General features: G+C 39.9%; 54 protein-coding genes (1 of these 54 running past the window's edge). 20 read left to right on the top strand and 34 right to left on the bottom strand.

The window, feature by feature from the left end:
* From NH454_RS12915 to NH454_RS12935, 5 genes are all read right to left on the bottom strand, one after another.
* The coding region (locus tag NH454_RS12915; RefSeq protein ID WP_253039297.1) for a transposase at positions 1 to 331 on the bottom strand (331 nt) is incomplete at its 3' end.
* A 511-nt stretch (positions 332 to 842) separates the two neighbouring features.
* Positions 843 to 1,865 (bottom strand): acyltransferase, encoded by a 1,023-nt coding sequence (locus NH454_RS12920; RefSeq protein ID WP_253039299.1) that lies wholly within the window; start codon positions 1,863 to 1,865, stop codon positions 843 to 845.
* 84 nt (positions 1,866 to 1,949) lie between these two features.
* A complete protein-coding gene (locus NH454_RS12925; RefSeq protein ID WP_253039301.1) occupies positions 1,950 to 2,618 on the bottom strand; it encodes an alpha/beta hydrolase in 669 nt (222 codons plus the stop codon).
* A gap of 42 nt (positions 2,619 to 2,660) precedes the next feature.
* Entirely contained in the window at positions 2,661 to 4,016 is a 1,356-nt protein-coding gene (locus tag NH454_RS12930; RefSeq protein WP_253039303.1) for a M23/M56 family metallopeptidase, read from the bottom strand.
* Complete coding sequence (locus NH454_RS12935) at positions 4,016 to 4,393, bottom strand: BlaI/MecI/CopY family transcriptional regulator (RefSeq protein WP_253039304.1); 378 nt, start codon at positions 4,391 to 4,393, stop codon at positions 4,016 to 4,018. The genes NH454_RS12930 and NH454_RS12935 overlap by 1 nt, the downstream gene beginning before the upstream one ends.
* 327 nt (positions 4,394 to 4,720) lie before the next feature.
* On the opposite strand from NH454_RS12935, the gene NH454_RS12940 reads away from it, so the two are divergent.
* Together NH454_RS12940 and NH454_RS12945 are read left to right on the top strand one after the other, a co-directional pair.
* A complete protein-coding gene (locus tag NH454_RS12940; protein ID WP_253039305.1) occupies positions 4,721 to 5,578 on the top strand; it encodes an alpha/beta hydrolase-fold protein in 858 nt (285 codons plus the stop codon).
* 180 nt (positions 5,579 to 5,758) lie between these two features.
* Positions 5,759 to 6,295: a tyrosine-type recombinase/integrase gene (locus tag NH454_RS12945; protein WP_253039353.1), complete on the top strand. Its 537-nt coding sequence runs from the start codon at positions 5,759 to 5,761 to the stop codon at positions 6,293 to 6,295.
* A gap of 177 nt (positions 6,296 to 6,472) precedes the next feature.
* Here the strand turns inward: NH454_RS12945 and NH454_RS12950 are convergent, their stop codons facing one another.
* The 9 genes from NH454_RS12950 to NH454_RS12990 all read right to left on the bottom strand — a co-directional run bounded on the left by NH454_RS12950 (position 6,473) and on the right by NH454_RS12990 (position 18,150).
* The gene (locus NH454_RS12950) at positions 6,473 to 7,603 is read right to left on the bottom strand and encodes an alpha/beta hydrolase-fold protein (RefSeq protein ID WP_253039306.1); all 1,131 of its coding nucleotides are present in this window, start codon (positions 7,601 to 7,603) and stop codon (positions 6,473 to 6,475) included.
* A gap of 439 nt (positions 7,604 to 8,042) precedes the next feature.
* On the bottom strand, positions 8,043 to 9,980 hold the full coding sequence (locus NH454_RS12955) for a BRCT domain-containing protein (RefSeq protein ID WP_253039307.1): 1,938 nt from the start codon (positions 9,978 to 9,980) through the stop codon (positions 8,043 to 8,045).
* Positions 9,981 to 9,994: 14 nt separating this feature from the next.
* Positions 9,995 to 11,212, bottom strand: coding sequence for an NAD-dependent DNA ligase LigA (gene ligA / locus NH454_RS12960; protein WP_290442619.1), 1,218 nt, complete (start codon positions 11,210 to 11,212; stop codon positions 9,995 to 9,997).
* A gap of 82 nt (positions 11,213 to 11,294) precedes the next feature.
* On the bottom strand, positions 11,295 to 12,020 hold the full coding sequence (gene zipA / locus NH454_RS12965; RefSeq protein ID WP_135925435.1) for a cell division protein ZipA: 726 nt from the start codon (positions 12,018 to 12,020) through the stop codon (positions 11,295 to 11,297).
* Positions 12,021 to 12,056: 36 nt separating this feature from the next.
* Complete coding sequence (locus tag NH454_RS12970; RefSeq protein WP_253039308.1) at positions 12,057 to 15,455, bottom strand: AAA family ATPase; 3,399 nt, start codon at positions 15,453 to 15,455, stop codon at positions 12,057 to 12,059.
* 60 nt (positions 15,456 to 15,515) lie between these two features.
* Positions 15,516 to 16,247: an RNA methyltransferase gene (locus NH454_RS12975; protein WP_253039309.1), complete on the bottom strand. Its 732-nt coding sequence runs from the start codon at positions 16,245 to 16,247 to the stop codon at positions 15,516 to 15,518.
* Positions 16,248 to 16,627: 380 nt separating this feature from the next.
* The gene (locus NH454_RS12980; RefSeq protein ID WP_130051870.1) at positions 16,628 to 17,074 is read right to left on the bottom strand and encodes a flavodoxin; all 447 of its coding nucleotides are present in this window, start codon (positions 17,072 to 17,074) and stop codon (positions 16,628 to 16,630) included.
* Positions 17,061 to 17,834 (bottom strand): tRNA pseudouridine(65) synthase TruC, encoded by a 774-nt coding sequence (gene truC, locus NH454_RS12985; protein WP_138557828.1) that lies wholly within the window; start codon positions 17,832 to 17,834, stop codon positions 17,061 to 17,063. The genes NH454_RS12980 and truC overlap by 14 nt, the downstream gene beginning before the upstream one ends.
* A gap of 1 nt (position 17,835) precedes the next feature.
* A complete protein-coding gene (locus NH454_RS12990; RefSeq protein ID WP_253039310.1) occupies positions 17,836 to 18,150 on the bottom strand; it encodes a YqcC family protein in 315 nt (104 codons plus the stop codon).
* A 126-nt stretch (positions 18,151 to 18,276) separates the two neighbouring features.
* Between NH454_RS12990 and NH454_RS12995 the strand changes: the two genes are divergently transcribed.
* On the top strand, positions 18,277 to 19,305 hold the full coding sequence (locus NH454_RS12995) for a DUF3549 family protein (RefSeq protein WP_253039311.1): 1,029 nt from the start codon (positions 18,277 to 18,279) through the stop codon (positions 19,303 to 19,305).
* A complete protein-coding gene (locus tag NH454_RS13000; protein ID WP_253039313.1) occupies positions 19,306 to 19,605 on the top strand; it encodes a DUF3301 domain-containing protein in 300 nt (99 codons plus the stop codon).
* A 695-nt stretch (positions 19,606 to 20,300) separates the two neighbouring features.
* Here the strand turns inward: NH454_RS13000 and NH454_RS13005 are convergent.
* Entirely contained in the window at positions 20,301 to 20,948 is a 648-nt protein-coding gene (locus tag NH454_RS13005; RefSeq protein ID WP_135925458.1) for a GNAT family N-acetyltransferase, read from the bottom strand.
* Between the two features lie 147 nt (positions 20,949 to 21,095).
* On the opposite strand from NH454_RS13005, the gene NH454_RS13010 reads away from it, so the two are divergent.
* The 3 genes from NH454_RS13010 to NH454_RS13020 all read left to right on the top strand — a co-directional run bounded on the left by NH454_RS13010 (position 21,096) and on the right by NH454_RS13020 (position 22,567).
* Positions 21,096 to 21,326 carry a DUF2789 domain-containing protein gene (locus tag NH454_RS13010; protein WP_135925461.1) on the top strand — a complete coding sequence of 77 codons (231 nt, stop codon included), beginning with the start codon at positions 21,096 to 21,098 and terminating at the stop codon, positions 21,324 to 21,326.
* A gap of 201 nt (positions 21,327 to 21,527) precedes the next feature.
* A complete protein-coding gene (locus NH454_RS13015; RefSeq protein ID WP_054553723.1) occupies positions 21,528 to 21,794 on the top strand; it encodes a hypothetical protein in 267 nt (88 codons plus the stop codon).
* Positions 21,794 to 22,567: a Zn-ribbon-containing protein gene (locus tag NH454_RS13020; protein WP_253039315.1), complete on the top strand. Its 774-nt coding sequence runs from the start codon at positions 21,794 to 21,796 to the stop codon at positions 22,565 to 22,567. Before NH454_RS13015 ends, NH454_RS13020 begins: the two co-directional genes overlap by 1 nt.
* A 61-nt stretch (positions 22,568 to 22,628) precedes the next feature.
* Here NH454_RS13020 and syd read toward each other — a convergent pair whose 3' ends face one another.
* Entirely contained in the window at positions 22,629 to 23,168 is a 540-nt protein-coding gene (gene syd / locus NH454_RS13025) for a SecY-interacting protein (RefSeq protein WP_138556855.1), read from the bottom strand.
* Positions 23,169 to 23,227: 59 nt separating this feature from the next.
* Here syd and queF point away from each other — a divergent pair, with 59 nt between their 5' ends.
* On the top strand, positions 23,228 to 24,073 hold the full coding sequence (gene queF / locus NH454_RS13030; RefSeq protein WP_138556854.1) for an NADPH-dependent 7-cyano-7-deazaguanine reductase QueF: 846 nt from the start codon (positions 23,228 to 23,230) through the stop codon (positions 24,071 to 24,073).
* A 56-nt stretch (positions 24,074 to 24,129) separates the two neighbouring features.
* Here the strand turns inward: queF and NH454_RS13035 are convergent, their stop codons facing one another.
* Positions 24,130 to 25,164, bottom strand: a complete 1,035-nt coding sequence (locus tag NH454_RS13035; RefSeq protein ID WP_135925470.1) for an isoaspartyl peptidase/L-asparaginase — start codon at positions 25,162 to 25,164, stop codon at positions 24,130 to 24,132.
* A 125-nt stretch (positions 25,165 to 25,289) separates the two neighbouring features.
* Positions 25,290 to 25,994, bottom strand: coding sequence for a SapC family protein (locus NH454_RS13040; protein WP_135925472.1), 705 nt, complete (start codon positions 25,992 to 25,994; stop codon positions 25,290 to 25,292).
* A gap of 243 nt (positions 25,995 to 26,237) precedes the next feature.
* Here NH454_RS13040 and NH454_RS13045 point away from each other — a divergent pair, with 243 nt between their 5' ends.
* The gene (locus NH454_RS13045) at positions 26,238 to 26,948 is read left to right on the top strand and encodes a DUF6445 family protein (RefSeq protein WP_253039317.1); all 711 of its coding nucleotides are present in this window, start codon (positions 26,238 to 26,240) and stop codon (positions 26,946 to 26,948) included.
* A gap of 38 nt (positions 26,949 to 26,986) precedes the next feature.
* Here the strand turns inward: NH454_RS13045 and NH454_RS13050 are convergent, their stop codons facing one another.
* From NH454_RS13050 to pgi, 5 genes are all read right to left on the bottom strand, one after another.
* Positions 26,987 to 28,498: a tryptophan halogenase family protein gene (locus NH454_RS13050; protein WP_253039318.1), complete on the bottom strand. Its 1,512-nt coding sequence runs from the start codon at positions 28,496 to 28,498 to the stop codon at positions 26,987 to 26,989.
* A gap of 76 nt (positions 28,499 to 28,574) precedes the next feature.
* Positions 28,575 to 31,172 (bottom strand): TonB-dependent receptor, encoded by a 2,598-nt coding sequence (locus NH454_RS13055; protein ID WP_138556851.1) that lies wholly within the window; start codon positions 31,170 to 31,172, stop codon positions 28,575 to 28,577.
* 654 nt (positions 31,173 to 31,826) lie between these two features.
* On the bottom strand, positions 31,827 to 32,537 hold the full coding sequence (pgl, locus tag NH454_RS13060) for a 6-phosphogluconolactonase (protein ID WP_135925482.1): 711 nt from the start codon (positions 32,535 to 32,537) through the stop codon (positions 31,827 to 31,829).
* Between the two features lie 5 nt (positions 32,538 to 32,542).
* Entirely contained in the window at positions 32,543 to 34,015 is a 1,473-nt protein-coding gene (gene zwf / locus NH454_RS13065; protein ID WP_135925485.1) for a glucose-6-phosphate dehydrogenase, read from the bottom strand.
* 280 nt (positions 34,016 to 34,295) lie between these two features.
* Positions 34,296 to 35,942 carry a glucose-6-phosphate isomerase gene (pgi, locus tag NH454_RS13070; RefSeq protein WP_235382259.1) on the bottom strand — a complete coding sequence of 549 codons (1,647 nt, stop codon included), beginning with the start codon at positions 35,940 to 35,942 and terminating at the stop codon, positions 34,296 to 34,298.
* 348 nt (positions 35,943 to 36,290) lie between these two features.
* Here pgi and NH454_RS13075 point away from each other — a divergent pair, with 348 nt between their 5' ends.
* A complete protein-coding gene (locus tag NH454_RS13075) occupies positions 36,291 to 37,322 on the top strand; it encodes a LacI family DNA-binding transcriptional regulator (RefSeq protein WP_135925490.1) in 1,032 nt (343 codons plus the stop codon).
* A 71-nt stretch (positions 37,323 to 37,393) separates the two neighbouring features.
* Here NH454_RS13075 and NH454_RS13080 read toward each other — a convergent pair whose 3' ends face one another.
* Both NH454_RS13080 and NH454_RS13085 read right to left on the bottom strand, forming a co-directional pair.
* Positions 37,394 to 39,649, bottom strand: a complete 2,256-nt coding sequence (locus tag NH454_RS13080; RefSeq protein ID WP_253039319.1) for an aminotransferase class V-fold PLP-dependent enzyme — start codon at positions 39,647 to 39,649, stop codon at positions 37,394 to 37,396.
* A gap of 118 nt (positions 39,650 to 39,767) precedes the next feature.
* Positions 39,768 to 40,835 carry an AI-2E family transporter gene (locus tag NH454_RS13085; RefSeq protein WP_135925495.1) on the bottom strand — a complete coding sequence of 356 codons (1,068 nt, stop codon included), beginning with the start codon at positions 40,833 to 40,835 and terminating at the stop codon, positions 39,768 to 39,770.
* A gap of 365 nt (positions 40,836 to 41,200) precedes the next feature.
* On the opposite strand from NH454_RS13085, the gene NH454_RS13090 reads away from it, so the two are divergent.
* From NH454_RS13090 to NH454_RS13110, 5 genes are read left to right on the top strand one after another with little or no spacing between them, the layout of a single operon-like run.
* Complete coding sequence (locus NH454_RS13090; RefSeq protein ID WP_135925500.1) at positions 41,201 to 41,866, top strand: hypothetical protein; 666 nt, start codon at positions 41,201 to 41,203, stop codon at positions 41,864 to 41,866.
* A 1-nt stretch (position 41,867) separates the two neighbouring features.
* Entirely contained in the window at positions 41,868 to 43,328 is a 1,461-nt protein-coding gene (locus NH454_RS13095) for a M48 family metalloprotease (RefSeq protein WP_135925502.1), read from the top strand.
* Between the two features lie 55 nt (positions 43,329 to 43,383).
* The gene (arsC, locus tag NH454_RS13100) at positions 43,384 to 43,731 is read left to right on the top strand and encodes an arsenate reductase (glutaredoxin) (RefSeq protein WP_135925505.1); all 348 of its coding nucleotides are present in this window, start codon (positions 43,384 to 43,386) and stop codon (positions 43,729 to 43,731) included.
* Positions 43,731 to 44,285, top strand: coding sequence for an NAD(P)H:quinone oxidoreductase (wrbA, locus tag NH454_RS13105; protein ID WP_135925508.1), 555 nt, complete (start codon positions 43,731 to 43,733; stop codon positions 44,283 to 44,285). Before arsC ends, wrbA begins: the two co-directional genes overlap by 1 nt.
* The gene (locus tag NH454_RS13110; RefSeq protein ID WP_235382261.1) at positions 44,282 to 44,737 is read left to right on the top strand and encodes a DUF2069 domain-containing protein; all 456 of its coding nucleotides are present in this window, start codon (positions 44,282 to 44,284) and stop codon (positions 44,735 to 44,737) included. The genes wrbA and NH454_RS13110 overlap by 4 nt, the downstream gene beginning before the upstream one ends.
* A gap of 86 nt (positions 44,738 to 44,823) precedes the next feature.
* Here NH454_RS13110 and NH454_RS13115 read toward each other — a convergent pair whose 3' ends face one another.
* Positions 44,824 to 46,161, bottom strand: a complete 1,338-nt coding sequence (locus NH454_RS13115) for an ankyrin repeat domain-containing protein (protein WP_135925513.1) — start codon at positions 46,159 to 46,161, stop codon at positions 44,824 to 44,826.
* Positions 46,162 to 46,409: 248 nt separating this feature from the next.
* Positions 46,410 to 47,003 (bottom strand): ABC transporter substrate-binding protein, encoded by a 594-nt coding sequence (locus NH454_RS13120; protein ID WP_135926296.1) that lies wholly within the window; start codon positions 47,001 to 47,003, stop codon positions 46,410 to 46,412.
* Positions 47,004 to 47,241: 238 nt separating this feature from the next.
* Here NH454_RS13120 and NH454_RS13125 point away from each other — a divergent pair, with 238 nt between their 5' ends.
* Together NH454_RS13125 and NH454_RS13130 are read left to right on the top strand one after the other, a co-directional pair.
* On the top strand, positions 47,242 to 47,778 hold the full coding sequence (locus NH454_RS13125; protein ID WP_253039320.1) for an acyloxyacyl hydrolase: 537 nt from the start codon (positions 47,242 to 47,244) through the stop codon (positions 47,776 to 47,778).
* A gap of 39 nt (positions 47,779 to 47,817) precedes the next feature.
* Entirely contained in the window at positions 47,818 to 47,964 is a 147-nt protein-coding gene (locus tag NH454_RS13130) for a DUF2897 family protein (RefSeq protein WP_135925518.1), read from the top strand.
* 30 nt (positions 47,965 to 47,994) lie between these two features.
* Here NH454_RS13130 and NH454_RS13135 read toward each other — a convergent pair whose 3' ends face one another.
* Both NH454_RS13135 and bamC read right to left on the bottom strand, forming a co-directional pair.
* The gene (locus tag NH454_RS13135; protein WP_135925521.1) at positions 47,995 to 49,362 is read right to left on the bottom strand and encodes a YjiH family protein; all 1,368 of its coding nucleotides are present in this window, start codon (positions 49,360 to 49,362) and stop codon (positions 47,995 to 47,997) included.
* 70 nt (positions 49,363 to 49,432) lie between these two features.
* Positions 49,433 to 50,494, bottom strand: a complete 1,062-nt coding sequence (bamC, locus tag NH454_RS13140) for an outer membrane protein assembly factor BamC (protein WP_135925523.1) — start codon at positions 50,492 to 50,494, stop codon at positions 49,433 to 49,435.
* A 368-nt stretch (positions 50,495 to 50,862) separates the two neighbouring features.
* Between bamC and NH454_RS13145 the strand changes: the two genes are divergently transcribed.
* Positions 50,863 to 51,396, top strand: a complete 534-nt coding sequence (locus NH454_RS13145; RefSeq protein ID WP_253039321.1) for an ACT domain-containing protein — start codon at positions 50,863 to 50,865, stop codon at positions 51,394 to 51,396.
* A gap of 10 nt (positions 51,397 to 51,406) precedes the next feature.
* Complete coding sequence (bcp, locus tag NH454_RS13150; protein ID WP_135925528.1) at positions 51,407 to 51,886, top strand: thioredoxin-dependent thiol peroxidase; 480 nt, start codon at positions 51,407 to 51,409, stop codon at positions 51,884 to 51,886.
* Between the two features lie 116 nt (positions 51,887 to 52,002).
* Here the strand turns inward: bcp and fadR are convergent, their stop codons facing one another.
* The gene (fadR, locus tag NH454_RS13155) at positions 52,003 to 52,716 is read right to left on the bottom strand and encodes a fatty acid metabolism transcriptional regulator FadR (protein WP_054561887.1); all 714 of its coding nucleotides are present in this window, start codon (positions 52,714 to 52,716) and stop codon (positions 52,003 to 52,005) included.
* Between the two features lie 267 nt (positions 52,717 to 52,983).
* Here fadR and nhaB point away from each other — a divergent pair, with 267 nt between their 5' ends.
* A complete protein-coding gene (nhaB, locus tag NH454_RS13160) occupies positions 52,984 to 54,564 on the top strand; it encodes a sodium/proton antiporter NhaB (RefSeq protein ID WP_253039322.1) in 1,581 nt (526 codons plus the stop codon).
* Between the two features lie 77 nt (positions 54,565 to 54,641).
* On the opposite strand, the gene tyrA is transcribed toward nhaB, so the two are convergent.
* The 4 genes from tyrA to rimM form a co-directional block, all read right to left on the bottom strand.
* Positions 54,642 to 55,775: a bifunctional chorismate mutase/prephenate dehydrogenase gene (gene tyrA / locus NH454_RS13165; RefSeq protein WP_138556842.1), complete on the bottom strand. Its 1,134-nt coding sequence runs from the start codon at positions 55,773 to 55,775 to the stop codon at positions 54,642 to 54,644.
* Between the two features lie 277 nt (positions 55,776 to 56,052).
* The gene (rplS, locus tag NH454_RS13170) at positions 56,053 to 56,412 is read right to left on the bottom strand and encodes a 50S ribosomal protein L19 (RefSeq protein WP_130051062.1); all 360 of its coding nucleotides are present in this window, start codon (positions 56,410 to 56,412) and stop codon (positions 56,053 to 56,055) included.
* Positions 56,413 to 56,445: 33 nt separating this feature from the next.
* Positions 56,446 to 57,213 (bottom strand): tRNA (guanosine(37)-N1)-methyltransferase TrmD, encoded by a 768-nt coding sequence (gene trmD / locus NH454_RS13175; RefSeq protein WP_135925535.1) that lies wholly within the window; start codon positions 57,211 to 57,213, stop codon positions 56,446 to 56,448.
* Positions 57,213 to 57,671 carry the 3' portion of a ribosome maturation factor RimM gene (gene rimM / locus NH454_RS13180; RefSeq protein ID WP_135925538.1) on the bottom strand. Its footprint extends 75 nt past the window's final position, so only the last 459 of its 534 coding nucleotides appear in the window; the start codon falls outside the window, past its right edge; the stop codon is at positions 57,213 to 57,215. The genes trmD and rimM overlap by 1 nt, the downstream gene beginning before the upstream one ends.

Below are 57,671 nucleotides of genomic sequence, written 5' to 3' on the forward strand. Positions count from 1 at the left end.
TAAAATCAGCAATCGTTTTAAAGTCGGGTGCCAACTTACCAAGTAGCCACATCAGTTCAATATTGCGTTGGCATTCGGTTTCTAATCGGCGGGATGATTGAATACGGTTGAGGTAACCATAAAGATACAGTTTTAATAATGTGGCTGGATGATACTTAGGGCGGCCTGTGGACTTTAAAGTTAACCCTTTAAACTCCAATTCAGCTAGATTTAGTTCCTCAATGAAAACATCAATCACTCTGACCGTATTATCTTCACTGACGTAGTCTTCCAACGATTCTGGAAATAACGTTGATTGGTCACGACTTTCACCGCTTATAAACTTTGACATACTGCCTCAACCCTCAACTGAATCAATAGTCTTATTATATAAATATCAGTATATTAAGTGAACTAAATGTATAGATTAATAGATCATAAGCAGAACATACTTAGACCAAAAGGTGATCAGAGTTTTCACACAGTCTGTGCCAATTGCGGACGGTGGTAACTCCATAATCGAGGCTAAAATTTGTATATTAGAAATCAAGTCTAGCTTTATCCGCCCATATGCTTGTTAAAGTATTATACTTCGCACACGTCTTTAGTAGCTCACATTAATGAAACGATCAGGGTTACATGTATACTCATACTCCCCTACATATACTATGCTGATTTTTTGCACTTAATATAGATTCAGTCGGTGCCTCTCATTTTAATAAGACACCACCCGATTCAAGAGAGTTTAAACCGCTAGCAAATATTTCAGCAATTTCTTCGTAAGGAGTCCAACAGAAACCAATTTGACCACTACAAAGTCAACTTAATAAACTTAAAAACATTTTTTCTTAAATGTGTGAATACTAAATGTTGAGCTTCTTTTTATTCGAAAATCTTCTAATTCTATTTGCCATAGGCCTTTCAAAGAAAACGTACGATAGCTGCGCAAAAAACACACTCAAGCTCAGTGATAACAAAAGCTTAAGTTCAGTATACAAATTAAGCTTATTAATCAATCCGATAATAGGCATATGCAATAAATAGAATGAGTAAGACACTTTACCTAAGAAGTCACCAACCTTATTTGCTAAAAGAATATTGTTGCTCGGTACTAAAAAAACAACACAAAAGAATATTGTGCTCATAACAAATAAAACTTCATAACTAAGCCACATTCTTTTCTTGTCACCCTCGTTGACAGGTGAAAAATCAGGATACAATAGAGGGATTAAACACAAAGCTAATATAAACCAGTTGCTCTTCATATAACTCGGCACTTTAAATGATTTGTAATGTAAACCAAATATAACGCCAATAAAAAAATACGGAAACGTTCTTAACGTACTGAATAAGTTGTAATGAACACTTTCAATTTCACCAAATAATCTCGGGAAATCAGCTAAATACCAAGACATCATAAAGACTACGATTAGTAAATATATATACCCTTTTCTATCGCCTGCTAAAAACCAGAAAGCGACAAATATAATATAGAATTGTATTTCTGGTGGAATTGTCCAAAGCACGCTTTCGCCATGCATAAACAAAAGGTAGCCTATTAATGAATTGAGGCCAGTTATGTTGTATAAAATGTCATAATTATTTTGAGTTAATAAGTAAGAGCTAAAAACAATTACAAGGTATAAGGGTAAAATTCGTCCGGCTCTAGCTAATAGGTATCGTTTAATGTTCGCTCTGCTAAATTTTGTGTCTAAATAGAGAAGTGACATTAAAAAACCACTAAGAAGGAAAAATAACATTACGCCATAGGCTCCAGACCCTCCTCCTAGAGAGCCATTTAACCAATGAGTAATATCTGAAAAATGGGTAAAAAAGACAATAAGAGCAGCTAAAGCTCTTAGAGTGTTTAATTTTCTAATTTCCATGAAGTCGATTTAATCCTTAGGTTATTATTTTTTAAAGTTGTTCAAATTGAATTATTAGCTATATTAGCTTGGGCTTATACAGTACTACTGAGGCTTATTACGTTTGAGCCAAGCTTTAACGGGTGCTATCCATTCTTTTCTGGGAATGAAAAAAGCGCCATGTTCTTTACCCGTTGAAATCGAAATTTCTTTATAAGAACTAACCGTATTAACGCTTCTAGCAACTACATCGCCACACGAACCAACAGAATCAGAGGTTTCATACACTGAAAATAAATGACCATAAATAGCTATTTCTGCTTTTTTAGCTAATCCGCTGGTACAAGCCGCTAAGATCACAACGTTGATATCCATGCTTTTTAAATTGGTTGATGCAATTGCAGTAATAAATCCACCGCGGGAAAAGCCAACTAACGATATGTTGCTCGCAGGTACGCCATTTTTTAGTAGTTTAGTTACTTGTTTAGATAGCTGTTGCGCATACTCAAAAGGGGGAGTTTTCGCTGGCCGATGAGTAGCAATTAAATGATAGCTTGAGTCGGCAAGTTCTTTTTTAATGGCTGGAAAATTATATTGGCCCCATCGCTCATGAATAGGAGTAGGATCTGTGCCCTCTACTATGAGTCCGTGAGAATAAAAAACATACTTATCAGATGAATTTATTTTGTCAGGGAGGCTCTTAAATATTTCACCACCATAGTTAAATGAACTAAAAAGAATAGTAAAAATAATAAAAAAGTTTTTTTGAAACATACCATACCTTTATAACGCTATAAGTGTTTGAAATAGAACCCACTACATTGTAGTTTTAGCGCCGAGCACTAAACTAGGATCAACTCTTTGGTTGTCTTTAATTACCTCAAAGTGAAGATGAACGCCTGTTGCTTTACCCGTATCACCAATGACGCCAATAACCTGCCCAGCTTTAACCCAAGAGCCTACTTTGGCATCACTCGATTCTAGGTGTGAATATAACGTTTGGTAGCCATTTTTATGTTGAATTAATACAGTATTCCCATAGTTCGAATGCAAGGTTTTGTTATCTGAAATAACTATAATTCCATCAGCAGCAGACAGCACAGGGCTTCCTCTTTGGGCAACATAATCTATACCCCGGTGAGGCTTATAATTTCTGACCTTATTTATGCTTCGGAATGTTGAGCTTATCGTATGGTTATCTAGTGGGTGCTGCCAAGTTAGCTTTCCCGTCATTACAGGATCGTTTAAAAATGTATGTAGGCTAAAAATAACAAGTATCATTGAAGAGAACTTAAAAGTTAAAGTAAGATGACTTTTATTATTTGGAGAGACAATGTTTGTAAGCCTCGCTTTGTAATCATCAGCGCAAAGCACACCAGAATTAAATTGAGCGACTGGATTGACGTTATCAAATTTAACGCTTTTTTTTAATGATTGCAGCAGTGCATTAGCATAATCATGCTTGTTAATATTAAAGCGACATATTGTCAGCTTGTCACACCTGTGTTCCATAGCTCGAATGAACTGCCACTCCATCTTTTTAACAAATGGGTTTATCCATAAAAGTGTGCTTAAGACCCTCCATAAAAGAATTGTAATATGATCTTTGTTTGTAATATGGGTTAGCTCGTGTTGAACCAAAATGCTTTGCTGCTCTTTTTTTAGCGATGAAAAATATTTAGGTAGCACAACATAAGGTAGTGTTACGCCAATGACAAAAGGGCTATGGTTTAGCGAGGAAATTACAACCTTCACGTTGCTAGTAGACAGCTGAGGTATTGATTCAGAAGATCTTGATAGACTTTTTAGTTTTTTCAAAACAGCCAATAATTTAACTAGTTTTGAGCAGGTAAAACCAAAGTAACCAATAATTAGCGCTGTTGCGATTAAATCCACTTTTTGCAAACTTGCATGGGTGATACTGGCTTGCTTTACTACTTGTGCACTTTCTAAACTTGAATTTATATAATCCAAATCAGGAATAGGTATATTAATAGTGCCAAGAGATAAAGGGATAAAAGGGAAAAAGCTAGATAAAAGCGCAGACCACCAAATACTTGGTGAGCCATTATCGTACTTAGTTATATAAGATGAGCAAGCATAAACAAGCCCAGAAAATATAAGCCAAGGAAAAAGGCTGTTTACTATGAATTGAATGATGAAAGAGTCCACTACTTTTGTTCTTCATCCTTTGAAAGTTGATTTAATAATTCCTCTAATTCATCGACTTCAGCTTTATTTATTAAACGGCTATCAGCGAACATAGTGACTGGTAGTGGTTCATCTAACTCTAAAACATTGGTTGCGAATTCCTGCATGTAGGATGCTAGCGTCGGTATTTTCTCAATTAATGCTTTAAAGGTTTTTTTGTTACCAGAGGAACCAACTTCTAAAATTCCCTTATTGCCCATTCTTTCCAAAGTTTTACGTGTCGATGAATATGACCAACCATACTTTGATTCTAAGTGTTCGTGAATTTCTTTAGCTGTACGTGGCTGTTTTTTCCAAAGTAATTTTAGTATTTCTAACTCTGTTGAATTGGGTTTCATATAAACACTCAAGAAGTGTGACTTGTGTCGCACTTTAACATCCTGTATGTTAAAAAGCAATTTCGTGACACGTGTCACACTTTCATTTTGGAAGCTTATGAAAATTTTTGAGAATGCACATTCTGCGCTTAAGCAGTTTAATAACGTCGTTAAATACCACTGATTTCCATAACTACATTACGGCAACTCGGCTCAAAAGAGGAAACTCATTTTACAAAAAATGAATACGAGATTGGTTATGTAACGCTTGATCATTTTGATTTGTATATCAATACCAAACATCTAAAAGCTAAAAAACTAAACTTATAAAAATCTAGGAGAAATCACATGAAATTGCCTTTTGTAAAATGTTTGGCTTTAATTTTTATGCTCAATATAATTTGCAACAATGTTGCACTTGCTGAAAGCCATAGGTTTGAAATTGCTAACAGTAAAGTAGTTACAATTGAATCCACAGTACTAGGTAAAAAGTACGATTTATTTATCAAAGTACCACGCAGTTATTTCTTGGCAAAAAATAAATCTAAAAAATACCCTGTACTTTACCTAAATGATGGACCTTATACTTTCAAAGTGGCTGCTGGTGTAACTCACATGCGAAACATGGATAAAGTCATTGTTGTTGGTATTTCATTTGCTCATGGAGAAAATGGTCAATTTAGCCGAGTTAGAGACTTAACACCTGTAGTTGATCAGAGCTGGACAAAATACACAACGGGTGGAGCAACTGATTACTTAGCGTTTATCGAAAAAGAAGTCTTTCAGTACATTGAGCGCAATTACCGAGTTAACACTGAACAAAAAATATTGTCTGGGCAGTCATTGGGAGGGTCTTTTGCCGCTTGGGTACTATTAACCAAACCGGAACTGTTTTCTACTTACATCTTAACCAGTCCTTCGCTCTGGTTTAAAAATGATTGGATATTTGAATTAGAAAATAAATATGCCGAGAAAAACAAATCTTTGCAGGCTAATGTGTTTATGGCAACTGGTGCATTGGAGACTTTAGAAAATGGTATGAAAGAGGATATGGTCGCAGGCCATGTAAAGTTTGCTAATCGTTTACGCTCACGTAATTACCAAGGATTAAAACTAGCGGATGAAGTGGTAGAAGGAACCGACCATTACTCAACCTTTCCTGTTGGGCTATCAAAAGGCTTGGTACTATTTTATGAATCACAATAATAATGGCTAGAGCGACCGTCCGCTCTTCGCTCATACCCGAATTTTTTTGTAGCAAGCTAAGCTTAAAACTCCATAAACACCGGAGTACAACTAATGCACCAGTTAACTATATATCAGCCTAAAGAGCCTTAGAATAAAAATAAGCTTGTAGGACAAAAGTTACCTTTAAAATTACAGCAAATATGGGCTATCCGAATACGACTAGAACTTTTTCATAAAATAAGAGATCTAGCACTATTTAACCTAGCCATAGATAGCAAACTAAGAGGGTGTGATTTAGTTTCACTAAAAGTTAATGACATCGCTCATGGTAAAACAATCCAATCAAGGGCAATAGTCGTCCAAAAAAAGACTGGTATGCCTGTTCAATTTGAAATTACTGGAAATACAAGGAAATCAATTGTGGCGCTCATAGAGCAATTTACTCTCAATTCTTATGATTACTTGTTTAAGTCACGAATTCATTCCTCTGAACACCTTTCAACCCGTCAATATGGACGTATAGTTGATTCTTGGGTCACCTCAATTGGATTAGATAAGACTCAATATGGCACTCATTCTATGAGACGTACCAAACCATCACTAATTTACAAAAAAACTAAAAATTTAAGAGCCTGTCAGCTTCTACTTGGCCATAGAAAACTAGAGAGCACTGTCAGGTACTTGGGAATAGAAGTTGATGATGCGTTAGAAGTATCAGAACAGATCGATGCTTAAATTTGAACCTAAGCCAGACTCGAAGTTAGAGTCTGGCACGTATCAATTGTTATCACTCAGCAACGCCTAAATTTAGCGTGAGAATTCGCTCAGAGGGTTAAAGTCACGCCAGCGCTATTTGCTGGCGATAAGATTTGATTGTTAGCTGTATTACTTTACAGGCTACCTGATGACCATCTATTTTTTGCTTAGCTTCAAGTCCGTATTTTGCTCCTTGATCTCAGCGATAAAAATTGAATTATTGGCGACAGCCAGTTCCAGCGCACGCTCAGATGCAATTAACGCATCAGGTAAATTCTTATTCAAACTGTAAGCTGTTGCTAAACTATCCCACAGTATCTCTGAATTAGGAAAAGTCTCAGTACCTTTTTCCAAAATTTCAACGCCCCATGCTGGCTTATCTTCATACGCAGCTTTGAGCCCATAAACATTATACTGATGTGCCGATAAAGGGAATGCATAACCGAACTCTTTAGCTTTATCCTCATAAAATTTTATTAGGTTCGACAGAGGCATGATATCAATCTCAGGTACCGCATTCCAATCAGAAAAAATAGCTTGTAACCCTTTTGCCATTCCTACTACGGGAGTGGTGTCGTGTGTTTCATCGGGGAACCTTGCGTACTTATAATAAAGCCCTGATTTTGATTTTTTTTCCAATGCCAATAACATGCGATCAAAAGCTTCGGGCATTTCGTTCGGCTCACTTGCCATACTTAGAAACCATCGAAAAGTTTTTGCTCCACTGGTTGAGTGCTTCTTTTCAAAGTCTGTAACTATTGTAGCTTCATCCCACCAAAGACTTGAGCTAATGGATATCGCAGCATTAAATTTACTATTACCTTTAACTGCAAGGTAACTGGTATATAGACCAGAAAGTGAGTGGCCTGCGATAACATAATAAGGCGCAACTCTATATTGCTTATTAAGTTGGTTTAATAACTCTTCTTGTAGGAAACGCGTGAGTAAGTCAGCTTTACCGGCTCGACCGACAAATGCTTCAGGCTCAGTATGAGTAAAAAATGCTAATCTATTTTTTAGACTTACACCTACAACAATCATTTCCGGTATTGCTGCATAAGTGCTGTAAAAATGCGCGCTAGCTGCCGCGTGATTGAATTGAGTGGCGCCATCTAATACAACTAGTACAGGGTATGAAAAGTTATCAGAATGTCGATAAGTGTCTGGTAACGATATCTGAACGGTAACGTCTTTTCCTAAGAACTCAGAATTTAGACTCAAGCGGTCATACTGCGCAAGAGCTTGAGTAGAATTTAAAAAAAATAAAACGATTAATATAAATCTCATTGGATACCTTTAAAGTTAACGGCTTATTCAACACCATTTAGATGGTTTATAACACACGAAAACAGCGGTTAATAATGTTATCAGACAAAATTAGGCTCCTACTCAAAGAAGTAGGAATAAATTTAACTTTTTCAGTGTCTGCTTATCGCTCACAGCTGCAACAGAATCAATGCACGACTTATGGTGTGCTCAGCAAATTTATTCAGCTGATGATGTAGAGATAATTTATCAGGGACAATAAATTTACGTTATATGTAACACTTACATGAAACAATACTCAGACCTCATCGCGGCATTAAAATTTAGGCATTACATGTAACATTTACGAATCATTTTGTCCGTGTAAATCACCGCTAGTTAGCGATATCTGATTAAGCCAAACCCTATCGTTATAGACGGCTAGATAGGGTTTGAACTAATAATTATCAGTAAACTAATGTTATCCAATTAGATTAAGGTACTCTTGCTCAGTCAACACTTCTACACCTTTATCACGAGCTGCATTAATCTTGGTTTCTCCAACCTTATCACCTGTTACCAGATAGGTAGTATTTCCGGTGACTGATTTAGCCACTTTGGCTCCAAGCGCTTTTGCTTGCTTTTCCATGTCACCACGAGAACCTTGTTGCATAGAGCCTGTAAATACCACTACTGCTCCTGATATAGGAGAGTCTGAGTTTTTAAGCTCAGATTCTATAGGTGTAATAGCTAAATTAAAGCCTAGGTTATATACTTTGAAAAACTCTTCTCTAACGTTTGCTAGTCCCTCGACAATTGCTTCCGCGCTTAGTTGTGCAAAGCCATCTATTTTAACCATATCTTCGACTGATACTTCAAAAAGTTCAACGATGGAATGATGTTGAAGTAATTTCTCACAGTTTCCTCCTGCTAATCGGCTAACTCCAAATGCAGCAAGAAACCTCCAATCCTCTATTTCAATTTCCTTACTTGCTTGAAGTTGGTCTAATAGATTTTGCGATGTTTTATCTCCAAATCCAAACCCAACAAATTGATGCTTAGGGATCTGATAGATTTCATGGATATGCTTGATACCGTAATTAGTGATCTTCTCAATCACTTTAGGTCCAAAGCCATCGACATTACCTAATGTCTTAAAGAAATGAATCAGAGTATTCTCTGTTTGAGCGGGACAATCTGACTTGTTGGGACAAATCAAATGATCACCTTCCCAAATAAGATGAGCATTACAGCTTGGGCATTCTTCAGGCAACTGAGGTTCAGCTTCTTTAACTACCCCCTCAATCTTAGGAATAACAAGTCCACTTCTTACAAGCTGAACGATTGATCCAGGACCAATTCGTTTTGTTTTAACCATGTTGTAATGATGAACCGTTACTCGGCTTATTGTGGCCCCACTTAACTTGGTAGGAACAAGTTCAGCGACAGGTGAAATACGGCCAGTTCTAGATGTTTGAGGAATAATATTTTTTACCTCAACTTCAGCTGATTCTTCATTTACTTTAAAAGCGATTTGCCAACGGTGGTTCTTTCTTGTCGCTCCCATATATTCTTTCAAATCCGTATGGGTTGTTTCAAGAATCACTCCGTCTATATCAAAATCAACTGCACGCCACATTTCTTCAACTATTGTCTCAAAGTAATCAATGATTTCTGAGAAATGCGCTGTTTTATTTTCTATCAAGGCAAAGGGATAGAATACACATGCACCATCATCAATAGCTTTTTGAACATTTTCATCTACTTTTTTCTCAGCAATAATAGCGGCTTGAATATTTCTAGAATTCTCGAAAATCCCGCTAAGTTGCTTATCAAAATAGCTTTTCTTAATAACTATTTCACCAGGTCCTAAGCCTCGTTTTCCATGTTGCGCTACTTTCAAACCTCTCTCAAAAGCTCTTGTAATATCCTGACCTCTGTAACCATCTCCACGCGTGTACAAAGTTGTTCCATCATCAAAAGCTGCATAGCCATCTAATTTTGGTGTAACCCTCAGAAAAATGTCTTTTTCAGGAACATTAATTTCTTGAGCTGCTTTTAAAATTCTTTTAATCCACTTTTCAATGTCTTCTTTAGAGTATGCTTTTTCTGTTGACAGCATACGTTGTGGCAACTCGACTGTTTTCGCCTCAACAAGAACTTCTGGTTCTACCTGATTCAGGTAAGGATGCAAATGATTAATACTGCGCAGCATAGAAATGAAGAAATCATACTGCTCGTCAGTGATGACTGGTATACCTGCTCTATAAAGTGCATTTGAGGCTTTTAGTAAATGAATTAACTCTTCAGACTCTAATTCAGATTTTTTGAACAAATTAACTAATTCACTAGATTTAATTTCTAAATCTAGTTTTTCTAGAACTTCTAATTGCTCATTCGTAAAATTGATTTCTAACACTCTTCAATCCCCTATTAATGAGCTAAACAAGAACTCTGATTGAGTTCTCTATTTGAAACATTTGAGTTCAGGGTGACACCCACATCACCTGCACGGCGAATAATTACTGTATCGCCAATTTTAACGCCTAAACGGGCAATTTCATCGCCATTATGAAGCGTTGCATTAGATACCGTTACGCCACCAACAAATACCGGCTCTAATCGTGCTACAGGGGTGATTGCGCCTGTGCGCCCTACCTGAAACTCAACATCAAGTAATTGTGTGATTTCTTCTTGTGCAGGAAATTTAAAGGCAATAGCCCAGCGCGGCGCACGTGCCACAAAACCTAAACGCTCTTGCAGCTTTTTGTCGTTTACTTTAATTACCACACCGTCAATTTCGTAAGCCAGCTCACTACGACGTGCTAAAATGTCTTGGTAATAATCAAGTGCAGCTTGCTGTCCTTCAACGAGTTTAGTTTCTGGGCAAAGTGGTAAACCCCAATCTGTCAGTTTAGCAAGCTGTTGGTAATGATCTTCTGGTAACTGACCATCCGCAACAAGCCCTGTACTGTAAGCGTAAAACATCAGCGGGCGTTTTGCTGTTACTTTAGAATCAAGCTGGCGTAAGCTACCTGCAGCAGCATTGCGCGGGTTTACAAATACTTTCTCGCCACGTTTTTCGGCTTCACTGTTAAGCTTGGCAAACCCGGCACTATCCATAAATACTTCACCGCGCACTTCAAGCTCTGCCGGGAAGTCATCGCCGCGTAACTTAAGCGGCACATTACGTATTGTTTTCACGTTTTGGGTGATGTTTTCACCCACCATGCCATCACCACGGGTAGCTGCTTGCACTAACACACCGTCACGGTAAATAATCGATACTGCAAGACCATCAAGCTTTGGCTCACAACAAAAAGTTAACTCACTGCTGTTCATTAAACGTTCTTTAATACGGCGATTAAAGGCAGCAAACTCCTCTTCTGAAAAGGCATTATCAAGTGACAGCATAGGTACTTGGTGAGTGACTTGCTCAAACTTATTAAGTGCAGCACCACCAACTTTTTGTGATGGCGAGTCAGGGCTTTGGAACTCTGGATTAGCTTGCTCAAGAGCGCTTAATTCACGCATTAAACGGTCATATTCAGCATCAGGAATGCTTGGTGCATCCAGCACATAATAATTATGGTTATGCTCTTCTAACTGGGCTCGAAGTTGGCTAATTTGCTCAAAGATAGGGCTGGACATGAAAACCTCAAAAATCTACATAAAAAAGCCACTTAGACGACTTAACGCCAAGTGGCCTAAAACTTATTATCTGTGCGTGCGATCAAGCTGAGAAGCTGCGAACTTTCTCAACATATTCACGTACGCTTTCAACCGTCATCTCTTCACGGTTGCTATCTAAAATAGTCGCACCAAATTCATCAGCTAGCTTTTTAGCTGCACTGTGCAACATATTAAATGCACTTAAACCGTCACCATCACATGGTAAGGTCATAAATAAACTGATACCCGCGGTACTAAACTGTTCCATGTTATCGATATCAAACGTACCTGGGTTATACATATTCACTAAACGAAATAACACCGGACCTGTACCAGCAGGGTCTAAATGGCGGTTAAAGAAGCCCTCTTCAGAATACTTAAAGCCTAACATATTAACGGCTGGCAATAGCTGGCTGCCATTCATAACTGCATCTTCAGGCATCTGCAAATGCACAATAATGAAGTCAGTTGGAGCTTGTGCTTCTTGCTCTTCGTCAGTTTCAGTCTGCTCTGCTTCAGGTGATTCTGAAATCTCATCTGAAACAACGGGTTCATCATTATGTTGCGCGGAAAAGCTTAAATCTCCAAACTCAGGCTCGTCACGTTCTTGCGACTGAACTGGAGCAGGCTCTGATATCTCAGAAGTTGTTTCATTCGGTTCGACCCGTTCTTGCGCTGGCGCATCTGGACTGTCCTTTTTACGCACCGACCATAAGCCGTGAATTAATAAACCACCAATGACAAATACACTGATTACGATTAAAGCCCATCTTAATTCTTCGGCCATCCCCTCACCTTTATTATTTGATATGCCTAACTAAATTTATGCATGTGCCATTTGCACAGCTTGTTCTATATCTACAGCAACCATTCGTGAAACACCCGGTTCAGCCATAGTTACACCGGTCAATCTGCCTGCCATTTCCATGGCAATTTTGTTATGACTGATATAAATAAATTGTACTGATTGTGACATCTCTTCTACCAAACGGCAAAAACGACCCACGTTTGCATCATCCAATGGCGCATCCACTTCATCTAGCATACAGAATGGAGCTGGATTGAGCCTGAATATTGAAAACACTAATGATAATGCGGTCAGCGCTTTTTCTCCACCACTAAGCAGGTGAATTGTCGAATTTTTCTTGCCTGGTGGCCTTGCCATGATGCTTACCCCACTTTCGAGTAGATCATCACTGGTCAATTCAAGGTAGGCACTACCACCGCCAAACACTTTCGGGAATAATTCCCCAAAGTCTGTATTTACTTGTTCAAACGTGGCCTTAAAACGGTTTTTTGTTTCTCGGTCAATTTTTTGAATCGCCCCTTCAAGGGTATTTAACGCTTGTGTTAAATCATCAAGCTGCTGATTTAAATAATCACTACGCTGCTTGGCCTGCTCAAATTCATCAATTGCTGCTAAGTTTACTGCGCCAAGCTCATTTAAAGCTTGGGTGGTTTTAGTCAACATAGCTTGCATACTATTTAAATTGGCACTGTCAGGCAGTTCTTCAAGTACTGTTTTTAAATTTTGTTCAAGTTCTTCAAGTGGCTCTAGAGCAGCTTGTGCTTTAACGATTAAACTTTGCTCATCCAGTGCCAATGCTTGCAACTGCTCTTGTAACGTAACCAACTCAGATTGCGATGATTTCAGCGCTGTTTGCTTATCAGCAAGCTCCTTTTTAGCTTGACTCAAGGCCGCTTGCAAGTTTTTCAGCTCAACGTCACTTTGTTGATGCTTTTCAAGCAATAGCATGATTTGCTCTGCCACCTCTTCAAGCGGGATCACTAACTCTTCTAGTTGCTCATTAAGTTCTAACACAGCCTCACTTGCAGCACTTTGGGCGGCATTGGCGTGTTGCAATTTGGTTTCGCTAAGTTGACACTCACTGCGAGCTTTTTGCTCAGCCAAATTTGCTTGGTGAGCCTGCGTTTTATATTGCTCAAGCTGAGACGCAACTTGGCGATAGTTGTTATTTGCCTCAGTTTGTCGTTGTTTAGCCTGCTCGAGTTCTGTTTCCAGCGTTAATTGCTGTTCTAGCAATTGCTCAAGTAAACTCTGCTGGGCTTGTTGCTGCTCATCGGCATTTTGCTTTTGCTCAGCCAGTAAGGTTTCACGCTGTTGTAACTTAACAAGCTGGTTTTGCCACTGCGTTTGCTGCTCAAGCAACATATCGCGTCGAGTGCTAGCCGATGCAATCTGCTGAGCCGCTTGGTGAATTCGCTCTCTGTGTTGCTCTTTGTCAACGATGAGCGTTTTCTTATGTGCTAGATGCTCGTTTAGCAATTGCTGCTTGGTTTCTAATTGCTCGTTGAGCTCTTCATCTAACTGCTGTGCATCGCTAAGCTGAGCATGCTTTAAAAGCAAAGAATTGTCGGCGTCTTTATTGGCATCGGTATGAAAGTTACGGCCATGCATACAGCCTTCTTCATCAATCACTGCCAGCCAATATGGATCCGCCAAAATAGCGTCATCAAAACAAGGTTGAAATGCAAACCGTGCTAATAAATCAGGGTAAGCACCCGATTCGATATAATTAGCTAATGACTCTTTTGGTAACTCATCATCAGATGCAGGCCAAACACTGTTAGCCTCTTTATGTTGACTGACCTTTAGATGCTCAAGGCCAAGTAGGGCTTGTTCAACTAACGGCTCAAAGCCTGGTGTCACTTTTAGCTGCGCTAATAAAGAGACACTTCCGCTATCAGCTTGCTCTGATAACAAGGAATTAAGCGCTGCAATACTGGCTTTGTTTTCATTACTATGCTGTTGAACCCGTCTAAAATCTTGCTCTAAATGCTGTTGCTCTTTATCAGCTTGTTCTAGATTCTGAGTGAGCTTATTAAGCGCACTTTGCTGCTGAGCAAGCTCTTTAGTCAGTGTTTGAATATGCTGTTGTTGCTCAGCAATTTGCGCTGCAACAGGAGTTGCTTCAAGCTCACTAATTTCAGCGGCAAGTTGTGCCTGCTGAGATTCAAGTTGCGCAAGAGTCTGTGCAAAGTGAGCCTGTTGACTCTTTGCAACGGTAATATCACTGGCATGAGTTTGATTTTTTTGTAAGGTGCTTTGGTATTGCTCATCAGCACTTTGTTTATACTGATGTTGTTCAGCAACTTGTTGCTCTACCTCTGCAACTTGCTCAGCGCACAGTAAACTTTGCTCAATCGCTTCTTGTAGCAGCTCTTGTAACATTACAGCCGATGCATGTTGCTCTTCTTGCAGCTCTTTGTTTTGTAACTGCAGTTGTTGCTGTTTGATAAGGTTTTGACTAAGTGTTTGTTGTTGCTGCTTTAGGCTAATCTGTTGCTGCTCTTTGCGCGTTAACTCAGTGTGTGTTTGATGCTGAGCCTGCTGAGCGTCTTGCAATTTTTGCTGCTCTAGTTGCACCTGATTTTCAAGACTTGCTAACACATCATCATGGCCGGAATGCGCTTCTTTAAAGAACTGGATTTGCTCTTTAAGTTTATTGATTTGCTCGGCTTTATCGATTTGTTGTTGGTGTAGCTTCTGCCACTTTAAGACCGCAATTTGTCCTTTTAAGGTGCGCTCAGTGGCTTTTAACTCTCGATACTTTTTTGCATCGACTGATTGCACTGCAAGCTTATCGAGCTGTGTTTGTAACTCTTGCCTTACATCGAGCAAACGTTCAAGGTTTTCGCGGGTACTTTTAATGCGGGTTTGTGTCTCACGACGACGCTCTTTGTATTTTGAAACGCCAGCTGCTTCTTCTAAAAAAACTCGTAAATCAGCTGGTTTGCTCTCAATTAAACGCGAGATCATACCCTGCTCTATAATCGCATAGCTGCGCGGGCCAAGACCTGTGCCTAAAAAGATATCGGTAATATCACGCTTACGGCATTTACTACCATTTAAAAAATAAATTGACTGACCATCTCGGGTCACTAAGCGCTTAATCGCCACTTGGTTTCGGTCAGCAAAAGTATTCGGAAGATGGCCACTGGTATTATCAAACACCAGCTCAACAGAGGCTTGCGAAATAGGTTTTCGATTAGTAGAGCCATTAAAAATAACATCGGTCATGGCATCGCCACGTAAGTTTTTAGCTGAGCTTTCACCTAGCACCCAACGCACTGCATCGATGACATTTGATTTGCCACAGCCGTTCGGGCCGACAACACACGTCATCTGATCAGGAAATGGGATCTTAGTGGGTTCAACAAACGATTTGAAACCCGCTAATTTTATGGTGCTTAAGCGCATCTAATTGTTTTACCGATTTTTATTGTTATTCTTCAATTTAACCCATTTTAGGGTAAAAGGTTAAGCGTGGCGCTTAAAATTATCTAAAATAATACCCGTTGCCATCGCTACATTAAGCGATTCTGCTTGGCCATAAGCCGGAATGGTTATTTTATCAGTAACTAAGCTTTCGCAATAAGCACGTATACCATGAGATTCACTGCCCATAAGTAATACGGCATCTTGCTTAAGAGCAGTTTTGTGAATGTTCTCACCTTCTAAAAATGCACCATACACAGGAAGATTTAAGCTAGCTAAGTAACTGGTTAAGTCGGTTTGTGAGACACTCACGCGAGCAAATGAGCCCATGGTTGCGCTGATGGTTTTCGGGTTATAAGCATCCGCACTGTCTGTGCTGGTAACAATATGCTTAATGCCATACCAGTCAGCAACACGAATAATCGTGCCCAAATTACCCGGATCCGACACACCATCAAGGGCTAAAATAAGCCCTGATGTTGGTAATGCTTGCTGGCTTGGCATATCAACAACAGCAATGGCTGCGTTGTTACTAATAAGCGTACTGGCTTTAGTTAGGCTTTCTTCGTCTGCTTCAATGACTTGATGGGCTGCAAGCGCTGTTTGATGCGCAGAAATAAATGCAGGAGTCGCAAAAATATGAGCAATACTTAAACCACTGTTTAGTAATTCAAGTACATTTTTTTCGCCTTGAACAAGGTACTGGTTATATTGTTTTCGGTACTTCTTTTGACCTAATGCACGAATTAGTTTCAGTTGGTTTTTTGAAATCATAACAGCCTCATAAAATGATTCTGTATTTTATACCCAAACCACCTCAAGATGCGAGTTTCAGTTGGAATTAAAAGCGATTTAGGCAAGGCATTGATTGCAAGTAATAGTGGTTCTATTGTTAAAATCAATAACGCAGTATAAATCGCTTTTAAACCAACCCTTTGGGCGTTTCACAGGCACTTACTCTCATCGTTGTTACTTCTTAAAAGGGAATGCCATTCTTGCAAAGTAACGCCTTGATATTAAGCACCTGTGAAACGCTGAATTCTGCATCTTGAGGTGGCTTGGGTATAATAGATTCTGTACTCGAAAAACCAAGGGGAAAGTGCCAATTGCTTATTCAATCAGCACTTTTAAGAGACACTAGCTAATAAGAGTTATTAACTAATTTTCGTCAGCCATTCATTTAACCATGGCTCAGTAACAGGCCAAGGCTCAAAATCTTCGCAAGCATCAATTTCTAAACGATGACCAACAGGTTTTGCCTGTAAATCGCGAAATAGCTCATCAAAGCTGCGACCTGCACCACAAAACGTATCGCCATAACTGCGGTCGCCCATAGCAATAATGCCGTATTGCTTGCCTGTTAACATAGGGAATTGATCGTTTAATTGGCTATATAAAGCGACTAAGTTATCAGGAATATCACCCTGACCCGTCGTTGATGTGATCACCAAAATATGTGATGCAGCCAGCATGTCATCGACCGTGCCATTTTCAACTAATTGCGCTTGATGCTCTGACTTTTCAATAACTTCAATAACCTGTTCGCTTAAACGCTCAGCACCGCCGTAGACACTGCCGACAAAAATACTAATGGTTGCCATAATAATCCTTTTCTTCTGTTGGCCAGCCAAGTTGCTGGCAAATCGTTAACATTGCATCGCCTAATGGCGCTCTAATTGTTATTGGTTGCTTGCTATAAGGGTGCACAAACTTTAATTCAGAGGCAAATAACATTAAACGACGAAGCTGAAAATGCTCTCTAAAAAATTGATTATGCTGATTATCACCATGATTTACATCACCAATAATAGGCAATGATAAATGTTTTAAATGACGACGAATTTGATGCTTGCGACCAGTTTTTGGAAAACACTCCACCAGCGAGTAACGAACTGTTGGGTATTTACCAATTGGAATAGGTAGGCTTGCTTGGTGCAGGCAATGAAATTGCGTTTGTGCTTCTTGTGGTGCTTTATCTTGATCAGCAAACTTATCAGCAATTTTATCAAGCTCTTCTTTTAAAGGTTTATCTAAGAAGATTGATTCGTTTAAAAAGCCTCTTACTAAAGCCAAGTAACGTTTTTCAATTTGCCCATCAATAAATATCTGGTTCATGTCACGGGCTGCTTCTGAACTTAACGCAAACAGTAATACGCCTGAGGTTGGTCTATCTAAACGATGTACAGGAAACACGTGTTGACCAATTTGGTCACGCAGCATCTGCATCGCAAATTGGGTTTCGTGTTTATCTAAAAACGAACGGTGAACCAATAAACCAGATGGTTTATCAATCGCAACGTAATTTTCATCGCGGTACAGAATCGTTAACTCGTCAAATTGTGGCTTAACAATCTCTTGCATGTTAGTTATCACTTAAAAGTTGATCGAGTTTTTGTAAAACGGTAATCACATCATTTCCGCCACTGTGTTGTGCCAGCATCATTTCAGCCATAGGCGCAATTGCAAAATTACGGGGTAAAGGCTGGGCATATGCAATGAGGGCGTGCATTTTTTCAAGAAAAACAAATTGCAGCCATTGCTCAAATGCCATGGTGTCATGACAAAACGGCACACTAGAATTGAGCGCACTTGGGTCAATAGCTGTTGTTTGCCATAGTGAATGGCGTTGTAATGTGGATTCTAATTCGCGCAGCAGCGCCAAAGTCTGTTGATGCATTGTAAAACTCTTAATACCTTTTTACTTAGGGAAGGTAAACAGACCCTAGTATACCCTGTTCCAAGGCGCCATGGTATGGCGTATAATTCGCGGCTGATATAGATTAATAACGGTAATTGAGATTTTATGACTGAGCAGATCGCCACACTAGGGCAACTTCTGGATGCAGCAGGTACCACTTGGCGTGCCTTCGATATTGGCAGACACATCACGAAATTAGACAAAAAACAATTTCTTGCCATTGAAGAAACAAAAATCCCTTACCCATACCCGCTTGCTGGTCATGCTTGGCTTGCTATTCAATTTTGGGATGTAAAAGCGTCTAAAGAACCTTATGTATGGTTTTTAAAATTCCCACTTGATGAGCAAAGCCGTCTTGTAAGCGCAAGCCGCGACCATTTCGCTAATATGGTTATTGAAGCACTTGGTACAGAAATTACCGGCGAAAATGCCGAGGGCAAACTTGATAACAACCCGTATGTATTTACGCCAAACGCTAACAAGCTAGCAGCATTTAATGCGCAGATTAAATGTTTACTTAAGCAAAGTGCTTCACAGTATTACGAATATGCTCAGCTGTATTTTTCAGGCAAACTGGGGTTTGATAATTGGCAAAGTGTTGCAGTACAAGGTATTGCTGACTTTGCGATGCGTTTAGATAACGACACCAATTTAGCAAATCTACAAGCCGCTTGGGGGCAATTACCAGTCGAAGTATTACAGCCGCTGAGTGCAATGCTTGAACATGTGGCAATCGAACCCGTGTTTGCAGAGCAATTGTTAGCCTATGGTTTAAATGCGATAGAGCATAAAGACGACATCGCCCTTGTTGCAGCCCTTAGAAGCCTATCAAAAACACCAGCACAAGGTTTAACTGCGCAACTGGTTGATGCTGTATTACGCTCTGATATGAACACTCAGTCAGATGTACTATTAACGATTGCGGGGCGCTGTTTTAGCACCCTTGAAGACCCAGAACGCTTACATGTGTTTATGGATTGCTGTGCGCACCATACTGAGATTGAACAACTGTTTGTGAGTATTTTCACCGATTTAGTTGCAATTCCTAGTATTCGCCCTCACCTACTAGGTTTATTAAGAAAAGAAAATCGTAGCGAAACACTCGCTCGCGCAATTGGAAGGTTATTCTCGTAAATGGCAGGCTTGTGGACACTCATCATCATTGGCAGCATCATCTACTTTTTTTGGTTAAACAGAAAAGTAGCCGAAGCAGCTAACCTTCATGCACAAAGACAAATTGAGCAATTGAATGTGCAATTGATAAGTGTTGCTTGCAATAAACGCAGAGTGGGTATTTTAAAAAGCGGTAAACCTGGTATTAAAAGCGAGTTTATTTTTGAGTTTTCAAGTGATGGACAAAGCGTGTATCAAGGCGTTTTGATCATGGAAAATGAATTACTTAAAAGCGTAGTAATACCGCCGCACAAAATTTAAGATGCGAGTTGCGAGTTGCGAGTTGCGAGTTGCGAGTTGCGAGTTGCGAGTTTTACAAAGTAATTGTTGGTGCGAGAAGTACAACCCCCAGAAAGAACTAAGGCGTAGCTATTAGCCACGCCCCAATCTTGCTACTTCCATGATTAAGTATCCGTACTTATGCCGAAGCTGCCTTTTTATCTATCCCCTGAACGGGTATACATCCGATACACCCACCATGCTACATCTTGTAACATTTAACACATCCTAGTGCCGTCCTCTTGCCATCAATGGCTATCCACTTCGTTTTCCAAACGCTCCTTTAGCTTCCTGCTAAATCATCCTTTGGTCAGTCCTTTTCAATCGCTCCGCGATCGTACTGCATCCTGGCAGTGTCCTTGTTCTTCCTTGCTTCCCTAGCACTTGTCCCTTTGCTTCCTGCTAAGCATCTTGCTTTGTTGCCATAATCCTAATCCTTGGCATCAGTTCAATCATTGAACCTGTGTCTTCTTGACATGATTAAGTTTAGAGAAAAGAGGAAATCTTGATAGGCATAAAAATGAATTTTTTCTTAGTCACAAAAATGCAAAAAATAATAAATCGTTTAAAATCATTAGAATAAGCTTTTTTGGGTACAGATTTAAAGGCATTAAACTGACAAAGCGCACAGCAATGTGAGACTTATCTCACATTGCTATTTCCAAAACGTCCTTTCGTCAATTTACTGCTTTAAACATTAAGTCTCCTTCGACTTGGTTAAAGCTTAGGGCTTTGAATACCTCAAACCCTTCAGAACTAAAGAATTCGCGCTGCTCAGGGCGAGTAACAAATACTGCTAAACCACTTGTTTGACTGCTTGACTCAACTAAATCATCAAGACCTCGTAGCAGATATCTGCCGAAACCTTGCCCCTGAAAATGTGGATCAACGGCAATGAAGGCTAAAAACAAATAATGGCCCTTGCTCGAAAGCGCTTCACGGATAGTTCGCTCTTTTTCTATAAGCTGATTAGTCTGCAAATAACCCGCACTGAGCATTAATTTTAAGCGCCAATGCCAATATCGTTCAGCTTGTAGTTCACTTGCTGAATCAAATACACAGGCAATCGCTTTTAATCTACTTTGCGAGTAAAGGCCTATTAATGGCTGTTTTTCTTGCCAGAAACTTGCTAGCTCTTCACGTACCAAAGCACGTAATTTAGTTTCATATTTACTTGGGTTATCTTGTTGAAAACCTAGTACATTCTGAAGAACAGGGTCGTCATGATAGGCTTGATAAATAAGGCTTGCGGCAGTGCTGATGTCTTCAGCACTAAGGTATTGCACACTTAAGGTTTCGGGTTCAGCAACTGTCAAAATACTCATCCTTTTATTTGTTTTATTATTTTCGTACTAGACTATAAGGTATATACCTAACAGCGATTAAAGACAAATTCAGCGTAAGTTAAACTGCGGTTCATCATTATTAAGTTCAAGCAGTAATAAATATCGCCATACACAAGGAGCAGAACTATGGATACGACAAAACATGACATTTCGACCTTATTTGCACAACTTGGTTTACCAAGCAAAGAAAGTGAAATAGATGCTTTCATAGCATCGCATCAACTGTCAGATACCACCCTCTTACAGGATGCTCCATTCTGGGATGAATCTCAGCAGCATTTTTTAGCTGAATCGCTAGCTGAAGATGGGGCTTGGAGTGAGGTGATTGATGAATTAGACGCGCGACTGCGTCAATAAAAACATGAATGCTTATTTGTGGCCTAAATTGCATCTGCTTTTCGGCCACAAATAAGGAAAGTAATTTCACAACACCTCTATTATTGCTACCATACGCGCGCATCGCAGCCATACACTGTGATGTTTTTTATGCTTGCTCGTTTATTTCATTATGTAATTTTACGAGTTGGTATTAGTCTTTATTAAAGAGTTTATACAAAAATGAATGCCGTTGTATTTGATGCAATTAAAACCCTTCTTGACGAAGGTAAAACCCCAACAGTTGCCTTAACCAAAAGTAAGCTAACACAACCTATGCCGATGCCTGTGATCATCGCCGCGGTTAGCCAATATAAAAACAATCCGGATTCAATTAATAACTTCATCAATAACCCGTCAAATGAACAACTGAGTACACCAAAAGAAAGTCAATTGGACCGTATTGAAGCTAAATTAGACAGGTTATTAGCACTGCTTGAGAAAAAATAATGTTTGTTGTCGATCTGACTTTTGATTGCTACCAAGATACTACCCTAGAGCTTGCTGAGCAGGCAATAAACCGCCTAGTTAATGCACTTCGTTTTAACGGCCAAATCATTGGTGATGAATTTCCAACGGTTTTAAAAGATGGATTTTTCATTACACGTGTGATGTGCCCGACCGAAGATGCGATGCATCCGCTCAATCATAGTCCGTTTGTAAAGCACAGTATTGAGCAATTACACACCGCGGGCTTACTTGCACCAAAAGTTAAAGTGATCGGCCAAGATATTCACTCAAATGGCGCTGACATGTGTCATGATCCGTCGTGCTATATTTTATACACTACGTATGTGCATACCTGTAGCCCGCTCTATTGTGGTGATGACTTTTTACCTGTGCCGTTATTTCGTATTCCGGCCATTGCCAATGGCGATTATAAAACACTAATAAAATGGCAGGAAGACTGGCAAGCGTGCGATCAAATTCAGATCAATGGTGCAACCCGTTGTGAATTTCCTGCGCTTGAAGAGCTAACTAGCATCAATAGTGACTTATATCGCCGTGGTCGCGATATCACTAAGCGTATTAGTTTTCTAACCAAGAAGCCGGTTTATTACTATTTATACCGTGTTGGTGGCGTTGATAAAGAGTCAGAGCTTAAACGTCGCTGCCCAAGTTGCGATGGCGAGTGGAAATTACCTGAGCCATGGTTTGGCTTATTTGATTTTCGTTGTGAGCCTTGTGGGATTGTTTCGAATATCTCGTGGGACTTTCAATAACCAAATATAGGCAATAACCAGATACACGAAAGGGGCAATCGCCCCTTTTTACTTATTAAGTTTATACCGTTACTTTGTCTAAAAACTCACTGATGCTATTTGCTAATACATGATGCGGTTTTTTACCCACGTACTCTAAGCAAACCTCACCGCTTTCGACTAATACAGTAATAAGCAGATCATCTTGCTCTGTTAGGCCTATAAACACGGTTTCTGGCTGCTTTAGCTTACGCTTCATCAGTACGTGACCCGTAATATTTTGCTGTAAGCGGCTAAAATCATCTTCATTCCATGCTTGTAGCAATTCAATGTGATGATCATCAACATTCAATAACAAGTTACCCGCATAAAGATGACCAAATAAGGGGTTTAAGTCTTCAGGAAAAGATAACTCGAGCGCCTTGGCTAGGTCATCTAAACTGCCAGCAGGTTGTTGTGGGACTGGACACCACTGAATAAGCCCCTGCTCATCAACTTCGCCCTGCTCACATGGACTTGGCCATGCTGTATCATGTTCAATAACAGGAAGTTTTCCTGTGCGTTCTAGGCATTTTTCACTAAATGCTTGATGTAACTTATCTAGTTTTATAGAAACAGACATACTGCGAAACTCATTGGCTTTAGGTATAATGCCAACATTGTAACTACAAAAGTGTAAAGATGACAGATTACAGCAACTCACCCGAACTAAAAGACAGTGTTCTTGGTAAAAGCACAGAATATGTTGATACCTATACGCCAAGTTTGTTGTTTCCTATTGCCCGCAAACTAAACCGTGATGCTTTAGGTGTTAGCGAAGATAACTTACCGTTTAAAGGCCAAGATATTTGGACTGGCTATGAATTATCGTGGCTAAATAGCAAGGGTAAGCCAATGGTCGCTGTGGCTACTTTTGTATTTCCTTGCCAAAGCAGTCACATCATTGAGTCTAAGTCATTCAAGTTGTATCTGAATAGCTTTAATCAGACACGCTTTGAGACGCTAGAAGACGTACATCAAGCGCTTAGCAAAGACTTATCAGATGCGGTAAATGCACAGGTGTTAGTTACATTATACCAAGCAGACGATTTCAACTGTTTACCTTTTACAGCGTTACCGGGTGAGTGTATTGATGATCTTGATATCGAAATCACCAGCTATGATATTGATGCAAGCTCACTTCGCCATAATGGTGATGAGGTTGTCTCAGAAACCTTACACAGCCATTTACTAAAATCGAACTGTTTGATCACTTCACAGCCTGATTGGGCGAGTGTGATTATTCGTTATAAAGGCCAAGCTATTTGCCATGAAGCCTTATTAAAATATTTAATTTCGTTTCGTACTCATAACGAATTTCATGAGCAATGTGTAGAGCGTATCTACTGCGATTTAATGCAGCAGTTAAACCTCGAAGAGTTAGAAGTATATGCGCGTTACACACGCCGTGGCGGTTTAGATATCAACCCTTATCGCTCAACTAATCAAGATGAAACTCCCTTCAAGGTGAAAATTAATCGGCAATAACGTTGGTGACAATAAAAAACCGAGTTCAACTCGGTTTATTATTGTCTGAAGATTCATTACTCGTCTTTAAAAATCCCCACATACGTTGGTGATGTATTTGATTTACTCGCACGATACATACCAGCGGTGTTAAACGGCAAGCTGATGTTCCCTTTAGCATCAATGATGATCACACCGCCTGTGCCACCTATAGGCATTAATACATCGTGGATCACTTCGTTACCCGCTTCAACAATGGTTTTACCTTGGTATTTTACGCGAGCACAAATATCAGCTGCCACATTGTAGCGAATAAAATACTCACCATGCCCTGTCGCAGATACTGCACATGATTCATTTTCAGCAAACGTACCTGCACCAATCACGGGTGAATCACCCACACGGCCGAAGCGTTTTGCAGTCATACCACCTGTTGAAGTACCTGCAGCAATATTGCCGTTTTTATCAAGTGCAACTGCACCAACGGTGCCCATTTTGTAATTAACAGGCAGGGCTTTATGTGCTGCTTGGTAGTCTTTGCTAGTTACTTTTTGTTTATCGAGTTTTTCTTTGGCTTTTAATAATGCCTTGTAGCGATGATCTGTATCGAATAGATTGTTTTCAACCAGCGGCATACCTTGGGTTTTTGCAAACTCTTCGGCACCTTGACCGCTGAGCATGACATGCACTGATTTTTCCATCACTAGGCGTGCCAGATTAATAGGGTTTTCAATATGTTTAACCCCTGCAACAGCACCTGCTTGGCGTGTACGGCCATCCATAATTGATGCGTCAAGCTCATGAGCACCATCATAAGTATACACTGCACCGCGACCTGCGTTGAAATACGGTGAGTTCTCAAGCACATTAATTGCCGCAGTGATGGCATCTAAGCTCTCGCCGCCCTTTTCGAGTACCGCATAGCCGGTTTCAACTGCTTCTTTTAGTTTTTCACGATAGGCTTTTTCTTGTTCTGGTGTGAAGCGACTCTTCTCTATGGTACCTGCACCACCATGAATAGCGATAGCAAAAGGTTGATCACTACTGTGGCTTAGGGTACTAAATGATAATGCGCTAAGCGCAATGGCTGAGGTAAGTAATGTTTTTAGCATAAGGGCACTTATATTTATTTTAGTTTGTAAGCCCAATGTGAATAATTCAGCGCTGTATTTCAAGCTTTAACCGATGAAAGAAACAAAAAAAGCGCCTAATGGCGCTTTTTTTCAGCAGTTTAAAATTAAGCTTGCGCTGCTTTTAAACGCGCTAAACGAGCTACTTGGTGAGTAGACGTTAAGAAAGAGTAGATAGGTGCTAGGTAGCCACGTTTGCGAAGTTCTAAGAACTCTTCATCGCTTAGTGAGTTAAGTTTTTTCTCATCAACAAGGTAGATACCGTTGATGTCTTTTTTCTCACCTTTAATTTCTACTGTTAGCGTTTGAGCTACTAATAATTCTTTGTCTGCTAAGAATTTAGTAAATGCTTCTGTTACTTGCGAAAACTCAATGTAAGAAACAAGTGCTTCTTTACGACGTTTAAGATAATCGGTCTCTTCACCGTTTTCGAAAAGTGCGTTACCCGCTTCTTCACTTACTAATGGGCTTGCTTCGTCAATTACGATACCAAATTGGTCAGCTTCTGGGTGCTTAACAAGACCAAGTGGATAACGAGTCATTGCCATTGGAGCAAATGCCGCAGTCCACTTGCCATCTTGGATGAAAAGGTTTTCGCCTGGCTCTAGACCAAATAACGCAACTGCTTGGAATTGACCTGATTCGTTGTTTTTAACAAATGCCATTGGGAATTCATTTGCGATGCGTGCAAATTCGTGTGCAACCACAGGTACTAAGTGCTGAGTTTTCATAAACTCGATATTGATGCCATTTTGGATTTTAGTGTTGGCATGTTTTTCGTTATGTAAAGGCTGTACTTGTTGCTCCGCCATGATACTGCTCCATTAATTTTATAATATGTTTTTGCTGTTAGTGCCCAAAGCCTATAGGTTTTGGCAACAAAAAGGAAGTGAAAATTTTGTGGCAGTTTGTACATTATAGATTAACAAAACTACCCACCTTACCAATCAATCCCAAATGATGAAAAAACAAACTATAAACAAGTAAATATTATCACGCATAAGCCACTATTTTTGTTAGTATATTCAACAATTATGGAAATAATGAGGCAAACAATGGAAGGCTATCATTTAAATAAAGACTATAAAATAAGCAGCGTTTTCATTGCTGAAATTAATGAAACTGTCATTATTATTGATGACTTTTTACACAGCCTTGAGCCTATTTATCAATTTGCTACAGAAACAGCTTATTTCCAGCCTTTCGGTAGTGATGGAACGCTCTACCCCGGCAAGCGTGATGAAATGCCAGCGCCTTACTATCGTGCTTTTGAGCAGTTAATTAATGAGCTTTTAGAGCAAGGGATAATTACAAGCGGTGAAAATAATTTATATCTTCACCGCTGCAAGCTTTCATTAGTTACACAAAATGCGGACGAACTAAATACCTTACAGCGTATGCCACATATTGACTCGACGGACGATAAAACATTTGCAGCAGTGCATTATTTATCTGCTAAAGAATGGGGTGGTACGGGCATTTACAAATACCGCCCTGACAACATCATTAAAGTGACAGCTGATAATCAAAATAGCGTACATAAAATGATTGCTGATACTAAAAAGCACAACGCAACTCATCAGGGCTATTTAAATGAAACAACAGAGCTCTTTGAAAAAGTGGTGAATATTGAAGCAAAGGTAAATAGGTTAGTAATTTATAAGAGCAACCTACTGCATAGCGCAGCTCTTTTTAATAACAAAAAGTACAACAATGATATTAACAACAGCCGTTTATCTATCTCCTCATTTTTTAGAATTAACTGAACTGGCTAATGGTTTTTAGCCAGCTCAGTTAATGAAAACTAGTTTTTCTGTAAGCCAAATTTCTTTATTTTATCTAGCAGCTCTCTGTGCTTAGGTAGCTCATTTAATAACTGCTTGACGCGCTGCTGTTTAAATTCAGCAACGTGTTGATTGTCGTTCTGCTTAGATTGCTGCTTGACTGGTACATAATGCATACCAAACAGTACATATAAGTAGTTTTCTAAGTCGAATAAATCGAACTTACTGGCAAAGTCTTCTCGTACCGGTGTAAAGCGCTGCCAACGTGCTAGGTTATTTTTTAGTTTTTCTGATAGCTGCTCGGTTTTTTTGTTATCACGCCAAAAGGCCGAATCGGTTCTATCCGAAATACAGTAATGCATTTTTATAAAATCAAAGGTTTGCTGCCATACATAATTCACGTGCTGATTGTAATCATCAGCAACTAATTTAATGTCATCGCGGCTGCGCGGAAAACGTTTAGCTAATAACCCTGCAGAAAAGTCCGCAATTAAAATGGCTGTGGCTTCGAGTGGCTCAACAAAGCCTTGCGATAACCCTATAGCAACACAGTTTTTGAGCCACATTTTTTCTCTGTGCCCTACTTTCATCGGGATTTTTCTTGGCGTTAAATGCTCAAATTTATTACCTAAGTAACGATGTAATTTTTCGTGAGCTTGCTCATCGCTCATATACTTAGATGAATAAACAAACCCCACTCCTCTTCGCTCTGTAAGCGCAATATCCCAGATCCAGCCAGCTTGGTGTGCTGTGGCGATAGTATAAGGCGGTATTTCATCTTCACTTTGTGTAGGCACTTGCAAGGTGATTGCGGTGTCGGTTAATAAGCTATCTGATTTATCGACAAAACCGACCCCTAGTTTTTGCCCGATAAAGGCAGCCGAAAAACCAGAACAATCAATAATAAAGTCAAACTCTAAGGCGTTACCTTCTGAGTCAATTAGATGTGTAATAAAGCCTTGCTGATCACAGGTTATATCTTTAATTTCAGTAAAAAGGTGTTTTACGGAAAAATGTTGCGTGGCATGACTTCCTAAGAATGAAGCAAACTTTTTAGCGTCAAAATGATAAGCATAACCGTTGATACCGGCATATTGCGGTGTTGCGATTGTTTTTGGCGCTAGATTATTTTCACAGCACACATGCTGTTTAGAAACAAATTCAGCGTAGTCATTGCCGTTACCGTCAGCAAGCCACTGCAGCGTTAATTGCTCACCAAAAATATGTGGATGATCAAATAAATGATGGTAAAAGTTAGCACCATGTTTGTGTTTATCTAGCCAATTTACAAACTTGATTGACTGCTTAAAAGTAACATCACATTCGTTGATAAAGTCACTTTCACTGATACCAAACTTTTGCAATGAGTTGCGCATCGAAGGAACAGTTCCTTCACCGACACCTATGCTGGCAATATTTGGTGACTCGATTAACGTGATCTCAATGCCACTATTTAAAAGCGCATGCCCCAAATGGTTAGCAGTTAACCAACCTGCTGTTCCGCCACCAACAATTGCGATTTTTTTTATCATTTTTACTCGCCCACTTTTTACTCACAAAAAAGCCCAGTACAAGCTGGGCTTTCTTAATTTCGTTATCTAAATCAACTTAGAAACGTAGTGATACACCTAGCTTGTAGCGTGCTTCACCTTCAAAGCTCCATGCTGGATAGCCGTTACGAAGCTCTGGTTTAACCTCAGCATCACCTGTAGCAGTACCAATTTGGATACTATCTTCTTCAGTGATATTAACCGCTTCAAATGTTAAGTCTAGGTAGTCAGTTACAGCAAACTTAGCTGTTAGATCGAGCGTACCATAGTCTTGATGCTCGCGGTTACCATAGAAGTAAGGTGCTTCACGAACCATATACTCTGAGCGCCAGTTATACGCTAAACGTACGCTATAGAAATCTGCTTCATAGTAACCAACTAAGTTAACCGTATGCTCTGAAGAGTCAGAGAATAATTCGATGCGGTCAGGGAAGTTCTCTGCAGGCGCTTCTGAATCAACCCAAGTATAGTTTGCTTGATAACCAAAGCCATTATCAAAACCATCTTGAATTTGCAGCTCGATACCTTGAATTTCACCACCTGAACCAGTTCCTTTAGTAGCAACTGTCCAGTTATCAACACCTGAATCTGGGTCTACAATGCCTATGCTTTGATTCAGAATTTGGTCAACTTTAGTAAATGAAGAAATATCCTTGATAAAGTAAGCCGCACTTATCATGCCGTCGCCATCAAAGTAATATTCAATACCGAAATCAGCTTGTGTTGCCTTAAACGGTTCAAGACCGATATTACCTGTAGTAATTACCTCATTACCAATTGTGCCATCTTCGTAACCAGACAACGAAGATGCTGCAAACATGTCCGCATAATTAGCACGAGAGATAACTTGTGCGGCAGAGAAGCGCAGAATCATATCTTCAGTTAGGTCAAACGCAACGTTAACACTTGGTAATACTTCACTGTAGTCTGCTTTTTCAGTGCTAAGGCCGTTACCATAGTCACCATTAGCATTTAATGCATAATAATCAGACTCTGCATCTGTAGAAACATATCTTAGGCCAAAGTTACCGCGAATACCTTCTGCTGAAAAATCAGCCATTGCGTATAGCGAGATATTTTCTTCTTGAATCGTACCGTAGCCAGATTTATAAGCGATAGATGTATTATCGAAGCTGGTAATAGCAGCGTAACCATCACTAATCATTTGATCAAGCTTTGGCTCTGGTAATGTATAGCCTGCACCAGAAGAAACCGTACCTGAGTAATAACGAGATGCATCGTATGCAGCGATTGAGTCAACTAAGTTTGCAGTATAAGTTTCTTGCTTAACTTCATGATCAGCCCAACGGAAACCTGTTTTAATAGCTGTAATTGCGCCAAAATCTACAGGGATAGTTAAATCAAACTGTGCATAAGTCTCTTCGTCCGTATTCGGCTGTTTCTTAAGAGCCCAACCTGCTGAAGATAATTGTCCTTGGAAGTCATCTGGCGTGAATGATTTATTTGCAACATTAATATCAATAACATCGCCTGTCGCATCATAGGTGCCGGCATAGTCTGCTGGAGTGCCTAACCAGAAACCATAGTTTGCTGTTAAATCTGTACCACCTTCAGATTGGGTATTACCAACTCGACCTTTAAGTTCGAAGTTTTCACCTGAATACTTAAAGTCGAAGTCAAAAGTATCTGAAGTCATTGAACCTGCACGAGCCCAAGTTTGTGCCCAACCTGGATTTGCGCCATCACCTGAACGGCGATAGAAAGTACATGTTCCATCAACATTAACTTGCTCACAAGCTGCATCTTTGTCATCAGGGAACATAACAAATAATGACGTGTTAGCATTATCAGCTGATAAGTCTAAAGTCATTATGTTAAGACCTAACTCTAGTTCATCAGTCGGGCGGTATTGGAACACTGCGTTAATAGCTGTACGTTCACGTTGTTGTTGGAATGTTGAAGGAACAATGTCACCCCAACCTACTAAAGACTCAATACCATTGCGTTGATAATTTGTTTCAGAAAATGCTGCTGATACAAGCGCACCAAACGTTTCTTCATCATTTTTCCAGCTATAAAGACCAGAGATTTCAGGATCTGTTTCTTCTGAGATCGTACCGTAGTCAGCTTTTACACTTCCAAAAAGAGTATTAGAGTCAAGATCTAAAGGTTTGCGAGTGTTTACGATTACCGTACCACCGATACCACCTTCAACGAGATTCGCTTGAGATGACTTATAAACTTCAATACCACCGACCATTTCAGGTGGAAGTAATGTATAGTTAAAGCTTCTATCGATAGACTGTTGATCATACCACCCTGTTGAAGCAACTGAGTGTCCATTTAGTAAAGTACGCGTTAATTGTGCAGATGCACCACGAATAGACACTTGCTGGCCTTGCCCAAAAGCACGGTTAACAGCAACACCTGAAATACGACCAAGTGCTTCACCTACATCGCTATCAGGAAACTTACCGACATCTTCTGCAGAAACAGCATCGACAACGCTGTCAGCAAAGCGCTTAGTATTCATTGAAGCTTCAAGTGAACGGCGAATACCGCGAACTTCAATTACTTCAACATCTTCTTGAACTTTAGTTTCTTCTGCTGCGTATGCAGCGCCAGTGAACCCAGCACTCATTACGAGGCCGATATTAACTGCTAATAAGCTTTTCTTAAAATTTTTAGCTAACACAGGATTCCCCTTGAATCATTTTGTTGGTTTTTTATATCACTTCTGCCCAGTGATGATGACAACGCTGTCATCTAGTAACAAACCATACACTCTAAATTACATTTGTGCTACATCTTTTTGGTTAATTTGTGCAAAAAATTTACAACGAAATAATCAAGTAATTGATATAACTAATATTTAATATTGAGTTTTTAAGAATTGTTACAAATAAACGGCGCAAATATAGCATGAGTGATATTACAGATGAAAAGACCAAAAGGATGAGTTTTTGAAAACAGCTAAAAATAACGTGTAATTTTGTAAGCTTAAGTTGCCACTGTACAACTATTAACCATAACTAAAAGTTATATAAAAACTGTTATCTAACAGTTGATTAGCTTAAGAAACTAGCTTGTTTCTAAAAGCACTCTGTCATGTACAATTTATTTTTAACTTTTTCTGGGCAGAGTAAGCTAAAGGGGTTTGAGAATAACAATCAATAACAATGACAGCGTTATCATTTTTGATTATATAGGGCCATTTTGTACTTGTCTAACACTTTATGGCGCTATTTTAAGAAAGTGCGTTGATACGAAATGGTTTGTTTAAAGTGAATATTTAACAACAAAAAAGCGAGCCTAAGCTCGCTTTAGATAAGTTGGTTTGATTAGGCGATTAAGGTGCCCAATAAACTTCAATATTGATGTGTGGGTGGTTTAATACTGCACGCAAAGGCATGTCAGCAACTGCACCGCCCTCTTTAGCCTGTTTATATACTGCAAGTTTTTCTTCACCGCTAATTAATAGCTTAACAACTTTAGAATCTGCGATTGCAGATAACGTTAGCGTCATACGCTCAGTGATCTTGCCAGTTACATCACTTTCAATGGCGTTAATTGCACACACTAAATCATCTGTGGCTAAGCCATGTTCAAGGCCTTCGGCGTGTGGGAAAAGTGATGCTGTGTGACCATCAGGACCCATACCTAAAATCGTCACATCAAAAGGACGCTTTAATGCTTTATAGGCAGCTTCACAATCAGCCACACCATTTTGAGCCGTTAATGCGTCATTTTTCATCGTTACGAAATTAGCTGCAGCGCCATGGTTTTGTAACAGCGTGCTTTTGATAAATGCTTCATTACTTTTTTCATGATCAGCATCAACCCAACGCTCATCAACCATAGCTACATCAATGTTTGCCCAGTCAAGTTCAAGGTTTGATAAATGCTTATAAGCTGGTGCCGGCGATGAGCCACCCGATACCATCAGTACCGCGCGACCATCTTCTTTAATACCAGCAACAAGGCTTTGTTCAAGGCTTGAAGAAAGCTCAGCTGTTAATTCGTCTTTGTTTGCAAAGAATTTTTCAACAATTGTTGCCATCTTAATTACGCCTTATCGCCTGTGTTAAACCATACATGATTGTTTTCTTCTAACAATTCATCAGCATCGTCCGGTCCCCAAGTACCTGCTCGGTATAACGAAGGGGCGCCTTTTTCTTGCCAGCGCTCAATAATTGGATCAATCCATTTCCAAGCTTGGCGCACTTCATCACGGTGAATAAACAGTGATGGATTATTTGCCGCAGCATCTAACATTAAGCGCTTATAAGCATCTGAATGGAAACCATTACTATAAGCCTGAGATAACTCAATGTTCATTGTTACTGGCTCTAACTGCATCTCAAGGTTATCAAGACGCTTAGACATCAATGTTAATTGAATTGTTTCTTCAGGTTGCAGACGAATAACGAGACGGTTTGGCTCAATATTACCTACGTTGTCTGTATAAACATTGTGTGAAACCTTTTTGTATTCAACAACGATTTCAGCACAACGCTTTTTCATACGCTTACCAGTACGAAGATAGAAAGGCACACCAGCCCAACGCCAATTATCAATATGCGCACGAATAGCAACGAATGTTTCAGTTTTACTCGCACCTTCGTTTAATTCTTCTAAGTAACCAGGGACGATTTTACCGTCTAAGTTACCTGGCACGTACTGACCACGTACGATGTTCGCATCAACATCTTCAGCTACTAATGGACGTAACGACTCAAGCACTTTTAACTTTTCAGTACGGATGCTGTTTGCGTTTAATTTATTTGGTGATTCCATTGCTACTAAGCAAAGTAACTGTAGCAAGTGGTTTTGCACCATATCACGTAATGCACCGGCTTTATCGTAGAAACCAGCACGGCTTTCTAGGCCCACTGTTTCTGATAAGCTGATTTGGATGTTATCGATTGACTTAGCATCCCAAAGGTTTTCAAACAGTGAGTTTGAAAAACGCAGTGCCATTAAGTTTTGTACTGTTTCTTTACCTAAGTAATGGTCAATACGGAAAATCTGTTCTTCATTAAAGTATTCAGCAATTTTCGCATTGATTGCTTCTGCTGACTCACCACAGTAACCAATTGGCTTTTCAACCACTACACGTGATGTTTCTGTGATTAACCCTTTTGAAGATAAAATTTCACAGCAGCTACCGTATACTGCAGGTGGTAATGAAAGGTAAAAAACACGAGACTTATCAGCATCGTGTTCATTTAAAATATCTCTTAGCTTATCCCAGTCATCATCGGCTTCAGTAACGTTTGAAACAACAGGAACTAAGTAAGATGCAAACGCTTTCCAATCTTTTGCGTTGTATTCGCCTTTACCTAAAAATTCTTGCAAAGCTTTATGAGCCGTCTCGATATATTCTTTGCATTTGTTTTGGTCACGTACCGTAGGAAGGATGCGCGAACCTTGAGGTAAATTACCTTCTTGATAAGCGCGATACATTGCAGGAAGCAATTTGCGTAACGCAAGATCACCACCGCCCCCAAAAATTACGATATCAAATGGATTTAGCATATATCACTCTCTACATTGGCAATGCCGAATAAATTAACTCCATGACTCTCATGAAATTTGGCAATGCTCGTTGTTATCTGGTTGATCTGGCTTTGTTTGATAGTTCCATTAACAAAACCTGTTGAATTTGTTTTGTGAGTAGCTTACTCATTATTCTTGTATTGGCTGAAGTAAATGAGTCTTAGGGGCTCTGTAAATCCTCTCACAAAAATACAGGCCCTAAGAACTCCAGCGCTACCCGTTCAAAGGTATCCGTTTTGCAGCTATTGCTGCGAATCTGTTACTGCTTACGATGCGTTTTATAGTAAGCGATCAGTCCATTCGTTGAACTGTCATGCGGATGACTTACTGTGTCATCAAATAATTCAGCTTCAATTTTAGAAGCAAGTCCTTTACCTAGCTCTACACCCCACTGATCAAAAGAACAGATTTCTAAGATGATGCCTTGGCAGAAAATCTTGTGCTCATAAAGTGCAATTAAACGACCAACTGTTTTTGCATCAACCTTGTCTAATAACATTGAGGTTGTTGGGCGATTACCCTGATGAATCTTGTGATTCAATAATTCTGCAATTTCTGCTTCAGATTTACCTTTTGCGGTTAAATCAGCAGTTACTTGCTCTGCATCAACACCAGCCATCATTGCTTCGGTTTGTGCAAAGAAGTTTGATAATAAGATATCATGGTGCTTACCAACATTTACTTGCGGCTCAATTGAGGCAATAAAGTCAGCTGGTACAATTACATTACCTTGGTGCAGACATTGGTAAAATGCGTGTTGGCCGTTAATACCAGTCATACCCCAAATAATAGGTACTGTTGTGTAAGACACTGTTTCACCATCAAAAGTAACGTGCTTACCGTTACTTTCCATCTCACCTTGCTGTAAATATGCAGGTAACATGTGTAATGCTTGGTCGTAAGGTAAAATAGCTTGCGCCGTATAACCTAAGAAACTCGTATTCCAAACACTTAAAAGCGCCATTAATAATGGTACGTTGTTTTCAAATTCAGCATTTTTAAAATGCTCATCAATTTCAAACGCACCCTCTAAGATTTCTTCAAATGCTTCAAAGCCTAAATACAAGGCAATTGGTAAGCCTATCGCACTCCATAATGAAAAGCGACCGCCTACCCAATCCCACATTGTGAATACGTTTTCATTAGCGATGCCAAAAGCTGCTGTTTTCTCTAAATTTGTACTAACAGCAACAAAGTGCTTAGCAATGTGCTCTTGAGCCTGTGCTGTTTGCAAAAACCATTCAACCGCTGATTTAGCATTAGTCATGGTTTCTGATGTTGTAAACGTTTTAGATGAAATAACAAATAACGTCGTTTCAGCGTCTAAACCTTGTAAAACTGATGCAATCTGAACACCATCAACATTTGATACGTAATGAACATTTAATGTGTCATCAGCGTAGGCTGCAAGCGCCTCAGTTGCCATTTGCGGGCCTAAATTTGAACCGCCTACACCAATTGCAACGACATCTTTCACCGCTTTACCTGTGTAGCCTAACCACTCGCCACTGCGAACCTTGCTAACGAACGCTTTCATTTTAGCAAGCTCAGCGTTTACTGCGTCTGTTACGTTTTCACCATCAACCATTATAGCTGTATTAGCACGGTTACGAAGTGCAGTATGAAGTACAGCACGGTCTTCAGTAATGTTAATTTTTTCACCACTGAACATTTTTTCGCGCCATGCGCTAATGTCACACTCTTTCGCTAAAGAGATTAATTGTTCAAAAACTGTTTTATCAATTTGTTGCTTCGAGTAATCGAATAATACGCCTGGGATCTGAGCTGAGAATTGCTCGAAACGCGTGCTATCTTTGGCAAATAAATCTTTAAGATGAATTTGTTTCATCTTCTTGGCACTTTCAGATAGTGCTTGCCAACTAGCTAATTGCGAACGGCTGCTCATATATATAATCCCCTAAAAACTTGCAACAAACTGATTTTTAACTATCTTTTTATTAATGTTGAATAAAGACAGCAATTAAAAACACGATGAAAATTAACACTAAGTTAAAATGACAACGCTGTCAATGTTCTACTTTTACATTTTATAGTCGAGATAATAGCGCAATTTTTCTCTTTTGACACCGGTATCATAAAAATTATCTCAATTATTTTACTGCTAATTTGGTAGAACATTAGATACACTAACTAACTTATATTAAATATTAATGTACCTATTAAGAAAAAGCGCTCTGGTGAACACTTTTCGATATTATTATAATACAAATATAACTAACTATAAAGTAACTGTATGAAAGTAACCATAAATGATGTAGCCAAACTCGCTGGTGTTTCAATGAAAACTGTTTCGCGAGTGATCAATAAAGAGCCATCTGTCAGAAAAAAAACGTACGACATAGTGATGGACGCTGTAAACACGTTGAACTATCAGCCAAACCTTGCAGCTCGTAACCTTGCAGGCACATCGTCTTTTACTGTTGGTCTGGTATATGACAACCCCAATGCATACTATGTTATCGACATGCAAAATGGGGTGCTATCACGCTGCAAAGAAGAAGGCTATGAGTTGGTTATTCATCCATGCAGCTATCTTGATGCGAATATGCAAGAAGACTTTAAAACCATGATCAAGCGCTCGCGTTTGGCAGGCCTTGTATTAACGCCACCTCTTTCAGAGCAAAACAGTATCATAGAAATGCTTGACGAAATGGGCATTCATTATGTGCGTGTGCTTTCTGGTCGTCCTACAGAGGAAGATCAAGACACCTGTATTTATGTAAATGACTACGCAGCAGCGTACGAAATTACTGCTCACCTACTCTCGCTTGGTCATAAAAATATCGGCTTTTTATGCGGCGACAAAGAACATAAGTCAACAACCGAACGCTTAGAGGGTTATCAGGCTGCGCTAAGGGATCACAACATCCCATTGAATGATGATCTGATCTACGAAGGCCAATATTCTTTTGAATCTGGTGTTGAAGGTGCAAAAGCATTGCTTGGTGAGAATAACCCGAAAAACATTACAGCCTTACTTGGCGGAAACGATGAGATGGCTGCGGGTGCGTTATTTGCTTCACGATTAATGGGCATTGAAATTCCACAGCAACTCTCTATCACTGGTTTCGAAGACTCGCCATTCTCGCGTCAAACTTGGCCGAAACTAACAACAGCCCATCAAGCGAATGATGTGATTTCACAGCATGCCGCTCGGTTATTGTTTAGAAAAACCCGTGGTGCACGTAATCAAGATAAAGACATCATCACGACCTTTACCCCTTCATTAGTGGTACGGGAAAGCTCAGGCCCAACCTCAGCTTAATTTATTCAAGTTACGAAAAAGCCGCTATTTAGCGGCTTTTTTGTTTGATGACTGAATTGTTCTGATATCAATCAAAACAATGCTAAACCACCATTTAAGTTATACACATTTTCAAAACCTAACTGCGACAAATTGTTTGCGGCTTGTTTTGAACGGTTACCACTACGACACACCAAAATGTAGTTATGTGCTTTATCAAGCTGCCCTTGGACTATAGCATTAGCCATACGGCTTAATGGAATGTTGATCACTTTGCTATCAGCAACTGTAAATAACTCAGCTAAATTATTCGCACCATGTTCATAAGGTTCGCGCGTATCGATAAGGTAAGTTGCCTTGTCGTCTAACATTGCTTTAGCGTCGGTTGCTGCTAGCTGTTTCATCGGCGCACTTTCAAGTGTTTCAACATAGCCACATAAAGAGTGACTCTCTGCATGCTTTTGTTCATCCGCTTGTTGCTTTAACTCAACAAACTGAACATCTGATACTTGCTCATTTAATAGTTTTGCTAATAATGGCGTCGTTGCTTTTTGTGCGTGCCAATCCATTGCAAAGCATTGTTGATAATCATGACCTGAACAAATCACTGTTGAATCTGTGATTGCCATTGCAAGCTGTTTTAGTGATTGTGCCATTTTTGCTGCATCGCCACCGCTAATTGCCGTGTTACCTAAGCCACCTGGTAAGATTAAATCACCACAGAAACAATAGCTGACCTCACCACTTTGCGTATCTGCTAATAAATAGCTAACACTGTCTTCACTGTGACCCGGTGTCGCTATTTTGCTTAAGCGTACACCGCTTAATTCGATAGTTGCTGACCCTTTCGGCCAACCAAGTTCATCTATCTCATTGGCAACATAACGCTCTGCTAGCTCTTTGGTTAGTAAACAACGAGCTGATAAACGCTCTTGGTGATTATGCGTATCAATAATCGCTTGAACAGTTAAGCCTTGTGTCGCGACAATTTTTGCCATGCGCGGGATAAGCTCAATGATAGGATCAATCACCACTGCGTTTTTATCGCAATCAACATACAGCCAACAACATGCCGCCTGATGACGAAGCTGTGTTAAGCCAATCGCACAGACTTCTTGCTGAGGCGATGTGCTATCAGAGACAACTAGGCAGTTAGCTTCTAGAATCGGTTTTAAAGAACGGATTTTTTCACAGGCAAAGTCAATTTCTTGTTGGCTTGCAGCTGGGCCAAACGACATACGAATCGCATTTTCACTTTGCCAATTACTAGCGCCCATTGCATCAAGCACAAAGCTACGATTAGCACCAGAGCTACATGCAGAGCCACCGCTTACTCGGATGCCCGCAGCATCAAATAAGTCCATCACTTCTTTACTGGTTAGTTCATTAACTGCAAAGTTTAATGTAGTGGGCACTGAATGCTCAAAACTATGGTTAAAAGTAATGCTACCAAACGTATCTAAGAGAGCTGCATGTAACTGCTTACGATAATCATGCAACTGCTCAAGAGGCTTAAATGTCTGGTTTTGTTTATCAAGTAGTAGTGAGAACAGTTTATTTAAACCAGCAATACCTGGTAGGTTCTCGGTGCCTGAGCGCATTCCGCTTTCTTGGCCGCCACCCGCTATAAATGGTGTGTACGCACTGCCTTTACGAATATACAGCACACCGATACCTTTCGGTGCATACAATTTATGACCAGAGAATGGCGCATAATCTATCGTTGTTTCGCTAAGTGCTAAATTGGTTTTTCCTAATGCTTGAACACAATCTACCATCCAGGCTACATTATTGTTCTCACTGCGAATTACTCGCTCAATGGCGGTTAAATCTTGGAACACACCGGTCTCGTTATTTACTGCCATAGTACAGATCATCAATGCATTAGCAGCATGTTCACGAATAAACTCAAGATCTAAAATACCGTTTTTATCAACTGGAATAGCTAAAACGCGTGCGTTTATATCAAGCACATTATTCCAATGCTTTAAGGTATTTGGCACCGCTTTATGTTCTGTAGCCCCATAAAGTAATACAGGGTTCTCGATTTGGTGATTTTTAGCAGCAATAAGCGTTGAAACAACCGCCGTTTGAATACCTTCGGTCGCACCTGAGGTAAATAAAATATCGCCATCGGTAGCACCTATCACTTCGCGTGCTTTGGTGCGTGTTTGTTCTAATAGGTGTTTAGCTTGAATACCTGTAATGTGAGAGCTCGATGGATTACCAAAGCAAACTTGCATCGTGTGCGAAACAACATCGGCAATGTCAGAAAGTACAGGAGTCGTTGCATTCGCATCTAAATAAATTTGTTGATTAGCATCGTCAGAAAGGAAAAAACTTGCCATGAAAAACGCACCATATTACTAAAAGATATATCTTATAACCTATTTTACAGTTTTCACGGCTAAATTATAATAACCAATTAGTCAGTAAAGTGCGTTTTCTATACTTTTTAAGACTAAGCTAGCGCTCAATCAACTCTTCTTTTTTAGATGACCATGCATTTATAAGTGCTTTTACTAATGAAGCTAGCGGGATTGCGAAGAACACCCCCCAAAATCCCCATAAACCACCAAAAAATAACACTGCAACAATTATAAACACCGGATTTAAGTCAACAGCTTCAGAGAAAAGTAAAGGCACTAACACATTGCCATCAAGTGCTTGAATTACACCATAGATGATTAGAATGGTCCAAAACTGCGTTTCTAAACCAAATTGGAACAACGCCACCGCAGCCACAGGAATAGTCACCAGTGCCGCCCCTACAAAGGGAATTAATACAGATAGACCAACCAAAACACCTAACAAGGCCGCGTAACGTAGATCTAAAACGGCAAAGGCGATAAAAGAAGCTGTACCAACAATTAAAATTTCAAATACCTTGCCGCGAATATAATTCATTATTTGCTGATTCATTTCTTGCCAAACTTGAATGATTAAGCGGCGCTGCTTAGGTAATAAACGTTCAGCACTTTGTGTAAGTTCTAACTTATCTTTAAGCATAAAGAACACAAGTAACGGTACTAAAATCAAATAAATCAACCAAGCTGCCACATCTTTTATAGACGTTAATGACACTGATAGCACTAACTGACCAAACTCAATAGCTTTGGTTTCAACACTGGTAACAATTGATTTAACCTGATCTTCAGTGATCAAACTTGGGTAATCCTCAGGAAGATGTAAAAGCAGCGCTTTACCTTTTTCAATCATATAAGGGGTTTCTTGCACGAGGTTACTGGTTTGCTGCCAAAGCACAGGGCCCATGCCGACGATAATGGTGATCATTAAGCCACTAAACACTAACATGACAATGATTGTGGCAGTGAAGCGTTTTAAACCTAGCCTTTCTAAATGCGCTACAGGCCAATCCAGTAAATAAGCAATTACCAGCGCGACTAAAACAGGTACCAGTAAGGAGCCAAAAAAATAGAAAAATGCAAAGGTTGCAATTAACAGCAACAATAAGGTTACTGAATGGGGATCAGAAAATTTATTTTCGTACCAAGCTTTTACATATTCAAACACAAACGGGCTCCACGGTTAACACACCTAATTCTAGGTCAATTTCAAAATGGTAATGATGTTTTTCTAAAAAGCGCTGCATATCATCACTAGAGTGTGCAGCATTAAATGTAAAAGTGACGGGTTGATTAACAGATTGTGCCTTATTTAACCCTAATTTAAACTGAATAAATTGTTGTGGGCACTTATAGTCCCTTAAATCAACCATTAACATAGCGAATCAACTGCGTTATTAATATGAATAATAAGTATAAGATGTCAGCATCTTGGAAAAATAATCCTTTATAGTGAGAAGAACTCATTTTTTTCTTAAAACACGCAAAACAATAGTTTATCCTTAATCAATAACTGGTAGTAAAGGAAACACGATGCCTGGCTCGCATAATAAAGCGCAATTGCCTGCGAATCCAACTCTTAAAGAGATTAATTGGTATAAAAAACAAATAAACTGGGGGGAGTTGCCGCCCTTTTACCATTTGGTAGCATCGTCAGTGAGTGAATCTGAGGGTATTTTAGATCATGGCTTTGACAATGCGGTAAAAAGATTAATAGATCCTAGAAATTGGAACCTTGAGCTACTAGGAGGCTACGAAACCGACATGGGTGAAATTGTCTGTGAGCAAAAGCCACGCATCGCATTGCACCAGAGCTTTACCGATCGAGGTTTCGAATTATGGGCCTACCCCTTTGCTAAAGATGTCACTGTTGACCAATACATCAAAGACAATCGATTTATGGAGTTTAGAGTATGGGATCCGCATTCAATGAGGAACCTTATACGCTTTAATCAACTACACAAATTTATAGCTTTTTATTTTGAACGTGGCGATAAAGCTGATAAAGCCTTAATCTTACACGCACACAAAGTCGTACATAAAATCATAACTTTTTTACAACGGGAGTTGAACGTTGTTAAGCTAGACGGAGTCACAATAAAAGATTTCTATCAATTGTGTGAAAAAGATAGCCGAGCATGCAGCGACGAAATAGACATAGCAAAAGTCATGTTAGGTGAGCAAATCAACAAGGAATAAGATGCGACTAAAATCAGCCTTTATAACACTATGCAGTGCTTTACTAACATTTTCGATACTGCATAGTGAGCCGTTGAAGGCGCAAACTAATTTTAAGCTGCCCGATTTAGGGACCTCGGCTTTACAAGCCTTGCCTATTGAAAAAGAGCAAGCAATAGGCGAAGTAATGATGATGCAAATTCGTGGCTCATCACCCGTCGTCAATGATCCTGTGCTTGATGAATACCTAACGACATTAGGTCGTCGATTAGTTGCTAACGCAAACGATGTGCGTTTTCCCTTTTCATTTTTTTGGATAAACAACCCAGAAATAAATGCTTTTGCATTTTACGGGGGTCATGTGGGTGTTCACACAGGCCTCATCGCTCAAGCAGACAACGAAAGTCAGTTTGCCTCAGTGCTCGGCCATGAAATTGCCCACGTCACACAGCGCCATTTAGCGCGTCGTATTCAGCAGCAGCAAGATAACAGCGCACTTACTATTGCAGGTATGATTGCGGGGATATTAGCAACCGTTGTTGCTCCAGATGCTGGGATAGCGATTATTTCAGCAAACCAGACTCAAGCCGCATTTAGTCAACTTACTCATAGCCGTGCAGCTGAACAAGAAGCTGACCGCATCGGCATGCAAACTCTCAACAATGCAGGGTTTGATCCGCGCCAATCAAGCGAGTTTTTAACCAAGCTCGCTGCGCAAATTCGCTATAAATATAAGCCACCTGCATTTTTGCTTACCCACCCACTACCCGAAAGCCGGGTATCAGATGTGCGGTTACGTGCAGAGCAATACCCAAAGAGACATTACTCAGACAGTCTCGACTTCAACTTAGCCAAAAGCAGAGTTATAGCAAGGTATCACCAAAAACCTAAAGCGGCAGAAGATCTTTTCCGTAAGCTGATGCGTGATAATAGCGTACATAACGACACCGCCTTGAAATATGGATTGGGTATTAGTTTATTGGATCAAAAAAAGCTAGATGAAGCAGCCAGCATTCTTAATCCTCTGCTTGAGCAAGATCCAAAGAATTTATTTTATATCGATACCCACACCGACTTATTAATTGCCCAAGGTAAAGCCGATGAAGCGGTTGAGTTTTTAGCTAAGTTAGATATCGACAGACCTAACAATCAGGTTATCGCCCTTAACTACGCTAATGCCGCCATTGAAGCAAAACAATTTGATGTTGCTGAGCGTATTTTAAAGTCTTACTTACTCGCAAAGCCTGATCACAACCTTGCTAAAGAGCTCATTGCTGATGTGTACAAAAAACAAGAAAACATGGCCTCCTACCATGAAGCCCATGCAGATGTACTGGCCCAATATGGCGCTTATCTAAAAGCGGCCGATGAAATTCAAAAAGCGCTCAATTTTGTTGAACCCGAAGAGTTAGTAAAACAGCAGCGCTTAAAAGCCCTACTCACGCAATACCGACAGTTACAAAAAGAGCTTGCGAGACTTTAAGTCTTGCACTGCTTGCCCTAAAATAAGCCAAATTATTAAAATCAGAGACCACGCTATGTCTGTAACTATTTACCACAACCCTCGTTGTTCTAAATCACGTGAAACCCTTGCCCTATTAGAAAGCAATAATGTGCAGCCAAGTGTTGTTGAATACCTAAAAACACCACTTAATGAACAACAAATTGCAACGCTTGTGACACAGCTAGGCTTTACCTCAGCGCGTGAGTTAATGCGCACAAAGGAAGATATCTACAAAGAGCTTGAACTGAAAAACGAGCAAGACGAGAACAAGTTAATTGCTGCGATGGCGGCCAATCCAAAACTAATCGAGCGTCCTATTGTTGAAAACAATGGCAAAGCTGCTCTAGGTCGTCCACCAGAAAACGTATTAAGCGTACTTTAATGGCTATAAACATTGTTGTGCTATACCACTCAAGCCATGGCTCTTTGGAAGCTATGGCACATGAGATAGCCGAGTCAATTGAGCAGCAAGGTGCTACTGCCCTACTACGCACATTTGTGCAGCGTCAGCCGCACGATATTGTGATCAGCAAAGATGATCTAATTAATTGCGATGGTTTGGCATTTGGCACCCCGACACGATTTGGCATGATGGCCTCACAAGCAAAGAGCTTCTGGGAAACCACCAGCGACTTATGGTTGAAAGGTCAATTAATCGACAAACCAGCTTGTGTGTTTTCGTCATCCAGTAGTATGCATGGTGGTAATGAAGCCACCTTATTAAATCTATCGCTGCCATTATTACATCACGGCATGATGTTGCTCGGTGTGCCTTATGAGGTGCCTGAATTACTCGCAACTGAAACTGGTGGAACGCCTTACGGGGCCAGTCATGTTGCTGGTAGCAACAACAGCAATGTATTAAGTAAAGACGAAATTAAAATATGCCAAAGTGTTGGAAAACGTTTGGCGCAAATTGCGAGTAAATTACAATGAGCGTGGACACTGAATTAAAACAGCCCGTAGCCAAAAAGCCTATCACTAAACGATTTCAACGTTTTGCGTTAATAGGTTATGTTGGCTTATTAGTTTTGATGCCGATTTGGTTGTTTTTAATTGCCCCAAGAGAAGGACATAGCAATGCCTTTATCTTTGTAGTTTATATACTTCCCCTGCTGCTACCACTTAAAGGCATTATTCAAGATAAACCTTATACCTATGCATGGGCCAACTTTATCGTAATGTTCTATTTTATCCATGGTTTTACATTACTGTGGGTGGCACAAGAGCAGCTGATTTGGGTGTTACTTGAGTTAATTTTTGCTAGTTTGATGTTTATTGGCTGTACCTACTATGCACGCCACCGTGGACAAGAGCTTGGTCTTAAGATACGTAAATTAAAAGAAGAGCTGGCTGAAGAAAAAGCCGCTCACGAGCACGATAAATAATACCGATTCTTTTATCTAAAGATGAAACAAAAAACGGCAACCAAGGTTGCCGTTTTTTTATGTCATATTTGCTAATCGTTAACTAATCACACTAACTCAGCTAAGGTAGCTAAAGCGACGATACTTGCCAGACCAACTTGCCCGATTAAGCTAAGTAACGAGAACATTCTTAATAAGAAAAGTCCCCATGGATGGCGTATATGCGGGTAAAGTGCGCATCGCTTCAAACTGGTAGCAAAGAAAAAGCACAGAATAGAAACCAGCGTAAAGCTAAGTGTTAACTCACTTTTAATGGCAATACTGTCATCAAAGAAGAAAAACAATTGCACAGGAAATAGCAAGGTAACTATGGCGTGCAAGAGGTGCACTTTTTTAACGCGGTCAAACTGCCCTTCAGGCGAAAGCTCTTTAATCCCGAAGTCATGTTCAAGAACCTTGACTAAATTATCAGCTTTAATACTCACAGCTAACCGATAACAACTTAAGCCATCTTTATTACGTACTCTGAAGTCAAAACCATTTTTGAGTAACAAAACGAGTAAAGGCGCATTTTCAGCGAACACTGCGTAATGAAGAGCTGTGTTGCCTTTATTGTCTTGAATGGTTTTATCTTGGTGCTCAAGCAGGGTTTCAACAACATTGACATACCCTTTCTCTGTTGCCCACATAAAAGCCGTTTTACCATTCTCATCAGCTAGGGTGCCAGTAGCCCCTTGTTCAATAAAGCGCTTAGCCATGGTTTGTTTGGCGCTTTCATGGCTTAAGTGAGCAAGCAATGCTTGTTCTAAAAGAGACACCGAATCAACATCCGGAGAGATCAACTTAAGTAACGTGAAATAATCCTCACCGTGCGCAACTTTTTCAGCGGCTAACGCAGTTAGCTGCTCTAAATCAGCCACAGAGTCAGGGATAAATCCGCTAAAACGTTCTCTAAAGTCTACTTCGGTCCAAAGAGTCAGCACATCTTCTGCAGACATCTTAGCCCCTTGCTCCAAGACATGCTCAATCACCGTAAAGTATCGGCGATTAAATAACTGTTGAATCAATGTAATGGGCGTTTTTACCGCTGATTGGGCAAATGCACTTGCGTATTTTTCTAAACGCTGGCACAACATCAGCACTAAGCTCTCAGGAGTATATTCATTTTCTAAAAAGTGCTGTTTCATCGCATTGATATAGTTCAATGCAGCTTCGTCAAACTCAGAAATATGTTGAAAATAGCACTCTTCGAATGGATCTAGTGGAGTTAACCAAGAAAGATAATAAATAGGCGGAAGGACTGTCGCACAGACACCATCATCTTCATTGGTTGAACGACATGCAGGCCAAGCTTCTAAAGCGTCTAAAATATAAGCCCCGTTTTGCTCAGCTAATCCTTTGATCAGTAACGGGTACTCCTTTGGCCAAATTAGTACATTTTCCATTAAAACAACACAACTCCGCTCACGCATTATTAGGTGACTTATTAAGCTCTACGTTATAGCAAAAACTAACTGACACTGAGCTTAATAATGAAACAAAACAACGAGTATCTAATTCGATACTTCAAGATGAAAAAACTAGCTTGATTCTACCACAGAGGGCAATTGGTGCTAGCGCAAAGTAGGTGATTTTTAAAGAAAATAGAAAAGCAGTGGTACATTGGTAATACTCACTGCTTGGTTGGAGACTGCTACTTACTTGCTAACTCTTGAGTCACTTTATCAATGCCCACTTGGCTGATACGTTGAAGTACTTCTTTTTGCTTAGCACTTAATAAAGAAATACCTTCAGCAACAATATCATATACCTTCCATTGCTTATCTTTACCTTGGCGAAGTTTAAAGTGTAAATCAATAGTCGGCGCATTATCATCAATGATCTGAGTTTTTACCGTTGCATATCCGTCATCTATCAACTGTGATGGATCGAACACTACTTTTTGCCCAGTGTATTTCATCAATGCACCCGCATAAGTTACTGTTAAGTAATGCTCTACAGCTGCGATAAAATCGATTGCTTGCTCACGTCGCAACCCTTTTATGTGTTTACCCAACAACTTATATGATACGAACTTGGTATCCATATGGGGCAGCAAACGTTTTTCAACAATACTAGCCATTGCCTCAGTGCTAGCGTCACCTTTGGAGTTTACATTAGCAATATCAACAAATAAGTCTGCTGTGACTGACTCTAACAATTGCTTTGGCGAACGGTCTTCGCTAGCAAACACGCTTGTAGTAAGTAACGTTGCAATTAGCAAAAGTGAGTTAACTAATTTGGTCATCATCGTATTCGCTTGTGATTGAAAATTTCCGCCAATATACCGATATTGAAACCACAAAAAAAGAAACAATACGTCAACGTTTTAATGCCAAATTGGCATCAATCAGTTTTTACCAAGTTTTTCAATGGATTGCTTAAAAAAGCGAGAATATGCACAAGTTCTGTGTGTTTACGCACATTGAAAAAGCAATGTCACCACCCCTATCTACTTGCTCAAAGTCATAGTAAGAATTACCGATATGAAATTAAAACAGCCACTAAAAGCACTTGCACTAAGCACAGCATTACTATTAGCACCATCGATTGATGCCGCCCAAAATCATGGCTATGCCATTGATTACATTCAAGGTGAAGGTGATGTGAAAGGGTTAAAACTTGCCTATCAATACCATTTACCAAACGAAAAACTGCCTTTTGAACATGCTCGGGTATACTTCGAATCAAGCTTTAATGTTTGGCAGTATGGCAAAGACAACAGACATCAAACGAATATCGTGTTAGCTGTTTCTCCAGTGATCCAATACCCGGCGTTTAATGTGAAAAACATACCTGTTCATGTGGAGTTTGGTATTGGGGTTTCACTGTTGGATGATACCCATTTTGCAGGCAAAAATGTTAGTACTCACTACCAGTTTGAGGACAGATTAGGATTAGTAGCAGACCTAGGAAACAACACAAGTTTAGCACTCAGATATTTACACTATTCCAACGCCGGATTTAAAAGCCCTAACCCTGGACTTGATTTTATTTCACTGTCTTATGCCAAACGATTTTAAGTGCTACTATTGTGCTGCATATATTTACAGGATTTCAAGATGGAAACATGGCAAATTATAGGCATTTTTGTTGCAGTATTTGGTGTAGTAATTGGGAACCTTATGTTGCTAAAACATGCTGCGAAAATGGACTTCAAGGTACCTAAAGATGAGACTGGTAAAGATAAAAAAAGCCCTGATGAATAATCAGGGCTTTTTTAAAAAGGCTTAGCTTATTTATACTAGCCAATGCGCCATTAAGACAATAACCGGTAATGTCACTAAGGTTCTCAAAATAAAGATGAAGAATAGCTCAATAATATTTACCGGAATTTTACTTCCTAAAAGCAAAGCACCGACTTCAGACATATAAATCAATTGGGTTACACTCATTGCTGCAATAATAAAACGTGTAACGTCACTTTCGATACTACCTGCAGCAAGAATTGATGGAATAAACATATCTGCAAAACCAACCATAATAGTTTGTGCTGCAGCTTCGGCTTCAGGTACTTGAAGAAGCTCTAAAAATGGTACAAATGGTTTACCCATATACTCAAATATCGGCGTGTATTCAGCAATGATCAGAGCAAATGTGCCCACCGCCATAACCACAGGTAATACTGCGAATACCATATCAAATGCGTTGTGAAGACCTTCTTTAACTGTACCTACAAATCCCGGCGCAGTGCGCGCTTTAGCGAATGCGACATCTAACGAATGCGAAATTAAGGTTTTACCTTCAGGTACCAACTCAGCATCTTTATCGGGCTCGCTACCATCAAAATATAAATCTTTCTTAAAGCGTAATGGTGGTAAACGAGGCACAATCAGTGCTGCCACTAAACCGGCTAAACACACAGTTAAATAAAACGGTGCAAATAAGTGCTCAAGCTTTACTTGACCAATAACAACTAAACAAAAGGTAATTGATACAGCTGAGAAAGTAGTACCAATAATGGCAGCTTCGCGTTGTGTATAGTGTTTATCTTCATACTGACGAGCGGTCATCAAAATACCCACACTACCGTCACCTAACCAAGATGCCACACAGTTGACTGCACTTCGACCTGGCACACCAAAAAGTGGGCGCATCACTTTAGTTAATAAGGTACCCACTAGCTCAAGTAGACCGAAGTTTAATAATAACGGTAATAATAATCCCGCTAAAACAAACACAGAAAACAACACGGGCAATAAGTCGTTTAACACCAATGCACCGGTATTACCGGAAATAATCATTTCTGGCCCTTGTTTTGTATAGGTCAGAATAATAAATACCATCCCCAGTAATCGAACACTCAGCCAAAGCCAACTAACATCAAATAAATGTTTAATTATAAAGTACTTAAGTAATGGCTGTGGTTTAAACAGCTTTATCACTAAAGATAAAATACCGGTGATACAAACAATACTGGTAATCAAACCCAGTGCAAAAGGTGCAATCCATTGTTGCACTGCTTTTGCCATAACAGCAATTGGGATGGTCATTGCTTCACCTATGGGTACCGGCGTCATGAATAAGAAGACACCTATAAGTGAAGGAACGAAAAAGGTGAACAAGGTTCGCATGTCGATGCGATTTGTTGCGTTTAAGTTAGACATATTTTCAACCTGTAGAAACCACAAAAAGAGCGGCTAGGCTCTTTTTGTGGTGGTTTAATTTTTTTAATTATTAAATATTAATTCCACGCTGACGCAGCGCGTTTTCTAATGCTTGTTGTAGGTCATTCATTGTACCAGGCTCTAGCGTAGCACCTTGCGAGTCCATCCAAGTTAAACTTGTACCACCATCATTAGTGCGGCTAACGAGAATTTGGTACTGGCCATCTTCAATTGGTAACTCAGCAACTTCTTCGCCCCAAATTGAATCCCAAACACTTGACTCTGGCTTTTTATAATCAGCAGTGATCAAACCACGCTCTTGGTCAATCTCAACAATTGTGAAAGATAAACGCTCTAAGAAACCAGAAAAACGATCGAATACCATGCTGTATTCTTGCTCAGTTACAAGCGCAGCGTTGCCTTTGTTATCAAAGCCCATTTCAAGAGAAATAATGCCTTGTTGCTTACGCATTTCCACTTCTAACTGACGGTAGCGGTAATCAAACTCAGCAATAATCTGGTTAAGAGCACGCACTTCTAGTTGTTGCTGTAAAAGTGGCGTCAATTGTTGTGAACCGCTTTTATAATCAACAAGTTTTGAGGTTAAAGAAGCTGTACGTTGATGCGACTTCTCTTCAATTGTAAATAAAAAGCGTTGTTGAGATACTTCTTTTTCACTTTCCCAAAACCAACCATCTTCAGGTTTAATAATTGTATACCAGCCTGTTTCGATGCTATTTGTTGCTTTGTCAGCTTTTTCTACAGAAGTATTTTTCTCTGCTAATACCGCTTTTATAGAGTCCCAAATGAATGTATCTAGATCTTCAATACCATCATTTTTATCAAAATAAACCCGAGCTAATTTATCACCTTCTTCCACCCAAGTTCCTTGCGCGATGGTAATAACCTGTGCTGGCGGACGATAATTTTTTGCTTCAGGGTTGTTGTCGTATTGTGCAACATCCATTTTGTAAGTCGGATCTTGAGTCGGTTGCGCAAGGCCTGCTGGCGCTTTGACCGGTTCATTTGCACGATAATTACGCTTATGGTGTGCTTCATCAGTGAACACACTGCATCCTGTTAAACTTACCATTACGCTTACAGCAAGCGCCTTTGAGATCCAATACTGCACAGATATTTCTCCTTAGCAAACCCTTAATTTTTTAACAAATATATGAGTGGGTAATGCCGATTTGGTTCACTGTAAAATCATTTATAACTTTACATTTATTGTTTTTATGCAAATAACCCGAGCAATTTGGGTTAACGCGTCATGTATATGTTTACTTATCGCCTTGCAAAATTTTAACTATGGTACTTTCTGATGCCCCTAAAAACAAGAAAGAGCACACTTTATTAACGGCTTAATTAATCGCAGCTACCGTTAACGATGTTAATTATGGTAAACTTCGCCGCCGTGCAGTATTAAACTCACGTGAAATCAAGGCTTATTGGCTTATACCCATTGGTATTATTTAATTACTAGGTACTTAAAATTCCATGACTGCTTTTTCAAATCATCAGATCGTGCTCACAGCGATTGGCGAAGACAGGCCCGGTATCGTTAGCGAATTAACTCAGCTAGTGAGTGATTGTCATTGCAATATTATTGACAGTCGCATTGCTATCTTGGGTAATGAATTTACTTTTATCATGTTATTAGCAGGCGATATGTCTGCAATTAGCCGAATCGAGCATACCTTGCCTACAAAAGGAATGGAACTTGGTTTATTAACCATGATGAAACGCACAGCAAGTCATATTGCATGTGAATTTTGTGCCGGTTACACCCTTGAATATACGGGTATCGACACACCGGGTACATTAAGCAAAGTTACTCGTTTTTTTGCTGACAACAACATCAGCATTTGTTCACTTAAGTCAGACACTTATGAAGAAGGCAATGAACTAAAAATGCGCTGTGAACTGGAGTTTAATATCCCTGTCGACGTTGATATTGATAATTTTAAAGTGAGCTTTGAAGATCTTTCTCGTAGTTTGAACGTAGATTATATCTTTAGACGCATTCGTTAAGGAGCACAGTATGAAGAAAATTAATCCTCTACAAGCAGGTGACACAGCCCCTGCTTTTAGTCTACAAAATCAAAACGATGAAACAATCGTGTTAGCCGATTTATTAAAAGAGCAGCAAGTACTGGTTTATTTTTACCCGAAAGCATCAACACCGGGTTGTACTGTGCAAGCAGAGAACTTACGTGACGAAAAAGCTGAGCTTGCTAAATTTAACACCCGTATCGTTGGTATAAGTCCAGACCCAATCAAGCGTTTAAAAAACTTTGAAACCAAAAAAGAGCTGAACTTTGATTTATTAGCTGATGAAGATCATGCCATAGCAGATGCTTTTGGTATTTGGGGCTATAAGAAGTTTATGGGTAAAGAATACGAAGGAATTCATCGTATTAGCTTCCTTGTAGGTCAAGACGGTAAAATCAAACACGTGTTTGATAAGTTCAAAACCAAAGACCATCATCAGGTTGTTTTAGATTATCTCGCGCAAAACTAATTTTTAAACAAAAAGCGTTACTTTTGGTAACGCTTTTTGCTAAAAATACTATCTTCACGTACAAAAAACCCAGCAATCGAGCTGGGTTTGTAATTTTAAAGCAGCAAAACAGATTATTAATCCATGATGTCTTCAGGCATATCGCCACGAATTTGCTGCCAAATCTCACCTGTTTGATGACCATATTTACGCATCATCGAAATTGCACCATCATGTTCACGTCGCTCAGCAAGTTCTGTTAGGTCTTTATAGAACTGACGTGCTAATTCGCGTGTACGTGAGTCAGAGAAGTAGTGACAGCCAATTTTAGAGTAAAAACCTTTAAAGCCATTTAGTATCAACACGTAAATACGGTTATTACCAGCCACAGCAAGCTCATGGTGAACTTTGTAATCATAATCAGCAAATGCCTGAGCGCTGTCTTCTAGCTCTTCGCTCTGCGAAAGAATTTCAATTACACGCTCAGGTGCTAATTTAATAGCTGCACGCGTGTAAATAGCACTGATATTGGTTCGTGCCGAAAGAAGTTGATCGGTAAGCTCTGGCATTTTATCTTCATCAAGACGTGCGAGTGTCTCTAAGATATTAAGACCAGACGTCTCCCAGAAATTATTAACACGTGTTGGTTTACCGTGTTGGATCGTTAGCCAGCCATCACGCGCTAAACGCTGAAGTACTTCACGTAAGGTTGTACGTGTTACACCAATCAGCTCTGACAATTCACGTTCTGCCGGAAGAATCGATCCCGGCGGAAAGTCACCATTCCAAATAGATTCAACAATGTATTCTTCAGCAAAACCTGCTGGGCTTTTCGCTTTAAAAATTCTCATTCATTTTCCACTTGAGTTAGCAACTTTTATTATCGCAATGTGCGAACAACCCACTGATTGTACCAGATGATCCGCAACTAACAAGTAAACTAAGTCCGGTGTGCATAAAAATCTATTATTTATAGCTAAATAAAAGCCCTTTCGGCCCAATAAGACACCAAAAGAATAATACTTTAAGTATAGTAAATATACCTAGTTAACAATTCAAATAAGCTCTAAGCTTAGTTAACTTGAAATAACAACAAGCACAAATAATAAGGTACAGCGATGCAGCAGCGGATTTTACCAGCGATCTTTAAAAATTTTTTGGGGACCTCGCCTCAATGGTATAAATACACCATTGTCGCCTTTTTACTAATAAACCCTATATTATTTCAACTTAACCCCTATCTTGCGGGTTGGGTTTTAGTGTTAGAGTTTATTTTTACTCTTGCTATGGCTTTAAAGTGTTACCCTCTTCAGCCTGGAGGCTTACTTGCCATTGAAGCCATGTTCATTGGGATGACGTCGGCTGGGCAAGTTGAGCATGAAATAGTACAAAATATTGATGTTATTTTGCTGCTTATCTTTATGGTGGCAGGTATTTACTTTATGAAAGACTTGCTTCTGTATATCTTCACAAAGCTTGTTGTTTCAGTGCGAAGTAAAACTGTATTGTCGCTGTCGTTCACGATTGCTGCAGCTTTTTTGTCTGCTTTCTTAGATGCGCTAACTGTTATGGCTGTTGTCATTGCTGTAGCGATGGGTTTTTACAGCATTTATCATAAAGTTGCTTCGGGAAAGGACTCGAGTAGTGAACATGATATTAATGATGATAATCAAGTACGCCCGGTCAATCGTCAAGAGCTTGAAGAATTCCGTGCTTTTCTCCGTAACTTATTAATGCATGCTTCTATAGGCACCGCTTTAGGAGGAGTGTGTACGATGGTAGGCGAACCACAAAACTTAATTATTGCTGAGCGAGCTGGCTGGCTATTCGGCGAGTTTTTCTTTCGCATGTTACCAATCACCCTGCCGGTTATGATTGCGGGTATATCCACAACTATTTTATTGGAAAAAACCAAAGCGTTTGGTTACGGTGCGAAACTGCCCGCCCCGATTCACACTATTTTATCTGATCATGCGAAAAAGCTTGAGAAAAAACGCACAACACGCGATAAGGTAAACCTAGCTATTCAAGCTGTTATTGCAGTTTGGCTTATCATTGGCCTTGCTTTACACCTTGCCACTGTTGGTCTAATTGGCTTGTCTGTGATTATTTTTGCCACAGCCAGTGCAGGAATTATAGAAGAGCATCAACTTGGCAAAGCCTTTGAAGAAGCATTGCCTTTTACTGCTTTGTTGTGCGTATTCTTTTCTATTGTTGCCGTCATCATTGACCAACATTTATTTACCCCCGTAATTGCTTGGGTTCTGACCTTTGAAGGCCAATTGCAACTTGTGATGTTTTTTATTGCCAACGGTATTCTGTCGATGGTCAGTGATAATGTGTTTGTGGGTACTGTTTATATAAATGAAGTTGCAGCTGCACTCGAAGCTGGTCAAATTACTCGTGACCAGTTTGATTTATTAGCTGTAGCAATTAATACCGGCACCAACCTTCCAAGTGTTGCCACACCAAATGGACAAGCTGCGTTCTTATTCTTACTTACTTCAACGTTAGCCCCTGTGTTGAGGCTATCTTATGGGCGCATGGTTTATATGGCGCTACCTTATACCATAGTGTTGACAGTTGTCGGTTTAAGCATGACCTTATTCAGCCTTTCTGATATGACTGATTTACTGTATCAATGGGGTCTAATTAATCACCACACAAGTGCGTTACCAGGCTCCTTAGGTGGCCATTAGGGCAATTATTGCCAACAACACATTTGAAACTAAAAAGCCCGCTTGATGCGGGCTTTTGGTTTAATTAAACAAAATTATTAATCTAACACTTTCGCATCGTTTGCTTTATTAAGTAAGCTTCGGCTTTGTGTTAAGAAATGTGCAGTTGCATCAGAGAAATATTCTTTTGCGTTAGCAAAGGCATTTATTAATGACTCTTTATCACCAGCTTTTAGCTTCTCAAGAGTGTCTGCAAAGGTGTCTTGATAACTCGCAAGTAACGGCTCTACATCATCAAATTGCGCCAGCATGATGTCAGAGTACAACTCTGGTGACTGGGCAAATAAACGCCCTACCATCATTAACTCTAACTGATAAATAGGTGAAGAGCAGCTACGTAGCTCTGCTAACGTATGGCTTTGTTTAGCTAAGAATTGTCCGTACACAAACGTTGTTAAGTGGCGCATTACTTGGATGATTTGCATCGCTTCATCATGCTTTTTGGCATCCATTTCAACTACTTGACAACCCCAGATCTGTAATTGTGCCATTAGCCCTTTTGCTACTTCATGATTTCGCCCTTCACACACTACGACCGTTTGTTTTACCCAGTGCGAAATATCTGGACCAAACATTGGGTGTAAACCTACCACAGGGCCGCTGTGAGCCGCCATGAGGGCTTTTAAAGGCTTTTGTTTAACTGAGGTAATATCAACTAATAAACAGTCATCATCGAGTGTTGGTAATGCAGCAACGACTTGCTCAAGTGCATTAATTGGCACACTTACAAGTACAAGTTTTGCACCAGCTAATATCGCTTCGCTGTCGGCTTGTTGCTCTTTATCTAAAATTCGTACATCGTATCCTGAGCGAATGAATTGTTGTGCAAACAATTGACCCATCGCACCTTGCCCACCGACAATCACAATAGGAGATAACTGAGGAGCTGAACAAGCCAAACTCCCTTGTTGATTTTGATATGCTTCACGCATCATACGACGCAGAATATCTTCAACTAACTCAGGGTTAACTCCTTGCGCAATCGCTTCTTGTCTTCGCGCTTCAAGTAAATCAGCTTCGCGATCCGGCGCATGCAAAGGGGCGCCAATTTGCTGCTTAATTGCACCAATTTTAGCCGTTATACTGTTTCTTTTTGCCAACAAGGAAACTAACTGCGCATCGCATTCGTCAATTCCTGTCCTTAATTCATCAAGCTCATTCACTGTTACCACGTTAATACACCTCAAACCCAAAAACGTACAAAAATATATACAAAAAAGTAAAGCTTTCAATACGAATTATAGTAACAGGATAAACAGCAAAGCACAAAGCCCTAACACTTCTACACGGCTTGAATCACAAGGGAATATTTAAATTAGAAAGAGATATTAAGAAGTGCTGACAACTAAATTTGAAAGTCGTAACTAGATATTTTTTGCTATAAAAACCAAAACGGGTTGCAACCTAAGGCTGCAACCCGTTTTATTTTGCGTTGTAAAACAGCGCGTATTAGTTAAGTTTTTCTCTAATACGTGCAGATTTACCAGAACGCTCACGTAGATAGTAAAGTTTCGCACGGCGAACAGCACCGCGACGTTTAACTGAGATACTATCGATAAGAGGGCTGTGCGTTTGGAATACACGCTCAACACCTTCACCGCTCGAAATTTTACGAACTGTGAATGCTGAGTGAAGACCACGATTACGCTTAGCGATTACAACACCTTCAAAGGCCTGTAGACGCTCTTTGTTACCTTCTTTTACACGTACCTGTACAACAACTGTATCACCAGCGCCGAATGCTGGTACGTCTGATTTAAGCTGCTCTTCTTCAAGCGCTTTAATAATATTTTGGTTTACTTTTGCCATTATATTTCTCACTTTCCTAGGTGTAACTGTCTTCTAGCCACAAGCTTGTTGGTACTCTTGCTGGAACTCAGCAAGAAGTGCCGCTTGCTCCTCAGTCAGAGCTAGGTTATGCAACAAGTCAGGACGACGTAGCCAAGTTCTGCCAAGTGATTGTTTTAAACGCCACTTTGCAATTTCTTGGTGGTTACCACTGAGTAATACAGCGGGAACCTGCTTATCATCCAATGTCTCTGGCCGTGTATAATGAGGACAATCAAGCAAGCCATCCGAAAATGAATCTTGCTCAGCTGACTGGTTATGCCCTAACACCCCTGGTACTAATCGTGCTACTGCATCAATTAGCGTCATAGCGGGTAGTTCACCACCACTTAATATAAAATCGCCTATTGACCATTCTTCGTCAACGTACGACTCTATAATTCGCTCGTCTATACCTTCATAGCGACCGGCAATTAGAATCAACTTATCTGAGTTGGCAAGCTCGCTTGCCCCTTGTTGATCTAATTTGCGCCCTTGCGGGGACATATAAATTACTTTTGCACCATCACCTGCCGCTTTTTTTGCGTCAAGAATGGCTTGTTTCAATGGTTCAACCATCATTAACATGCCTGGACCACCGCCATAAGGGCGATCATCCACGGTCCTATGCTTATCAGTTGCATAGTCACGTGGGTTCCAGCAATTAAAGTCGATTAGACCATTTTTAACTGCACGACCTGTAACCCCTTGGGTAGTTATCGCATCAAACATGTCCGGGAAAAGGCTAATCACCCCTACCCATAGTGAACTTGTTTGTGACATTAAAACCCTGGATCCCAGTCTACGGTAATTTCTCTTGCATCATGTTTAACTTCTTTGATAACAGAGTCTGTTAAAAAAGGAATCAAACGTTCTGCTTGGCCAAATGCATCTTTTTTGTTTGCTTTCACAACCAAAACATCATTTGACCCTGTCTCCATTAGGTCATCAACAGTGCCTAAGTCGTAGCCTTTATCGGTTACAACTGACATGCCGATGAGATCTCGCCAATAGAATTCACCTTGCGGTAATTCTGGAAGCTGCGCTGCATCCACGGAAATTTCTACATTGGTCAAAGCCATTGCTTCGTCTCTGTCGTTTACTTGCGCAACTTTAGCGATAAAGCCTTTGTTGTGGCGACGCCAGTCGACCACTTCTAAGGTCTGCCATTTACCTTGTTGCCCTATCAACCATGGGCTGAAATCGAAGATCCCTTCGGGATCATCAGTAAATGAATGCAC

It is taken from the genome of Pseudoalteromonas sp. Ps84H-4, assembly GCF_024124645.1.
In the GTDB taxonomy this organism is placed as follows: domain Bacteria; phylum Pseudomonadota; class Gammaproteobacteria; order Enterobacterales; family Alteromonadaceae; genus Pseudoalteromonas; species Pseudoalteromonas lipolytica_C.

Excerpts from the sequence above, each read along its gene's own strand:
- zwf (WP_135925485.1), bottom strand. The coding sequence starts at position 34,015 with ATGCTAAATCCATTTGATATCGTAATTTTTGGGGGCGGTGGTGATCTT.
- zipA (WP_135925435.1), bottom strand. The coding sequence starts at position 12,020 with ATGGCCGAAGAATTAAGATGGGCTTTAATCGTAATCAGTGTATTTGTC.
- NH454_RS13080 (WP_253039319.1), bottom strand. The coding sequence starts at position 39,649 with ATGGCAAGTTTTTTCCTTTCTGACGATGCTAATCAACAAATTTATTTA.
- NH454_RS13000 (WP_253039313.1), top strand. The coding sequence starts at position 19,306 with ATGGCAGGCTTGTGGACACTCATCATCATTGGCAGCATCATCTACTTT.
- NH454_RS13110 (WP_235382261.1), top strand. The coding sequence starts at position 44,282 with ATGAGCGTGGACACTGAATTAAAACAGCCCGTAGCCAAAAAGCCTATC.
- NH454_RS13045 (WP_253039317.1), top strand. The coding sequence starts at position 26,238 with ATGGAAGGCTATCATTTAAATAAAGACTATAAAATAAGCAGCGTTTTC.
- pgi (WP_235382259.1), bottom strand. The coding sequence starts at position 35,942 with ATGAGCAGCCGTTCGCAATTAGCTAGTTGGCAAGCACTATCTGAAAGT.
- NH454_RS12950 (WP_253039306.1), bottom strand. The coding sequence starts at position 7,603 with ATGAGATTTATATTAATCGTTTTATTTTTTTTAAATTCTACTCAAGCT.
- NH454_RS13040 (WP_135925472.1), bottom strand. The coding sequence starts at position 25,994 with ATGGCGGAGCAACAAGTACAGCCTTTACATAACGAAAAACATGCCAAC.
- NH454_RS13115 (WP_135925513.1), bottom strand. The coding sequence starts at position 46,161 with ATGGAAAATGTACTAATTTGGCCAAAGGAGTACCCGTTACTGATCAAA.
- truC (WP_138557828.1), bottom strand. The coding sequence starts at position 17,834 with ATGCAAGAGATTGTTAAGCCACAATTTGACGAGTTAACGATTCTGTAC.
- queF (WP_138556854.1), top strand. The coding sequence starts at position 23,228 with ATGACAGATTACAGCAACTCACCCGAACTAAAAGACAGTGTTCTTGGT.
- arsC (WP_135925505.1), top strand. The coding sequence starts at position 43,384 with ATGTCTGTAACTATTTACCACAACCCTCGTTGTTCTAAATCACGTGAA.
- trmD (WP_135925535.1), bottom strand. The coding sequence starts at position 57,213 with ATGTCACAAACAAGTTCACTATGGGTAGGGGTGATTAGCCTTTTCCCG.
- rplS (WP_130051062.1), bottom strand. The coding sequence starts at position 56,412 with ATGGCAAAAGTAAACCAAAATATTATTAAAGCGCTTGAAGAAGAGCAG.
- NH454_RS13145 (WP_253039321.1), top strand. The coding sequence starts at position 50,863 with ATGACTGCTTTTTCAAATCATCAGATCGTGCTCACAGCGATTGGCGAA.
- NH454_RS12990 (WP_253039310.1), bottom strand. The coding sequence starts at position 18,150 with ATGCATCAACAGACTTTGGCGCTGCTGCGCGAATTAGAATCCACATTA.
- NH454_RS13050 (WP_253039318.1), bottom strand. The coding sequence starts at position 28,498 with ATGATAAAAAAAATCGCAATTGTTGGTGGCGGAACAGCAGGTTGGTTA.
- NH454_RS13135 (WP_135925521.1), bottom strand. The coding sequence starts at position 49,362 with ATGTCTAACTTAAACGCAACAAATCGCATCGACATGCGAACCTTGTTC.
- bcp (WP_135925528.1), top strand. The coding sequence starts at position 51,407 with ATGAAGAAAATTAATCCTCTACAAGCAGGTGACACAGCCCCTGCTTTT.
- NH454_RS13130 (WP_135925518.1), top strand. The coding sequence starts at position 47,818 with ATGGAAACATGGCAAATTATAGGCATTTTTGTTGCAGTATTTGGTGTA.
- NH454_RS13015 (WP_054553723.1), top strand. The coding sequence starts at position 21,528 with ATGAATGCCGTTGTATTTGATGCAATTAAAACCCTTCTTGACGAAGGT.
- NH454_RS12970 (WP_253039308.1), bottom strand. The coding sequence starts at position 15,455 with ATGCGCTTAAGCACCATAAAATTAGCGGGTTTCAAATCGTTTGTTGAA.
- NH454_RS12975 (WP_253039309.1), bottom strand. The coding sequence starts at position 16,247 with ATGATTTCAAAAAACCAACTGAAACTAATTCGTGCATTAGGTCAAAAG.
- NH454_RS12995 (WP_253039311.1), top strand. The coding sequence starts at position 18,277 with ATGACTGAGCAGATCGCCACACTAGGGCAACTTCTGGATGCAGCAGGT.
- NH454_RS12935 (WP_253039304.1), bottom strand. The coding sequence starts at position 4,393 with ATGAAACCCAATTCAACAGAGTTAGAAATACTAAAATTACTTTGGAAA.
- NH454_RS12980 (WP_130051870.1), bottom strand. The coding sequence starts at position 17,074 with ATGGCAACCATTAGTATTTTTGTCGGCAGTGTCTACGGCGGTGCTGAG.
- NH454_RS13075 (WP_135925490.1), top strand. The coding sequence starts at position 36,291 with ATGAAAGTAACCATAAATGATGTAGCCAAACTCGCTGGTGTTTCAATG.
- NH454_RS13005 (WP_135925458.1), bottom strand. The coding sequence starts at position 20,948 with ATGAGTATTTTGACAGTTGCTGAACCCGAAACCTTAAGTGTGCAATAC.
- NH454_RS13035 (WP_135925470.1), bottom strand. The coding sequence starts at position 25,164 with ATGCTAAAAACATTACTTACCTCAGCCATTGCGCTTAGCGCATTATCA.
- NH454_RS12920 (WP_253039299.1), bottom strand. The coding sequence starts at position 1,865 with ATGGAAATTAGAAAATTAAACACTCTAAGAGCTTTAGCTGCTCTTATT.
- NH454_RS13090 (WP_135925500.1), top strand. The coding sequence starts at position 41,201 with ATGCCTGGCTCGCATAATAAAGCGCAATTGCCTGCGAATCCAACTCTT.
- NH454_RS13020 (WP_253039315.1), top strand. The coding sequence starts at position 21,794 with ATGTTTGTTGTCGATCTGACTTTTGATTGCTACCAAGATACTACCCTA.
- NH454_RS13120 (WP_135926296.1), bottom strand. The coding sequence starts at position 47,003 with ATGACCAAATTAGTTAACTCACTTTTGCTAATTGCAACGTTACTTACT.
- NH454_RS13010 (WP_135925461.1), top strand. The coding sequence starts at position 21,096 with ATGGATACGACAAAACATGACATTTCGACCTTATTTGCACAACTTGGT.
- NH454_RS13095 (WP_135925502.1), top strand. The coding sequence starts at position 41,868 with ATGCGACTAAAATCAGCCTTTATAACACTATGCAGTGCTTTACTAACA.
- nhaB (WP_253039322.1), top strand. The coding sequence starts at position 52,984 with ATGCAGCAGCGGATTTTACCAGCGATCTTTAAAAATTTTTTGGGGACC.
- wrbA (WP_135925508.1), top strand. The coding sequence starts at position 43,731 with ATGGCTATAAACATTGTTGTGCTATACCACTCAAGCCATGGCTCTTTG.
- fadR (WP_054561887.1), bottom strand. The coding sequence starts at position 52,716 with ATGAGAATTTTTAAAGCGAAAAGCCCAGCAGGTTTTGCTGAAGAATAC.
- NH454_RS12940 (WP_253039305.1), top strand. The coding sequence starts at position 4,721 with ATGAAATTGCCTTTTGTAAAATGTTTGGCTTTAATTTTTATGCTCAAT.
- NH454_RS12925 (WP_253039301.1), bottom strand. The coding sequence starts at position 2,618 with ATGTTTCAAAAAAACTTTTTTATTATTTTTACTATTCTTTTTAGTTCA.
- NH454_RS13125 (WP_253039320.1), top strand. The coding sequence starts at position 47,242 with ATGAAATTAAAACAGCCACTAAAAGCACTTGCACTAAGCACAGCATTA.
- ligA (WP_290442619.1), bottom strand. The coding sequence starts at position 11,212 with ATGTCCAGCCCTATCTTTGAGCAAATTAGCCAACTTCGAGCCCAGTTA.
- syd (WP_138556855.1), bottom strand. The coding sequence starts at position 23,168 with ATGTCTGTTTCTATAAAACTAGATAAGTTACATCAAGCATTTAGTGAA.
- pgl (WP_135925482.1), bottom strand. The coding sequence starts at position 32,537 with ATGGCAACAATTGTTGAAAAATTCTTTGCAAACAAAGACGAATTAACA.